Origin of the sequence: Vibrio sp. 779(2023), from assembly GCF_033344285.1 — a bacterium.
Classification (GTDB): domain Bacteria; phylum Pseudomonadota; class Gammaproteobacteria; order Enterobacterales; family Vibrionaceae; genus Vibrio; species Vibrio alginolyticus.
This window is the reverse complement of sequence record NZ_JAWPOM010000019.1, coordinates 1-57671: the sequence shown is the minus strand read 5'-3', so window position 1 is coordinate 57671 and position 57671 is coordinate 1. Positions and strand designations below refer to the sequence as shown.

Genomic DNA, 57671 nt, shown 5'->3' with positions numbered 1-57671 from the left:
CCTGCTCGTGCTCTATACACAGCCTTACATTTGACGGCGAGGTTTCTTGAATTGACTTGGTGGTCACTGAATGTACTATCAAGGATAGGACTTACTGCAAGGATAGCAGCATGAGCGAGAAATTATTTTGGGTTAATCCCTACCAAACAGAACTTAACTCAAGAGTGACCAATGTAGACGGAAATAAGGTTGAATTGGACCAGACTATCTTCTTTGCAGAGTCTGGAGGCCAAGAGAGTGATAAAGGAACGATTAATGGTATTCCGGTTTTGATTGCTCAAAAGTTAGGTGTTCGACTTATTTACACATTGGAATCCTCTCCCAATTTTACTCTTGGTGACATTGTAACTACGAATATTGATTGGAAGCGTAGATACGCCTTAATGAAGCTACACTTTGCGGCTGAAGTGGTGCTCGAGATGTTTTATCAGCGTCGGGAAGGCATTGTTAAGATAGGCGCGCATATTTCTGAAAATAAGAGTCGCATAGATTTCGAGTGGTCTGAAAGTATTGGCCCGCTATTGAAAGAAATTGAAACTGATGTGCAAGATTTGATTAACTCTGATTCAGTTATTATTAGTGACTTTTCCGATCAAGAGAGCGAAAGAAGGTATTGGAGAGTGGATGGGTTTGCGCAAGTACCTTGCGGTGGCACTCATTTAAAGCGCACATCAGAAGTCGGCCAAATTCAATTAAAACGCAAGAACATCGGTAAAGGCAAAGAAAGGGTAGAGATAACCTTATGCTCGTAAGTCGATAGGGCATTAGAAATAGATTCCTAACACGTGGCATTTTAATTCATGTGAGATTCACATTTGCGATATGATGGTTGAGATTGAGGGCGTGTTGGCTACTTCTTAACGAAAGGTTACAGGGGCGAGAGGATGATATGTCGAAAGTAACATTGAAAGGCTTTATTTTAGTTCCGGAAAAGGATTTAGAATTAGTAAAACATGCGTTAATAACTCACAAAAGGCTCACGTTAGAAGAGCCGGGCTGCCTTACTTTTCTTGTGACTCAAAGCTCGACTAATCCTTTTCGTTTTGATGTCTATGAGGAGTTCGTCGACAAAGCCTCTTTTAAGCAACATCAGGAAAGAGTTCAAGCCTCACATTGGGGAAAAGTAACTGCCAATGTTAAACGTCAATACGAAATCTTTGAATGTGTGCATGACTAATCGAATCGGAGTGATTTAGAGCGTTTACGCTTTGTTTTTTAGGTTGTTCTACGCTCTACTATGTTGCTTTATTCATCTATTAACCTGGCTTAGTGTTCCTGATACTTTGCCGTATTAAATCTAGAAATTTTAATGGAAGTGTTATGTTTAGAGTTGTGTATGAATGGCGTGTGCCAAGTGAAAAAATGGATGAGTTTCAAAATATATGGCGTTCGACGACAGATTCAATTCATCAGTCAGTAGATGGGGCGCTTGGTAGTTTTATGCTTCGTGCTTACGATGTACCGGAAAAGGTTTTAACTATTGCCAAGTGGCGAACACGTGAAGACTGGGAGCGGTTTTGGGGAACTAGTAACCCAGAAAAAATGAAGAAGATGAGTGAAATTGCAGAGCGTATTTCAGTTGAACCATTCGATGAAATTGAAGATAGAACTAAGTAGGGCTAGAAGCAAACAACAGAAACGTTAAAGTGATGCCTAATGCACAGTTTGGCGGATAATATGAAAGACAACCTTAACGAAGGAATAGGGTTATGCAGATTTTAATCGTTGGAGGTAGTAAGGGTCTAGGAAGGTTCTTGGCTACGAACTTACAGGGTACAGAAATTTATACGATTTCTAGATCAAAGCTAGTTGAGGAGGGAGTCGCTTCTGTTTGTATTGACGTTGATCCCGGTAAAAAGCCAGATTATACGTGCTTCAAAGGTGTAGAGTTTGACATCATCGTTTATTTGGCGTCCATGTGGGGAGAGTCTTCAGAATTGACAACAAACGAACTGATTGAGTTTATGAATGTTGGCCCGATTGGGTATCTTAATTTAGTCAATGAGCTTAACGCTTTAGGTTCACTTAACGATAAATGCAATATTGTATCTATTGGCTCTACAGCAGAGCTTTCAGAAAGTAGTGAATACCCTGCATTCGCCCTCAGTAAAAGATTACTCAAAGATATTTCTAGCCAGCTGCAAAACGTTTATCGTGATTACCGCTTTACTCACTTTACAATAGGTGGGATCGGGCATGCTGAAGAGGAACGTATTGAGTATTCGAGTGTTTTGGAGATTATAAATATGCTAACTAAGCTTGATCTAAACACATACCTTTCAAATATGTATATAAAGTCCAAGCTAGGAATGTAGCTCTCAAGCTGTATTACGTACCTGCTCCTATGGTTTGGCATCATGTGCATTCTTTTTATTGAGCTATGGTTATAACTCCAATGAAAGGAGTTTACTTATGTCATACATTGATGGTTTTGTCGCTGCAGTACCGACAGCGAATAAAGAAAAGTATATCGCACACGCAAAAATAGCAGCAGAAATGTTCAGGGAGTTTGGGGCCTTAAAGGTTGTTGAGACGTGGGGGAGTGAAGTACCAGATGGTGAGATCACATCATTTCCCATGGCAGTTAACGCTGAAAGCAACGAAACCGTTGTGTTTTCGTGGGTAGTCTGGCCTTCAAAAGAAGTTCGAGACTCAGGGTGGCTGCGGATCATGGGTGATCCTCGAATGAGTCCAGATAATAACCCAATGCCCTTTGATGGAAAGCGTCTCATTTATGGCGGATTTGATGTTATTTTGGAGCAGTAAAATACCAAAGAATCTCAACTCGATTCGTGACACTTGGTGTTTTAATCAGTATTACGCTTCTGATGTACGTTCAATAGAGTATTCCGCGATAAGTGTTGATAAAACTCCATTTGGAGGCTTAGAGTAAAAATGGAAGAGATAAATTATTCACTGATTGTCGTATCAGCTATCGCTGCCATCGCTAGCCCCGGACCTGCAACTCTTGCGATAGCAGGCACGTCAATGAACCACGGTCGGCGCTTTGGTGGGTATTTGGCTGCAGGTGTTTTAACGGGGTCTTTATTTTGGTCAACCTCAGCCGCTTTTGGTCTCGCAACCATACTCTATAGCAATGTTTGGCTTTTTGAAATTCTTAGATATTGTGGGGCATTTTATCTTTTATATTTGGCTTTAAAGTCCGTACATTCTGCCTGCAACATCGAGCAGCTAAAGTTACCCAAAACATACGTAACGACAAAGAAGGGTAACTACTTAACCGGAGTGTTAATTCACTTAACTAACCCAAAGGCTATTCTGTTTTTCGGTGCGCTTTATTCGATAGGGGTTCCTCCTACGGCCAGTCCGTTGGAATTGTTGTCGGTCATTTTTGTTGTAGGGCTGGTTAGTGCTTTGGTTTTCTTTGGCTATGCTTTTCTTTTCGCGTATAAAAAGGTCAGACAAACCTATCTCAGATCCAAAGCAGTTTTTGAAGGCGTGTTCGCGTTATTTTTTGGTGTAGCAAGTATTAAGTTGCTGCTTAGTGAGGCAGGAAAATGAAGCACAAAAGGCTTGAAGAAATAAGAATAGATAATCTATCTGATTTGACGGTCTATTAAGTATACTAAGTAGCCGATATGTTAACTTCCATAAGAGCTTCTGGCTGGAAAAAGCTTATAACCAAACGATGCTAAATATTATCATTCAAAGGGCTAACAAAGGCCCATAATTTAATTCGTATCACTGTTCAGGATTGTGCTCTTCGTGCAGTGCTGTAGTATTAGTAACGTGTTGTTAATACTAAATATAACCAATTGAAACCTGGACGTTGCATTACTTGTAGTTCGATGAAATGTTATCCCGCAAGACGTTAATTTGGAGAAAAGAATGGATTCAAACTCACTATTATTATTTGTTGTCGCTTGTCTCGCTATCAACATGATTCCTGGACCTGATGTAATTTATATTGTTTCCAATACAATGAAAGGTAAATTATCTGCTGGGCTGAAAGCGGCTCTAGGGCTTGGTGTTGGTTACTTTTTTCATACACTAGCGGCATGTTTAGGTTTGTCAGCAATAATTCTGAGTTCATCTTTGGCTTTTAGCGTTGTTAAATGGTTAGGGGCCGCTTACCTAGTTTATTTAGGTGTTCAGTCATTACTGTCCATGTGGCGTGGAGAAAGTAAAATCGTTGAAAACAAAAATGTTGATAATAATAAAAATGTGTTGGTTCAGGGGGTTATCGTCAGCGTCTTGAATCCAAAAGTAGCGCTATTCTTTCTCTCGTTTCTGCCTCAATTTATTGATACGTCTGCAAGCTCAACATCAATGCAATTATTAGTACTTGGCTTGCTGTTCAGCGTACTTGCGACGACATGTAACGTTTTGTACGCATCTGTGGGTAATTGGGTATTTAGTCGTCCACACTCTCAGCGTTATTCAAGAACTCTTGAAGGTGTTTCAGGTATTCTACTTATCAGTCTAGCGAGTAAAGTGGCATTTAGTGATCGTTAGATACAGGGCATTTTATTCTCGTGATTATTATATGGCTAATGTTTGCTCAATCTATACGTTAAATGAGTGCTGTTGCATAGGATGAATCACAAATTTCAAAAATACCAATAAGTGAACGTATTTATTTATAGTATGGTTGGCGCGATTTTATCGTAGCTAGGTTAATAACATGAAAAATAAAGTAATTCTGTGTTCCGCATTCCTTTTGGGTTTGTCAGGTTGTGCTTCTGTTCCTACTGTTGATTCGACAGTATCAAATCAAATGAAATCATTTGAAGCACCTCAAAAGGGGAACGCAGGGATTTACATTTATCGAGAAGATGCTTTTGTCGGAGCAGCACTTAAAAAGTATGTTTACGTCGATGGGGAATGTATTGGTGAAACCGCTCCTGGTGTGTTTTTCTACCATGAGGTCGAAGGCAATAAAGAACATCAAGTAAGTACAGAGTCTGAGTTTTCTGAAAATCACTTAACTATCTTAACGGAAGAGGGTCGTAATTATTTCGTTAATCAATACATTAAAATGGGTGTATTTGTTGGTGGTGCGGGCGTGGAACTCGTAGACGAAAGCAAAGGTAAAGCAGAAGTACTAAAAGTAGACATGGCAGAAAAAGGAAACTGTTCTTCGATCTAGTTTTACTAACAGACCGCTTTTTAGATTAAAAAACACATTATCAATGTAACCCAACGCTTGATGAGATCCATTCAGCGTTGGGTTTTGTATTTTTGGCAAACAGTATACCTATTTCAGACCGCATGATTTGCCACTTCCTAGATTGAGCCGATTTATCGTTCAAAGTATCTACTTGTGAAACGTGAATTCTCGAGAGGATTTCGTAGGGAGCAATCCTACATACGCGATTAACTGATATGCCATTCCATCATTAACCTTGTCGAGTGTATTGCTAAACTAGGTAGCGGTGTGTCTCCTCTCATTAAACAAATAATAGGTATATCAGTTTTAGCTTCTATGCCTTTACATCATGCACTCGGAGCGCAATTTAAAATCAAAGGGCTAACACCAATATTAGAGAAAAATCTTGAAAGTCACCTTACACCACTAACGAAACTCTCTGTTTCAAACATTACCTCAAATCGACTAATGCAGATGGTTAATAATGCCTTAAACCCTTATGGCTACTACCATTCCGAGCTCAGAGTTCAGAGATCAGAGAATAATCTCATCACGCTTGAGGTTGACGCGGGGGAGGTGATGTTGGTCAAAAAATCTAATATTGCTGTGTCGGGAGAAGCCAGTAACGATCAGGATTTCATCGAACTGATTAATCAAGCTCAACTTAAACAAGGGCAGCCGTTGCTTCATTCTGAGTACGATACGCTAAAGCGAAACTTGATTTCATTGGCTCAGCAAAAAGGTTACTTAGATGGACGTTTTATCGAATCGTCTTTGGAAGTCATTCCAAGTTTGAATCAAGCCCATGTGAATCTGCATTTCTCTAGTGGTTCTCGTTACCAATTTGGAGAGCTCTCTGTTCTTACGTCGGGTATCGAAACGGCTCGAATAGAAGCGATGAGAACATTTGAGTGGGGCGACGATTTTGACACTTTGAAATTGAGTCAATATCAGGCCGACCTCTCCAATACTGATTGGTTTCGCAGTGTGATTGTGAAAGCGGATTTCGAGGAGACATCCGATGGCTATAAGGTGCCGATAGAAGTGCTCGCAGAGCCGAATTCACGCAATATTGTGCAAGTCGGTGGAGGATATTCGACAGACTTGGGATTACGCGCTTCGCTGAACTGGACCAAGCCTTGGTATAACGCACGTGGACACAGTTTTGAGGCACAAGCGTACGCTTCCAAACCGGAACAATCGCTATTACTAGGTTATAAAATTCCCACCCAAAATGTTCTAACGGATTACTACGGGATTCAGTTTGAATCTAAGCATGTCGACTATCGAGACACATCGAGTTTTTCTAATGATTTATCGTTTGAAAAACACTGGCAGTTAGACAGTGATTGGCAAAGCACCATGCACGTTCGTTATTTGCAAGAAAGTTATCGACAAGCGTCGGAGAATAACGAATCACAGTTGTTATTACCGGGGGTGACATTTTCACTGCTTGATCGCAAGAACGATCAATTAGAAGTAAAGCACCATCACGTCTACTCATTGGAATACTCAGACCCTAATTTTTTCTCCGATTCTCGTTTGCTGCGTATTGAGGGCAACAGTGTGCTGTCTTGGGATATTAGTGAAAAACACAAGTTTCACTTTCGTTCCAATGTTGGCATTAATGTCGCTGACACTTTGAGTGATATCCCATCATCATTACGCTTCTTTGCGGGAGGTGATGGCAATCTTCGTGGTTATGGTTATGAGTCTATCTCTCCGAGAGATGAAAATGGCGATTTAACCGGTGCTCGTTACATGTTTACTGCTGGGCTGGAATATCAATACCAGGTCTACCGCCAACTGTGGCTTGGGGCATTTTATGATGTTGGTGATGCCTTCAACGATAGGGTGGATTGGAAAAGCGGTACAGGGTTGAGTTTGATATGGAACTCAAAATACGTGCCCGTCAAAGTGGACTTTGCTTATGGTTTAGATGCTCCTCAAGGAGACCAATTCCGCGTTCACTTTTCGCTAGGCACGCAGTTTTAGCGGCATTAAAAAGGCTCTCATCCTTGCAGATAGAGAGCCTTTTTAAGTCTTGATTGTTTAGAGTTCGAACTCACCATTCAGTTTCTTGAATATCCAGTTAGGCGCCTTATGCCATCCACCATAGTTTGGATTCTTAGTATGGATCTCATGCATTGATTGCCACTGAGTTTGGCCTTGTCCATCTCGAGATACTCGCCAAAACAGTTCATCTTGTTGTCGAGTTAAGTAGTGCATGACATGTTCTGCAAAGGCTTCGCTTTGGACCAACACACCAAATTCCACATTGAGGAAATCCGATCTTGGGTCGAAGTTTGATGAGCCAATATAAGTCAGCCGATCATCAAGTATCACCGTCTTGTTGTGATAATAAGTATCCGCATGGAAGTAATGGTCATCATTTTTCGCTTGGTTTTTGTACTCAAGTATATGAACGCCCTTATCCAACAAGGTTTGGCGGTGCTCCTCGTAATAAGCCGGAATAAAGCCAGAGTCGTTAGATGCAGACGAGTTCGTCATTAACGTGATGTCCGCTTTTTGCTCCATCAAGGTATCAATAAAGGCAAATTCACCATCACTTGGTACCACATAAGGCGTTGATATCACTGCTTTGGATGCAGTGGTTATTTGTTGCCAAACTTGGTGTTCTGCACGTTTTCTAAAGTAGGGCTTGTTGTTTGCTAACTTGTTTAATGAGTCGAAAACGGGGGTGACTTGCGCAGTGATGAATTCGGGACTGGTCAGTTGCTTAACTTGTTTTTCAACTTCCGCCAGAATAATGCTTTTGTCTTTCTCACCTTTATTAAGCGCTTTAGTAAACGCGGAATAGTTTGGGGTAACGTTAACGATGTTTTCTATTGGCGTAACATACTGGCTGTCCCAAAGCTGTTGGTAGTTCTGGTCGAACGCTCGAATAATGCTGCCTTTGAACAAGACATCCATATCAAAGAAGTTGGCTTTGCGGCTGTAACCAAAATAGTCGTCGCCAATGTTGCGTCCACCTAGAATCATCCATTGATGGTCGACGTTGAAGTACTTCTCGTGCAGACGATTGTCCAAACGTTGTTGATGAGTAGAGAAGTTGACGGCGCGACCAATCCAACCTGACTTACGTGAATCAAACGGATTGAATAAACGAATTTGAATGTTGTCGTGAGCGCTGAGATCAGCAAGCCATTTCTCGTTAAAAACCAATAGATCATCGAGAGTGAGTCGAATTTGCACGCCTCGATCTGCTGCTTGCTTGAGTTCATTGAGTAGCATCAAACCAAGCGTGTCACTCTCCCAAGAAAAGTAAGTCATATCGATGCTTTGCTGAGCATTTCTAACCAGTTCAACGCGACGCGCAAAGGCTTCCGGAGCGTTAGGAATTAAGTAAACTTCGGCTTGATGCTGAGTAGTTTGCCAATTGGCTTCAAAATCCGGTTCAACTTGCGGGTAGGGCTGGGCACAGCCAACCAATAGTGCGCTGAAGATAAAGAGTAGCAGGGCACGAAGGGCGTTAGGAAACATGAGTAAACCTTCCTAATGATGTTCAAGGAATAAGGATGAAAAAAGCCAGTGAACTGGCTTTTAGGTATTCGGTAACGAGTTTTGAGTGGCTGAGGATGAAGTTACATGTGGCTAAGAATCAGCCCAAGTTCCTCGAGACCGTTGAGCCGACCTTGGCGCAGTTTTGGATCGATGCCTGAGTGATGAGCATTGTCCCAGTCTTGCGTGGATTGAATGCCGCCATCGTTATCGATCAGCAATACTCGGTCAGTCGTACTGTTGTATTGGAAGTCCTCAAATAAACGTTCGCTAAACCACATACGAGAGAGCTCGTTCATCATTGCTTTGTCTTTGCTACCTGGACGAACACTTGAACCATCAAGCTTTAATGCTTTATTAAACACAAATGGTAATTCCGATGCATTACAAGCGCCCACAATACAACTGATGCTTTTGAGTAAATCACCAACGTCGAGATCGCCATTTTCACCTTTTGTGTTGTAAGTCCATACGTTGAATCCAGGTGTGTAGTCAAAGTAGTAAAAGCTTGGCGTTGCTCCTGTTGCTTCTTCAGTTGAAACTTTATGACGGTTTGGACCCGTGAAGAGCAAGTCATGTAACGCGGTTTTGAATTGCTGCATGTTTTTGGACGCGCCATTCAGTTCGCTTTCATCGTTAGGGAAGAAGTCAGCCAGAGCAAGTAACTCCGTGGTTGAATCGGAGTTCCCCAAACCGAAGAACAACTTAGTCATCGCCTCATAAGCGGTGCAAGGCAGCAGTTCCAATAAGTCAGAAAGATCGAGTTCAATTGAAGCTGAATCGCTGAGTAATGAACGATATTCGGTGCGTAAACGGTTTAAGTTCGTTTCCGATTCTAGCCACTCAACCATGTATTCGACGATTAAGGTTTCGTCACCACTTTCAATGATTTCTGGTGCTTCTTGGCTCAAGATTTCAATGATAGTTGGGATCAAAAATGTCAGGCTCGGCAGCATGCCCAGAGTATTGATTTCTGCGCTGTTAGAGCCAATTACCGTTGGTACGATCCATTCACTCTCAATGGCTTGCTCAGTAAAGTGATAGCCTGGTACTTCTTTCACTAGAAACGCTGGTGGGCGATGCTCGATGTAAGGCGCAAATGGCATCAATGTAGCTAATGGGCTGTTGTCGCGTGTTGGGCTTATAACCGGAATATTCACGGCGGTCAGTACCCAGTTCTTAAGACGTTGAATAGGATCAAGCATCTCGCTTTGTACCTTCATAACCTCTTCAAGTGGTAGTAACGCAAGATCTTCAACGCTTTGCTCTGGTCTTTGGCTCTTGGCAACATCGTAACTTTTATATTCAAAGCCGTAAGGGTTGCTTTGCATGATGGCACGTTGAAAGTGCTCACCTGCGATTGCAGCATCGCCTTTTGATTGCTGTAAAATTCCCACCGACATGGCACCCGCACCTTGACCCATGAGTGTCACGTTTTGCGGATTGCCGCCGAATGCCTCTATGTTTTGTTGAACCCATTCAAGCGCGTGTTTTTGATCGCCTAGACCAAAGTTACCGCCCTCAGGGTTGTCCAAACCATCGATCCAAACACTGCCTAGCAAGCCCAAACGATAGTTAAAAGTAACTGCAATAAACGGGTTACCATCGTCAGCACCTTGTGCAACCACCATATCACCATGAATCAGCGGTTCTGAGCCCGCGCCGTATTCAAAGTCTCCACCGTGAATAAAGACATAAACTGGCAAATCTGCGTACGCTTCTGTCCCGGCAGGTCGCCAAATGTTTAGGTTCAAACAATTTTCTGATTGCGTTTGTGTCGTGGTTTTTAATTGCGGACACGCATCACCGAACTGAGTCGCATCAACATCGCCTTCAAGTGGGACCGCAATGCTGTGCTGAAAGCGGTCTGCTTGCGCAAACTGGATACCTTTGAACGCCTCTACCGCTGCCAGTTTTTCATCCGCATCAAGAGGCGTGATGACAAGGGACTCTTTGGTCGCTTGAATGGTTGCATCGCCAATTTCCAAAGCGATTTGCTCTGGTGGTAAGGGTTGTAGTGGCTTCGGGCCGTTAGGAACGCTAGGTTTACCAGAGTCATCACTGCAAGCTGCTAAGGCAAGAGTGATGGTAATGGCTAAAGTTGAGCGATTGAGTAAAGTCATTGTTATGTCCAAAAGTCATTTGGTGCGTACACCGAAAATGTTAAACGGCATCTAACAAGCGACGTCCTGACGCTTTGGCATTAATCCGTGAATGGTTGGATGGCTTGTTGTATTGATGGCTCAAATGGTAGGACATCGGCGACAGTTTCAGTAATCGCCTTTGTAGGATGCAGTCCTACCATCGTCTAGGGGCGGGCTCTTTATGAGAGCTAGAAACGGTAACCAAGATTTAAGGTTACTGACTCTCGAGTTTCCCCTTTGTTATAGAGAAAGGTCAGGTTGTAGTTTTTGCCGATTTGCTTATTGAAACCAGTCAAAAACGCCCATTGATTAAGATCTACACCAATGTCGTAATCGAATTCGATATCACCACTTTTTACATGCCCGTCCATTCGAGCGTCCAGTCCTTGATATTCTGCTCCGACAAAAAACTGCGTGCGATAATCGACAAGTTGATAACCCAACATCGGCTGTACAGTAACAATACCATCGCCCCAATCATCTAAGCCCTTTAAGCGAGTTTGCGAATAGGTACCAGTGACAGAAGCAAAGAATTCTTTATAGCCAACCGAAAGGGTTGTACCTATACCACGAAGGTCATATTCCAAATGCAGCGGCACGTCTAGGCGTCCGCGACTACAAAGTGCAGATAAACCATCGCAAAACTTATCACCTAATCCTGGCAGTTTATCGTTCAGCTTATCTTTTATGTACTGGCCACCTTCACCCGTGTAGGCGGCATCAACATTGGCATCGACATTAACTTTTCCGATGTAACCAAATACATTCCAAAATGGCAGGATGTTTACATCGCCACGAAGCGTCATGCTCTCAGCACTCACGATGCCGACACTGTCTTCTGGATCAAACAGTTCATTAAGGCCGATGCCTTCAATCGTGAAATCATTAAATGGAATATTCATATCTTGATTTCGATACGCTAGCGACACACCAAACGGCAGAGGCAAATCGATACCTTGACGACGAACCATATCACCCATTAAAGGAAAAACTCGGTCTAGCTTAACACTGGCTTCTTGCATGCGTGGATCAGAGACCTCATTCAAGCGTTTTTCGTCTAGTACTTGCACGCCAAGCTTATCTTCATAAATCGCTACCGGTTTTACGCTGCTCATCATTTCGAGGGGTTTATTTTTCTTTGAACCAACTATCTTGGTGTTTTTACTGGCAATCGCAATTTTGCCTGACGCTAACTTCTGGAAGAGGATCTCTTGATCGTAAGAATCCACTTGGTAGTTGTGATGTGTGAACGGTTTATCGTTGGTAATGACCATACGTTTTGGTTCACCATTAACCAACTCAATATCAACGCTTAAAAAGCGAAAGTAGGCGATATCTTGAGGAAGACCGTATTTTGAGTAATTAAAACTGATGATCACATTACCATTCTGATCCTCTTTGGCTCTTACTGATGACGGATCAAAACTCTCCGCGTAGTTTCGAAGGCGGTATTCTGTTCGTGTGAAAGCTTCGATCTCATCAAGTACTTTTTCATTTTCATCGAGTTGTTCAGGGTTGTACTTGATACGCAGATCAATGTTGCCTTTGTTATCGGTGTTCTTAACCAAGTAGACGGACGAATCGCGAACGCTATCACCGATTTTAACACTTCGGTGGGCATGCTCGACCAAATGCTCGCCTTGAACTAGAGAGCTGATGGCCAGTTTTGGTAAATCATGACTGATACCGTATTTGTCGAACAGCGCTCGGCCTTGCTCGATTACTTCGTTGTAGGTCGTCGTCTCTTCAGCGGCGAAGCCAAAAGTGGGGGTAGTAAGCATTAGTGCGCTCGCGAGCACAGTAAGAGAAGACGTCTTGCCGGCGCGTAATTCAAAAAAACTCATGACAGTTTCCACTCTGAATAGTCTCAAACCTTCGAGACTCAGACAGTTAATGTGTCACTGAACTTCTTGTTCAGTTAGATAGATGTGTTTGCTGTGATTGACGTTGTGAATGCAGAGTTTTCGATTGCATTTCGTGAATCAATGAGAGGATTTTATGAGGTGAAGAGAGATACCGTTAATCGCTTTTGATGGATACTATCCTCGCTTTATGGGTGAGGCAGGAATAGGGCAGTGAACAAAGTAAAAAGCCCCGCAGAGCAAAAGCAATGCGGGGCTTTAGTTTCAAGAACGGAGGTGACGCTTAGGCCGTGACGCGAACACGGAACAGATCAGTAAACAACTTGGCAATCATCAAAATGATCATAATGTTTACCAGCATCAGCAATGGCGTTTCAATTCGATACGCTGGGGTTAAGTTGAGCGCACTCGATGTCAAAACAACCAATAAGTTAATACCTAGAATTCTATGTACCATCAGTTTTGGTGTGGAAAAGACCTTCCAAATCACGATGATGTTGATGAAGTAGAACAAGGCAAGTTGCCATAGCTCGGTCATCATTGGCATTAAGAAAATGTATTGCAGAAGGATTACCGTCCCCGTGCCTATTACTCCAAAAAAAGCATCCTTAATAATGCTAGGAGGCATGGTAGGAACGAGTGATGAGAATACGCCGGCCAGCATCGGGAAAATGAACCCTCCGGGCACAGGAAGGTAAATCCAGATCAGCAGCGACGTTACGAACATGGAGACTCCTTGTAGTACCTTTCTGCCGTCTTCATTCAAATGCTGGATGAAGGTCCGATGCTCATGATGCCAAACAGTACTGTTATCGCCTCGCATGACAAAAGGGACGTCGCCAATTAATGATGTACTCGGCTTTTTCATATCAAAGCTTTGAAGTTGCTGTGCTAACGTCGACCAATCGATCTCATTACGTTTCGGCTTATCGGCTTGTTCTAGCAATCGGTCTTGGAGCTGTGCCATCTCATTTAAACGCGCGCGCCATAGCTGACGATGCTCTTTTAAATGGTAGCTACCAGTGAGCGGCAAGCTGATCAGTTGGAACAGTTTCTCTATGTTAGTCGTATTGGTTTCCAGTGCTTCGATATCAATGTGGTGAGGGTTATTCATGGCGTTAAGTATTGCCTCACGGCTTGTCTCAAAACGCTGAACGAAGTTTTGTTCCGTGTTTACTGGCCACACTAAGCGATACACAACCGAGAAGGTGATCACACCAAGAATCGTCTCCTGCATACGAAGGACGGCGAAGTGGAATGTTGCTTGATTATCAAAGCCCCCCATACAGGCGACAATTGAGCACACGGCAAAACCAATCGTAAACACATAGCCGTACTTCTCGTCGCTCGACATAAATATGCACACCCCCAAAAACAAGGTGAAGAAGGTGAGGAACAAAAAGCGGTCTTGAGAAAACATCGCAATAAGAAAAAAGGCATAACCGATGCCCAATAAGGTTCCCAGCAATCGGTTATTACCTTTGTTTATCGAGTGTGCGAAGCTTTCGTTCAATGCCATCACCGCGACCGCAATTGCCGCCCAATACGGTTTCTCCCATTGAAACCATAAGGCAAGGCAGATCGCGATAACGATAGACAGCGCAGCTTTGATTGCTTCTTTGGTTGAGGCATTAAACATACATTCCACCGCATTATTGTTTGATGATTTTGATAGAGGCCGTCATACCAACACGTAGTTGAAAATCTTTCGGTAAGTGATCTAATTTAACTTTAATTGGAATGCGTTGAGCTAAGCGTATCCACTGAAAGTTAGGGTTCACATTGGGCAAAAGATCGTTACCAGTACTACCATCTTGCTTCGCAATGCCGTAGCCAATGCTTTTGATTTTTCCTTCCAGCACAGCTTCATTGTGCATCATTAAGGTCACGTAGGCTTTATCTTGTGGATCAACGCCAACTAAATCCGTTTCTTTGAAATATCCTTCGATCCAAAAGCTGTCTTCATCAATCAAAGCCACGACTGGGGAGTTAGCGACGACTTGAGAGCCGACGCGTAAGTTCAAATTAGTTATATAACCATTCGTTGGCGCATAAACTTTTGTGTAATCAAGGTTTAGCTTGGCTTCTTCAACATTGGCTTTCGCGAGTTCTACGTTGGCAACGGCTGTCTCCACTGCATTGTCTAGGTTATTCAATGTCAGTACAGGTACGGCGCCAGGTGTGCGCTTTTCTAACTTAAGTGCTCGCTGCTCTTCATTTTTGGCCTTTGCTAGTAATGCAATGGCTTGCTTTTGAGCTGCTAGCGCTTTGTGGTACGCCGCTTTATAGATGCTTGGGTCAATCTCAAACAGCAAATCGCCTTGTTTCACTTGCGAATTGTCTTCAACGTAGACTTGGATGATTTGTCCTGTTACGCGGGGGGTTATAGAAACGATGTGCGCGCTAACTTGGCCATCTCTAGTCCAAGGGTTGTCAGAGTATGATTGGTAGTAGCTGAAAATCACGGTGCCAGCGGAACACAGTAGTAGCAGTGTGATGAGATAACGTTTTATCACGGAATTTGCCTCAAAATATCGTAATGAATCGACCAATAACGCCAGTAAAAATCACAATTAGGCTTAGCTCTGCGAGTGCAGGAAATGCAACGTATTTGTGGAGTCCCAGTTTTGTAGCAACGGTTCCGACCAAAATGGTGAGCATGTAAGCCAATGCAATAACCAGCAACAAGGGTGGGAAGTAAACTTCGCCCCACACAAGTTCATGTGGCATTGAGTTCATGGTGTTTTTCTCTATTAACTTGATGAATGGAAAGATAAGGCAAATGATGGCATCCGTGATAATCGCTTTTGGAGGATCTAATCCATCAAACGAAAGGTGTTATGCGCTATATAGAGGGAATGATGCAACCAAACCGCTTTTTGAAGCGCGAAAACAAAAATAAAATTATTTTGCGATTTATCTGGTGTTCATTGCAGAACGCTAAGTTATTAAATTTTCGACAATTATTGATCGATTTTTGCTTTTGAATATGCGAAGTGATGGTTTCATCCTTCAAATGGGATTACGAGTTGTGAGGTTTTGTTCCTAATATTCGCTTCGAAGCAAACGAGATGCTTTTTAAATTAAATAATCCAACAAATATGAGTGACAGATTATTCGTTAGATTATTTGAGTTTTATATTTATTAGTAAGAGTAAAATTGTCATGGAAATTATTTCTAACCTTTTTGACATGGCACCATTTGTTGCTCTCTTTATTACGCTCTCTCTCGGTTATATGGTTGGTAAAATTACCATTGGTCGATTTGTTCTTGGCGGTGTTGCCGGAACATTATTAATGGGTGTAATTATTGGGCAATTTGGTGTTCATATTGATCCCGGCGTAAAAAGCATTTTCTTTGCGCTCTTTATTTACGCAGTAGGGTATCAAGGTGGTGCGCAGTTCTTCAAAGCATTGAACTTTAGAACCATCAACATTCTACTTTCCGCTGTAGTGATGACGGTGTCTGGCCTGCTTTGTGTACTAGCAGCAGCTTGGATGTTCGATCTAGACAGAGGTACGGCAGCAGGCCTTGCCGCTGGTGGTTTGACTCAATCGGCAATCATCGGTACAGCGGGTGATGCGATCGCACGTCTTGGTGGTGTGACAGAAGAAGCGAAGCACCTAATGCAGACCAACGTCGCAGTAGGCTACGCAGTTACGTACATCTTTGGTTCGCTTGGTCCAATTCTGATGGTGACATGGGTATTCCCAACACTGATGAAGTGGGATATCCGAGCAGAAGCGATTGCGCTAGAAGAGAAAAACTCAAATGGTAAGCGTGATTTAGCGCCGGGTGAGTTCAACGCTGTCACAGCGCTGGTTACACGAGCATTTAAAGTGAGCAAAGATGGTGGGCTAGCAGGCAAAACCTTAGCTCAGTTAAACCAACACGCTCTGGCTGCTTGTATTGAATTGATTCAACGCGATGGCAAAGTGCTAGACGTGGACAAATTCACAGCACTGAAAGAAGGGGATGTCATTGTTGTAACAGGCCGCCGTAATGCAGTACATCAGCTGCAAGATGATTTGGCTGACAACGAGATTGCACTTCCAGAAGGCTATGAAGTTATAGAAGAAAACCGTCAACTGATCGCAGACAACCGCAAACTGATTGGTAAGTCGCTGCAAGAGATTAAAGAGGCTTCGAACCAAGGCTCTATGCGCGGTATTTATGTGACAGACTATATTCGTGAAGGCAACTCAATTGAAATGACACCGGATCTTGTGGTGAAGAAAAACGACGTCATCCAGCTTACAGGTACCGCAAAAGACATCAATCGCGTTGAGAAAAACATTGGTCAGCGAATGGGCTCAGCAAGCGTGACTGACTTAGTCGTGCTTGGTATGGGCATGGTGGTTGGCCTATTAATTGGTCTAATCAGTTTTAAGATTGCTGGTATTCCCGTCACTATCGGTTCTGGTGCAGGTTGTTTGATCTCAGGTTTGATCGTCGGTTGGTTGCGTAGCCGCAATCCGCATGTTGCTCAGTTTCCTGTGGGTGCCGCGAACTTTATTCGAGATTTCGGTTTGGCAGCATTTGTAGGCATTGTTGGCCTTGAGGCTGGGCCTCAAGCGGTCGACACCATCAAAGAACACGGTATGTCTCTGTTGTTCCTTGGCATGGGTGTAACGATTATCCCTCAGATTATTTCGTTCTTCTTCTCATATTTTGTATTGAAGATTAAGAACCCGGTTGAAGCACTTGGCTGTGTGACAGGTGGACGAAGTGCGAACCCAGCATTCGCGGCTTTAATGGAAAAAACAGGTAACGCAACGCCAGTATTCTCATTCACTGTGACTTATGCAGTCGCCAATGTCCTGCTTACCCTATGGGGTCCAATCATTGTCGGCATTATTACTTTAAACGCAGGCATGTAATTTAAATAAATTCGAACACGCTTATCGCCTAATTAAATAGGCGGTAGGGGAAGTATTATCCAAATTTTACTAAATAATAGATTCAGGTAAATATTATGACTACGCAAAACACAACAATTGATTTTTCAAAATTTGCAGATTTAAGCCCATTTGAATTAAAAGATAAACTAATTGAAGTGGCACAAACTGTTCCTGACCGCGCGTTATTAGATGCAGGTCGTGGTAATCCTAATTTTCTTGCGACACTACCACGTAAAGCGTTCATTCGTTTGGGTGAGTTCGCAATATTGGAAGCCGAGCGCACTTATTCATACCTAGATGGTGGTTTCGGTGGCATTCCAGATGGTGTGGGCATTGTTGAACGCTTCGATACGTTTGCAAGCAAGAATAAACAAGACCAAGGCGTACAGTTCTTGGAAAAGTCGCTGAGCTACGCAAAAGACCGTTTGGGTCTAGAGAAACAAGCATTCTTGAATGAACTGGTTAACGCATACCTTGCATGTAACTACCCAGTGCCACCACGTATGTTGACGAACATCGAAACCGTTGTGAAGCAATACATTGCAGAAGAGATGTACGGCCCAATGCCAATGACAACAGACTTCGATCTGTTTGCAACGGAAGGCGGTACGGCGTCTATGACGTACACCTTCCAAACTATGTTCAACAACGGTCTATTGAAGAAAGGTGACAAGGTTGCGCTAATCACTCCAATCTTTACGCCTTACCTAGAGATTCCAGAACTGAGTGAATACGAACTGGAAATCGTTGAACTACGTCTGGATGAGACAACATGGCAACTGCCGATGTCTGAAATCGAAAAGCTTGCAGATACAGGCATCAAACTGCTTTGTGTTGTTAACCCGGCAAACCCAGCGTCTGTGAAGTTCTCGGATGAGACTCTGGATAACCTATCAAATTTTGTGAACAACGAACGTAGCGACCTGTTCATTGTGACTGACGATGTATACGGCACATTTGCGGACGACTTTGTCTCACTGTTTGCAAAACTGCCATACAACACGCTTTGTGTGTATTCGTTCTCTAAGTACTTCGGTGCAACAGGCTGGCGTTTAGGCTCGATTGCGATTCAACACAACAACGTGTTTGACGATGCAATGCGTAGCCTTCCTGAAGTGCGTCAACTTGAGTTGGACGATCGTTACAAAACGCTGACTCCGGAACCTCGTGAGATCAAGTTTATTGACCGTATCGTTGCCGACAGCCGTAGCGTAGCGCTTAACCACACAGCAGGTTTGTCGCTTCCTCAACAAGTTCAAATGGCGCTGTTCTCATTGAATTGTCTGATGGACTCAGAGAAAAACTACAAAGAAGCATGTAAACGCATCATTCGCGAGCGTTACAAAACTCTGTACAAAAACATGGGTGTAGAAATTGAAGAAAACAAAGATCGTGTGGACTACTACACACTGCTTGAGCTCGACACTCTGGGCGGCAAATTGTACGGACCAGCATTCGTTGAATGGTTCAAAGCGAGCGAGAAGGGCAAAGACTTCCTGTTCCGCCTTGCACATGAAACCGGCGTTATCCTACTTCCAGGCCAAGGCTTCGATGTAGTGCATGCATCAGTTCGAGTTTCGCTAGCAAACCTTACTCACCACGAATACGAGCTTATCGGTCGTGCAACACGCAAAGTGTTGGATGAGTACTTTGCTGAATTCAAAGGCTAATGAATCCAGCCTGATTAAGAATAAGCCTCGGCGTTGTCGAGGCTATTCCGACCAAATAAGCACAGTGCGCGGCATTGTGTTTATTTAGTCGCCAAGCTAACAAACTTCCCTATTAAGAGTGACTTATGAAAAGCATTATTTCTATTCAATCTCATGTGGTTTATGGCCACGCCGGAAACAGTTCTGCAGTCTTCCCAATGCAGAGAATGGGCCTCGAAGTATGGCCAATTCACACGGTTCAGTTTTCAAATCACACTCAGTACCAGCAAGGTTGGACTGGACAGAAGTTTGGGGCAGATGAAATTCATTCTCTAATGAGAGGCTTAGATAACATTGAGAAGTTAGGCGAATGTGGCGCGATACTGTCCGGTTATCAAGGCAGCGCAGAGCAATGTCTAGCGGTGGCCGAAGCGGTAAGTTTAGTCAAATCGCGTAACCATAGTGCACTTTATGTGTGTGACCCAGTTATGGGTGATCCAGACAAAGGTTGCATTGTGGCAGACGGTGTCAAAGAAGCGATAAGCCATAGCTTGTTGCCCATCGCTGATGTGATTGTTCCTAACCAGTTTGAACTGAGCGAGTTAACAGGTGTGAAAATTGACTCTCTTTATGATGCGGTCACTGCATGTAAAAAAGCCCTAGAGCTGGGACCGAAAATGGTATTGGTGAAACACCTGCATGCACTAACAGATGACGCCTTCAGTATGATTTTAGCCACGCCGAAAGCAAGCTATTTGGCCCAACGCCCTAGTGTTGAATTTGCTATGCAGCCAGTCGGTGTCGGTGATTTGATTTCTGCGATTTTTACTTCTTGTTTGGTGAAGAAGATGTCTCCTGTCGCAGCCTTTCGTCATACACATAACGCCGTTTACGGTGTATTGGAGATCACCAAAGGCTATGGCACATGGGAGCTACAGACGATCAATGCCCAATACGAATTTGTCGAACCGACGCATGAGTTCAACGTCGTGAAAATTGCTTAGCGCAGTACCTAATTAACGGAGAAGCGTAAAGTTAGCATATAGAAACTTGGCATAATTGCTTTGATGGATAGCATCCTACAATCGCGATTATGGGGTTTAGCCGTGCCTAGCTATAGTAACTCCACACAACGAAACGGACTTCATTTTGACCCAATTAACTTCAAACTGAGTCTCTGGTCATACGCCAGAGAACATTAAATGAGACTGACTATGAATCGTTTAATTTCCTCTGGTGTAACGATAGCACTCTCGCTCTTGGTAGCGGCTTGTAGTTCACCCCATACGCTGGATGTCCGTGTTTCTCCAAGCAACTATAAAGACGTTGAAATCGCAAACTCAACACTGGCAGAACCACTTCGAATGTGGGCTAATGAGGCTCCCGATTTCCTTTATTCGGCACACAATCAAACCACACCAATCAAAGTAGAAGGTGAACAGCTCAATATTTTGGCCTTATCGGGTGGTGGGGTAAACGGCGCGTATGGTGCTGGCGTTTTGATGGGCTTACAGGAAAAGGGTGAGCTAAAAGATTATGCCATCATTACTGGAGTCAGTGCGGGTGCCCTAATCGCTCCTTTTGTTTTCATTGGCGGTGATGCGATGCCAAAGATGAAAGAAGTCATGCTCAACATCAATGATAAGAATATTTTGGGTAAGAAGAACTTCTTAAATACCCTGTTTAAGGACGCGTTTACCGATGGTGAGAACCTCTATGATTTCATCGCAGACGCTTACCCTGAGCCCATGATCGAGGCGATGGCGCAGCAACACCGCAATGGTAAACGCCTCTTTATTGGCAGTACCCATTTTGATTCAGGCGAACTGGTGATTTGGAATATTGGTGCGATTGCGAACAGTGATTTAGCGGACAAATCTGAACTGATTTACAAGGTGCTTGCTGCGAGCGCATCGATCCCTGGTGTTTTCCCTCCACAATTTATCGATGTTGAACATGATGGAGAAACTCTTGAGGAGTTACACGTAGATGGTGGTCTCGCAGCGCAGGTGTTCTTTAATCCGTCTAACTTCAACTATCAACAAATCTCAGATGCTTTGGGGTTAGAAAAAGCGCCTCAGTTGGATGTGATTCGCAATGGTGCGTTAAAAGCGCCGTATCGTCCACTAAAAGACAAAGGTTTGGACTTGGTATCGAAAAGTGTCTCAAACCTTACGCTAGCGCAAACTCGTGGTGATCTCTATCGAATGAAATACATCAGTGAAATCAACGATATCGAGATGCAGTTTACCTACATTGATCAAGATTTTAGATACGCCAAAGTAACGAAAGATATGTTCGATCACCGCTACTTGCTGACGATTTACGAATATGGATTCAAAAAAGCCACCCAAGGGCAACTTTGGGTAACTGAACTCCCTTAATACAGGAAAACGATACAATGAAAAAAGCCGTTCTTACACTCATGATGCTTACCGCTTCCGCGACTGCATTCGCCCAAAGTGGAGCCCATCTTGACCAGCAAAAAGTGGATAGTGATATGCAGCAACTGTCTGCAATCAAAGAAGAAGGTGCAGCCTTTATCATGATTGACGAGAACTCGAGTTACGTGGCGGTCGAGTTCGTGGGAAAGTGGGAAGAGATCAACAACTATGTGTCACACAAAGAAGCGAAACAACGTAAATTGGAAAAAGTGAACAAGCAGTTCGTGTACTCTCAGGTCGGTGAAACGTTGGAGTCACTTGAGCAAAAAGTCGTTGACCACATTTACGCTGATCAACCTAAATATTTCAGTGTCGATGTCTACCGCGATTACCATGGTGACTCAGGAGAATTCAACTATTTAGCTCGTGTCGTTGAGTACAACTAAGTTAGAGAAAACCTACTGAAGCTAGTAGGTTTTTTTGTGTCGTCGAGAAGGAATTCAAACGCAGATTGTTTCCGTTACCAAGTAGCAATTCTACGATCTTGTGGTAATTTAATTAGATAACTCTAAAAAGTAAGCACAACCTATGAATTTTAGTTTTGAACAACTTCTCGCGTTCGTAACCGTTTATGAACAGCTTTCGTTTAGTAAGGCGGCGGTCAAACTCAATAAGCACCGAACCACAATAGGGCAGGTGATTACCAATCTTGAAGACCAACTGGCGGTCAACCTGTTTGAGCGAGTGGGGCGCTCGGTAGAACCGACAGAAGATGGTCATCTTCTTTACCACTATGCTAAGCAAACCATCGAACAAGCACGTACTTTCGATAAAGTCGCATTAAGTCTGGCTTACGGTGGGTTAGAGAATGTTAGTATCGCCTATTCAAGCGCTATACCACACCGTTTTCTCGTATTGCTTCGTATTCAATTAGCGGCAGATTTTCCGATGATGCGAGTTAACTTTCTTGTTCGTAATCGCAACGAAATTAAAGAGGGTTTACAGAATGGTGAGTATCAATTCGGTATTGTCAATGTGCATGATAGTCGAGCAATACATAGTCTGGATGCGACGTTTTTAGGTCATTTTGAATTTGTTCCTTTCGTCCAGAAAGGTGGTGAACTCGCTTCTATGGCACCAGATCGAGTATTGACAGCCTTGAGGAATAGTAAACAATTTGTACTGCGGTCTCTTATTGAAGAGGGAATGGGCGAAAAAGTCATCGTAAGTTCGAACCATGAAGAGGTCGACCAATTGGCCCTTGTAGTGAAAATGGTTGAAGCAGGTTTAGGATGGGCGATTCTCCCCAGAACGTTTGCCCATTCGGAGTTTTCTAATAATCATATAGAGCCAGTGGAAGCTTCTGAATTATTGGAAGGTTTTAAGTTTGGTTTTGGCCTATGGTGCCAACCCTCTAAGCAAGTCGGTGATGTAAAAAATTCAATCATGAAGGTCGTTACAGAATACCGAGAGAAAATAATCCGTGATATGACTTAGCGGCGACATGTATCCTGCTCATCCCTATCAACAACAAGACTCAATGTGAGTCTTGTTTTTTTGTGTCTGAAAAACGTTATCGTTCTAGCGAAGAGCTAATGTCTATTGGAAGGATATAACCCTCTATATGAGAGTATGGAGTCCATAGTTTTTGGCTTAATCTAACCTCGCTCAATGGGTAAGCCCAGAGCAAAAAGTGTTTTTACCATATGTCCGCTGCAAGGACGCAGATTTTCAGCCGGGTTTAGTTACCCGGCTTTTTTTATAGTAATAAAAAATGTCAGCTGTCACCCCAAGCTCTCTGTTACAACTGGCTTGTTACTTCGCTTAGCAATCCAGTACGCAACGCTACCCCAAAGCACGGTGAGTGCCCAAAGCGCCGTCCAATGTGGAGCGACTTGTTGCCAGGTTGCCCCCATTTGGTTTAGCGCTAAGAAAGCTTTTATCGCCCAAGTGCTTGGGCTTAAATCAGCAATCCATAATAAGGGAGTAGGTATGGCTTCAATTGGCCAAATAAAACCAGCCAAGAAAATGAGCGGCATAGAGCTCACTAAGACGACTAAGGTGACAAGTTCACGCCGAGGTAATAAGTAACCTAGCCAGAAGCCTAGTCCGCAACAACCTAAAAAGAACGGGAACAACATAGCCAGCAATTCGCCCGCATTGGCGATATGGTTTACGTTTAAACGTTCGAAGCTAAAACCAAAATAATAGGCGCCGAGTAAATAATAAATTGCCACAAATACTAACGTTCTCACAAGCAGCAGCGATCCCGTTGATACTTGTGACCAATAGCCACGACCATGACGCTGTGTTCCCGTTTGTAATCCAACCGCCATGATCAACGTTTGTTGTAAAATCAGAACAAATACTGCCGGCACTACGTATTCGATGTAACCCATGGTTGGGTTGAACGTTGGTTTCATATTAAGCTTAATAGCAGAGTAATTATGGCTAGCCATACTCATGGGCACACCATCTATCACCATTTTACTGACTTTCACTTGGGCCCCTAATGTGCCTCCAGCTTGGGCCAATCCTTCTACCACGGTTCCGTACACGAGAAAATACGAGGCGTCCGCAGCGTAGACCAGAGTCGGGCTTTTACCTAGCATTAGGTCTTTGTAAAAGTGTTCTGGTATGACTAAAAAACCGGTGATCTCTCGTTGTAAAAATGCTTGCTTTGCATCGGCAATCGTATGAAGTCGAGTGACTACGTTGACTTGCGGAGTGGCATCAACCATACGTTCTAGCTTTAAACTCGTCTGACTACCATCTAGATTAACAATCGCGATTGGTTGTTCACGAGGCGTTTGTTGTGCATAAGGCAAAGGGTATAAAAACGAGTAAAATACGACACCACCAAACACGGTCAACGTAACGACTGGATTGGTTAGAACGGCCTTAAGTTCCGCTTTAATCAGTTGCCACAATGTCATACCGCCTCCTTCGCTTGGCGTGTTGATGAAGCTGTTCGATGTTTACCCATCAAGGCTGCGGTAATGAGCAGGGGCACAACGTAACCAATCATAGGCCATAGCGAGCTTAAAGATTGTGCGGCCGATGCTCCATAGCTTGCTTGACTCACTTGTACTTCAATGTAATGGGTAATCGGCAATAATGAACGCCATGCATAAGCGAGCGTGTTCATGTCAGAAACTGGGAATGTAATTCCCATGAACGCGAAGCTTGGAGCCGTAAATGCGCCAGCAAAACTCATCGCACGTGCAGGATCCATCGACAAGAAGAAGAACAACGCTCCCATAATGATACAGGCGATAACCGTCGCCAATTGTGCTAATAGCATAACCACAAAACTGCCTTCCATTGGCCAATCAAGCACGGAATAAAACCAGTACAAGAACAACGCACCTTGCGCCATAAAGACCGGAATGTACTGACTTAATAGGGTAGTGAGCCTGGCGTATGGCTTTTCGCCCAAAAATGCAAAGCTATTCTTTCCACCATAAATGCGAAAGTGCGCGGCAAGAATCAAAATAGTGCTTACTACAATACATATTTGCCAAATGGCTGGCACGATAGCCGTTACCAAAAATTGTGCGTAGTTATTGTTACGGTTAAATAATGCGGTTATTTGTGTCGACACGGGTACAGCCTGTCCAGCCGCTGCTAACGTTGTGGTGTTACCCTTAGCCAAGTTGCCCATTACTTCAACCTGAGCGTCGAAATAGCCTTGTGCTTGCGCAACGGCAGAGTTGATCAGTTTCGCTACCAAAATGTACTGACTGTTGTAAAAGACAGAAAGTTGAGGTTGGCGGTGCTGGAGAATATCTTGGTCGAACTTAGATGGGATGACCGCGTAAGCGTAGATATCGCCTTCAATCATCGCATTTTTTGCTTCGCTTGCACTGGCGTAATGATAGTTAACAGCCAGACTCGACGACGCATCCAAAGATTGAATGAGCTTTCGAGAAAGTTGGGAATGTTGTAGATCAACCACACCGATTGGCAGATCCCGGGCAATGCCCGCAGAGAACACTCCCCAAATCATCAGCGCGAGCAAAATCGGTATCCAAGTAAGGCACGAAAGCAACCACTTGTCTCGTCGTAAGATATGCCGCTGTGAAATCTTAATCGTCATAGCATTAACCTAGTGGTTGTGATTAAAGTTCAACGACAACACTCATTCCCATACGCAGTTCAGGTTCGGGTTGAGCTGGACGAGCTTCTACTTCAAAGGTACGAAGATCAAAACCTTGAGAAGCATCGGTTGCTCTCCACGTTGCAAAGTCACCCATAACGGCAACATGCGTTACTTTGAACTCAACATTTTTGTTTAAGGCAGGCAAATAGGCATCAAAGGTTGCTCCTTTTTTAAAGTGTTGAAGGTAATCTTCACGCACATTAAGTGTCGCCCAGGCATCTTCTGTATCTATCACAGTAACAACCGGGAAGCCCTGAGGTGCTAATTCACCACTTTGAAGTAGAACTTGAGAGACTTCGCCGTCAAACCAGCTGTAGATCTGAGTATCTTTCGCGTACGCTTCTACTTCGGCTACGGCACCTGATGCCATGCGCGCTTTTTCCGCCGCAGCCACTTTGGTTTCACTTCTAGCGCCTTCTTTTGCCATTTCGTACATTTGAAACGCGGCACTTTCTGTGTATTTCGCTGCTTGCCACTGCGTTAAAGCTTCATCGCGCTTTTGTTCTGCAACCACGCCATCGTTATAAAGGTTATTTACACGATTGTAGGTTTTTTCCATTAAATTCGCAGCGGCTTTGGCTTTCATCCACTGATCTTTTGCTGCTTGGATTTGTTGCTCACGTGCGCCTTTCTCAGCTTCTTGAGCTAAAGCGTCCGCCGCTTTTTCACCTGCTTTTGCTTGTTCTAACTTCGCTTCAATTTCAGGACTATGAAGGGTAAAAATAAGCTGACCTTTCTCTACATCGTCGCCTTTACGTACCATTACCTCATCAATACGCCCTGGGACTTTTGAGGAAATGCTGTATTGCTGGGCTTCAATTAATCCCTGTAAGCGGATCGGTTCCGAATGATAGGCTTGGTAAAATTGATACCCAACCCAAGAGGCAACACCCAAAGCACAAAGTGAGAGTAAAACGGGTTTTAGTGATTTAGCTGCCATGATTTATTTCACCTCTTTGGATGTTGAAGCAGGGATATAAGCGGTATTTTGATATTGTTCGAAGCTGTTCATTTCACTGCTCAATGCGAGTAGCTTGGTTAAAGATATTAAATAGCGGAAACGCGCCGCTGAACGCTGTGTTTCTATACTCGCGACATAAAGTTGTGCATCCACAACATCCAGCGAAGACGACAGACCCTGAGTAAATGCTTTTTCACGCAAGCGCAGGTTTTCGTTAGCGAGTTCAATGCTAGATGCGAGCCCTTGTACTTCATCAATGGCTTGCTGAGCCTCCAAGTATGTCTTTTGGACTAACAGCGATAAGTCTTGTTTGGCTTGGGACTTTAATGAGTCGACCTGCGAGACGACGCTTTGAGCGGCTTTGACTTTTTCGCTTCGCCCTGATGATTCAATCAGTGGAATGCTGACACCAACACCAACTAACCAGTCTGGCTTCATTTGGCTTGCGAGAGAATCGTCTTCATACAAGCTGTAGTCGCCGTAAAGATAAACTTCAGGGTAGTATTTCCCTTTTTCTGCTTTGATTAAGCTAGAGGCTTGTTTGTGTTTAGCGCTCAGAAGTTCTAACCCCGGATAGGTAAGCAACGTTTGATCGACAAAAGCGCTAAGAGGGGGAAGACTGTCGTTGATAAACAAAGATTCAGCGGGCTCTACGGCGTCATCTTGTGCGAGTAATTTACCTAATGCAGCCTGAGCGATACTCAAATCGCTGGCAGCTTTACGTGTTTCTACGGATGCTTTATCTAAAGAAGCCTCGGCTTGCAGGCGCTCAACGTGCGCGATTTGTCCTTGCTCTTCAAGCTTAATGGCAAAATCTCGATGCTTTTTTAGCCCAGCTTCAACCGCTTGCCGCGTTGCGAGTACTTCCTTTGCCAGTACGACAGAAAAGTAGTACTTCGATAAATCTTCAAAACGCGCTTGTTGTTCCATTAGAAGCTGACTTTTCGCCTCATCCGTTTTGCCTTCTGCTGCTGATTGAGCCGCAGAAATTCTACCACCAGTAAAAATTGGCCAAATGGCACGAATAGACGAAGAGAAAATATCGCGCTCGGTTATGGTCGAAGTGGTATTAGCTAAGGCACCAAAAATAGGCTGAAAAGCAGGAGGTACGTTAATGTGTGCTCCTGTGCTGTCTAGGATCTGTTTTCCCGACAGCGTGATATCGGTATCTAAACGCGTGTAATTCGCGCCAATAGTAACCTGAGGTAAGTTGAGATTGCTGGTGGCACTCTCTTGGTATTGGTAGTTCTCGACGTTTGAGCGTTGAGCTTTAAGAGAATAGTTGTTTTCTAGCAATAGCTGCCATGCGGTATCAAAAGTGATCGGTGCCGCATGACAGGCAAGGGAAATCGAGCTGCTAAGTAAGCCCAGTATCCAAACCTTTCCTGTTTTTTTCATAATGGCTGCTTTGTCGTAGAGTATTAGCTCTAATATAAAGGATTCGTAACTGCGTGTTAAGTAGGAGGGAAAATTGGGCAGTAGTATGCGCCCAGTTATATTTGTGCTGGGCGCGGGAGATGTTACAAATTTATTTCGTATATGGACAGTGAAACTCCGCTCTCCACTCGAGCTGACGAGAACCTCGCATCGTATTCAATAGATCTTTTCCACTCATTTGAGGGAACGATAACAGGACTTTGAGATCAGAAGTACCGCCTCCGTTTTTTTCATAAGCCCTGACGTGTGTAAATGTTGAATACATATTCTCTGACAGCATCGCCTTATTCAGGCATATTCCAAAGGTATCGCGTTCCATGTTTGGTGTTCCTTCTAACTATAAATGCACCTCTGTTTATAGTTTTCCAGTTTTCAGATGGTGTCTAAGTGTTTGTCATATAGTCAGTATTTGTGTTTTGTTTTATTTTTGTCCAAACCACTGACATCAATGTTGAGCTTTTAATAGACTTCCAGCTTCACTGCTTTCAAACCGAAACTCTCATTGGTTTCGTTGATTAAAAATTATACGTTGTAAAGTCTAAAAACGCCTCAAAAACCGCTAAAATCGATGTGATCGCGATCATGATTTTAAGGGCAATTTATGTATGGAATTGAGTATCAGAGAGGAATGCTAAATTTGGTGAATGGTTGTAATTTTATGTTTCAGCTCGTCGATTAATTAACCGTAAACTCTGCGGTTTGCTTGTCTTCCTCACAGATTTATCACCACGACAACGTCATGCTGTTAACTGAGTGTTAACGTTACGCTCAAGAGTGAATCACAAGGATGTATCAATGAGTTGGAAAACCATCAGCTTTCGTAAGCGGATGCTCATTATCATGACGCTATCGGGGTTGATAGAGCTGTTATTGCTTGTCGCCGCAGGGTTCACTTATCTCAAAATCAATCAAGAGCAAGAAATGGGAGAAAAAGCACTGGGTGTTGCCCGTTTTTTAGCGGACTCAGCGGTTGTTCGTGAAATGATCGAAACCCAACACCCCCAGCCATACCAACTTCGCTTTCGAGAATTAACCGAAGCCATAGGTGCTGCATTCATCGTTATTGGCGACCATAAGGGAGTACGCTTAATCCACCCTGTTGATGAGCGGTTGGGCAAGCCAATGAGAGGTGGCGACAATCGTCGAGCGCTAGAGCAGGGGTTGTCTTATGTTTCGACGGCACAGGGCTCGTTAGGTTATTCAGTTCGTGGTAAAGCTGCGATTTTTGACGAGCAAGGGAACATCATTGGTGTGGTTTCGGTTGGCTATTTGCTCGACCGACTGCAAGACCGCATCGAACCATTTTTGGCCTTTTTGATTTTAATGGTCATCGTAGTTGTCGTCGCTAATGCCATTGTATCCAATTATGCGTCGAGAAAGTTTCAGCGCGCCATTTTAGGCTTTGAGCCTGAAGAGATAGGGCGGTTGTACGGCGAATTAGAAGTGACGATGAGCACTATCAAAGAGGGCGTGTTAAGCATTGATGCCCAAGGGATACTTCGCTCGATAAATCGTAGTGCCTGCCAGATTCTCGGTATTGATAGAGAATCAGCGCTCAATAAACCTTTGACTGACACGCTGCGTGATAGCGATCTATATACAGTATTAGAAAGCGGGCAGGAAGATCATGATATTGAAATATTCCTTAATCATAAGCGCCTGATTGCAAATCGCTCTCCAATTTATGTTGATGGAAAAATCGTGGGGGCGGTATCGAGTTTCCGTTTAAGGGATGAAATTAATGATCTAACCGAGCAGCTATCACAAACCAAGGAATATGCAGATTTGTTACGTTCGCAAACCCATGAGCATCGAAATAAGCTCAACACCATTAGTGGGCTAGTACAAATGGGTGAGCTTGATGCGGTGCAAAAGTTAATTGGACAAGAAACCGCACACTATCAAGCAATGATTGAGTTTTTAAGAGATACCGTTAAGGACCCGCTAATTGCAGGTATGTTGCTTGGAAAAACTGAACGTGCTCGCGAGTTAGGCTTACAACTGGTGGTTGAGGAAGGCAGTCGTCTGGAGCCCCTACCTGAGTGGCTAAATTCGGAAGACCTTGTCACAATTTTGGGTAATTTGATTGATAACGCTTTCGATGCCACGTTAACTTCAATTCGCGATGAATCAAATGTTGCGTCAGAACGCAGAAAAATTGATGTGTCCGTTAGCGATTACGGAAATGAAGTGATACTTGAGGTGATAGATCATGGCTGTGGCCTCCCAAAAACAATGGATCCACAAACATTATTTACAAAAGGCGTTTCAACGAAATCTCGTCAAAATCGAGGTGTTGGGTTGCACCTTGTCAATCAGCTTGCTACTCGATATCACGGCCATGTTGAGATGATACCCAATACAAATTATGGGACAAGAATAACGGTGTACTTACCCAAGGAAGAACAATTATGAGTATGGCGACTCGCGTAATGATCATTGAAGATGATCTGGCTATTGCTGAGCTGCACCACAAATACTTAAGCCAACTGACAGGTTTGGAAGTGGTCGGAATTGCGACCACGAGAATGGAAGCGGAAATGCAACTCGACATTCTTAAGCCAGATTTACTATTGATGGATGTCTATCTTCCCGATGGCACAGGGCTTGAGATACTAAATACACTGCGTGCAAGTAACCAAACGTGTGATGTCATTTTGATTACAGCCGCAAGGGATGTCGATACGTTACAACAGGCGATGAGGGGTGGCGTTGTCGATTACCTGTTAAAACCAGTGATGTTTCCACGATTAGATGCCGCACTGAAAAAGTATGTGTCCCAACGCCAACAACTAGACATCGTAGAGAGTTTGGATCAGAACCTCGTTGATAAAATGCTGCAGTCTCACGCCAATCAAGACAACTTGCCGAACCGATTACCAAAAGGGATTGATGGTGTAACCCTAGACAAGATCAGAGAGTTGTTCCTAAATGGCAGTGTACTGACCGCTGATGAGGCAGGTGAAAAAATCGGAGTGAGCCGAACAACGGCAAGGCGCTATTTGGAGTATCTGATCAGCACTGGTGAACTAGAGGCTGATTTAAACTATGGCTCTGTTGGTAGGCCAGAAAGGTGCTATAAAAAAGTGACACGGTAGCGTTTATATTGATGCTCTATGCAAAATACAAAGCGATGGCTTGTTTTAGAAACCATCGCTTTACAAATTACTGCTGTTCCGCTCTAAGAGGTTAGAAGTTGTATTCTAACTTCGCTTCGATAGAGCGCTCAGCGCCAAACCAACAGTTATTTTTGTCGTAACAAGAATAGTATTCTTTATCGAATAGATTGCTTGCAGAAAGCGTGACGCTAGCCCCTTTCATTGATTCAGATACCGTTGAGAAATCGTAACTTGCTGCTAAATCAAACAAGGTGTAGTCCGGTACTTTTTGACTATTCTGTGCATCAATTTGTGCTTCTCCGACATAGCGAACGCCAGCACTGGTACGAAGGCCTGAAAGATTTCCTTCAAAGAAGTAATTTGCCCATAGAGAGGCCGTTTGCTCAGGTACCCAAACCGGCGTTTTACCTTCTTGGTTGTAATAACTGTCCTCGGTAATCTCCATATCGGTATATGTATAGCCTAGAGTGAAATCAGCTTGTGCTGTGGCTTGCCATTTTGCCTCAAGTTCAATACCTTGTGATACCACTTCGCCCGCTTGATAGTTCGGTGCATATGGGTTATTCGGATCGGTCAAGATCGCGTTTTTCTTCGTAATATGGAAGAGTGCTAAGTTACCTGAGATATCACCAGATAATGGTGCGTATTTAAAGCCTAACTCCCATTGATGACCGGTTGATGGCTCAAATGCTTTACCAGAAGAGTCGGCACCCGCAATTGGCTCAAAACTTTCCGAGTAAGTAAGGTATGGCGAGAGGCCAAAGTCTAGCTCATACAAACCACCGACTCGGAAAGATACGTTGGTATCGTCTAACTCTTCCTTGCTGTTGGATACTGCTCCTAGATAATCGCTAACGGCGTCTGTATTTGAATCGTATTTATCCCAACGAAGACCTGCAATCATTACAAGTTGGTCGTAACGAACTTGATCTTGGAAATAAACGCCAATCTGCTTCGTTTTGATATCTAAGTTTTGTTTGTATTGGAAATTCAGTGCATTACGATCAATGCTGTTGTGGTCAGGATTAAAAATGTCCTGAGTTAGCGAATACCCAAGCGTGTCTTTGTATTTTACATCTGAGTCTAGATACTGATAATCAAGCCCGAACAATAAGTTATGTTCAAAATTTCCTGTTTTAACGTAGCCCGATAGTTGGTTGTCAATCACAAAGGATTTGGACTTTTCATCGGTTAAATAGGCATTTCGACCAACGGTACGGTTATCCGCTTCAAGTGCACCGTTATATGTGTTTTCCTGATAGGCATCGGCGGTCATGTAGCGGGCATTCTGTAGAAATTGCCAATTGTTGTTAAAGTCGTGTTGGACTTTGTAACCCATCATCAGAACTTCGCGTTCGTAAGTGTTCCAGTCCTCATCCCCCAAATAAGTGCTTGGTGACATCGAGCCAAGTGGGTTTTTAATCACTGAGCCAGACGCAGGCACAGTCGTGTAGATACCTGCTGATGGATCATTTTGATAGTAAACATTCACGTTCACTAATGTGCTTTCTGTCGCTTGCCAATTGAAAGATGGGGCGAGTACGTAACGTTCGTCTTCAGACGTATCGGCTTGACCATCTCGCTGTTTTGCCAGGCCGACGATACGGTAATCAACATTAGAATCACCAATTTGTCCTGTGGTGTCGAACGTCAGTTCTTTTAGGCTGTTAGTCCCTGTACTAATCGAGACAGAGTGCGAGGGTGTTGACTGAGGCGCCTTGGCGATAATGTTGACCATACCTCCTGGTGGAATATTGCCGTAAAGAACAGACGTTGGCCCTTTAAAAACCTCGATTTGCTCAAGAGCAACGGAATCGACCTGCGGTTGAAGGTTCCAACCGTTGTACAGCAAAGGAAGACCATCATAAAAGTTGGTGTAGTTAATAAAACCACGAATATTGAATAGGTCAAGTCGGGAAACGGCACCGCCACGCAATTCTGTATTTACGCCAGGTGCATAACGCAATGCTTCGCTCACCGAGTTTACGCCGCGCAGGTCCATGTCATCTTTAGTGATTACCGTGATCGCTTGCGGTGTTTCCTCCGGTTCTAAAACGGTTTTAGTTGCGGTGTTTCGGTATGTTTCTCCTAGCACCGTAATCGTTTCGTGTTGGGATGTGCTCTCAGTTGCATTGGCGTGGCCAGCGAGCAATGCGGATACGACGATAGCAACCGCTGAACGATGAAATCGAATCGGACTTTCCATATTTATAAATTCCACTACTTTTTCTATTTATTGATAATGATTGTTATTTGTATTCTATATTCAAAGAAATAGGAAAAGTTAACAATTTGGTGCAAAACACTAATCTTTGGAACTTATTCTTCTGTTCTTAGGTTTTAAAGATAGCGAGTCGTTTGGCTCGACAGGAATCCAATACTGCATTTGTGCTTGTTCGCTATCAACATCATAACCTTCTGGATAAAGCTCTAACTCATAACCATCGATAGCATGATAATTAGAGTAGGGTAGCCAATGTAAAATAAACCATTCCAGCGTTGAGGCGAGCTCTGATGCTTTGCCTATGTGTGTAATGACGGCGTAGGTTTGCTCAGGAACAGCCAAGAGGTCTAACCCCGAGTTGGAAGAGTTCGTTGATCTTGGTGCGTTTGCTGTTGGACTACACTCATAACCTGCCCAGTACTCAAGTTGTTGGTTGTTTGAATACGCTTGCGTCACATCAATCACGCCAAAGTAAGTACTTTCCGAATTATTAAGGTTTTCAGATGAATAAAGACGTGACCAAAGTGACGGTACTATGGATTGGAAATCGGGCGTAGCAGAAAACAATCCGTGAATAGGTTCATGATAACCAGCAAGTTCAAAAGCCGGTTTTGTTTCTATTCGAACTTCAATAAAGCGCTGATGTTTTTTCTCTTCTTTTGGTGTCTTACGCAGCGTCAAAGGTTGTCTCAACCCGGAGAGTTGTTGCGTTTTTCGATATTCACGGGGGCTTTTTGAAAACATATTCCTGAACGCTCGGCTAAATGCGTGTTCAGATGTAAATCCCATTTCTATCGCTATATCTAACGAGCGGTCAGAAGTATGGATTAAGCGCTCAGCCGCAAGGCTAAGTTTAAGCTCTCTGATATAGTGAGCGACGGATACGCCAGTGTGTTGTTGAAATACGCGTTGCAGTTGCCAGCGCGACCAACAACTTGCTTTTGATATTTCATCTACGCTCAGAGTGCTGTCTAAGTTGGTGTGAATGTAGTCAAGCACCGATTGTATTCGGTTTATGGGATGTGGGTTAATGGCGCTTGATTTCATGGCGTTCTACTTTCACATTAATAGTGATTTCATTATCTTTAATTGAGTATCATTATCAATAGGATGATGAAATAAAAAGTAAGTAACACAGATCACGATAAAACTGTAATGGCTTGCAAGGATGAGTAATTATTGCCCACATTAGAGTTTTTGCTTAAATTTTGGAGTGTTCAGATGAAACTTTTTTTATCAATAAAATACAATCGCTTATGACGTTTTGTGCAACTTATTTAAACGTTTGCACTGGCAAGTGTTGATGTAAATCAAATAGTCGTAGACAATATTGCCCCGTGTCGGACTCTCCTCCAGCGAGTACAGTGTGTACTTTTGAGACATAAGTGACTTAAATGACCTCAATACGTCGTGTTTTCAAGAATCGGAAATGCAACTTCTTGAGGTTCTTTGGGCCCATAGACTTTACCTATCAACGTAATAGGTAAGACCAATTTTCTATTTTGAGGTGCCATTGATAGGGTTGGCTCATTCTCTAGCCGTATCCGGGCACACAATAAGTACCTCGTTTTTAAGGGAAAGATGATGGTAATACCAGAAAACAGCAGCATCGTTATTTTTGGTGCTTCAGGTGACCTTACGTACCGTAAGCTCATTCCTGCTTTATACCACCTCTACGCGAACAAGCAGCTTCCAGAGAATTTTGCCATTCTGGGTGTAAGTCGCACTGAATACAGTGATGAGTCTTACCGCGCGAAGCTGAAAAAATCGCTTCAGGAAATGGAAAAGACTGAGCCAGAAACGCTTGATGCATTTATTAACCATCTGCACTACCAAGCAATTAATACTTCTGACACACAAGATTACGGTAAGCTATCTTCTCGCTTAGACCAACTTGCGGACGAATATCAATTCGAGCAACGCAATACGCTTTTTTACTTAGCAACCCCACCAAGTTTATACAGTGTGATCCCTGCAAGTCTTGCAGCACATGGCCTTAACAGTGAAGAGGATGGCTGGAAACGCCTGATCATTGAGAAACCATTCGGCTATGATCTTGAATCGGCGCGTATTCTGGACAAAGAAATTCACGAGCACTTCCAAGAGCATCAAATCTACCGAATTGACCATTACTTAGGTAAAGAAACGGTACAAAACCTACTTGTGCTTCGTTTCTCTAATGCGATGTTTGAGCCGCTTTGGAACCGTAACTTCATTGATTACGTTGAAATCACAGGCGCAGAATTCCTTGGCGTAGAGGAGCGTGGTGGTTACTACGACAACTCTGGCGCTGTGCGCGACATGTTCCAAAACCACTTGCTACAAGTATTAGCAATGGTAGGTATGGAACCACCAGCGCAAATCAATGCAGACTCGATGCGTGATGAAGTGGTAAAAGTGCTTCAATGCCTAAAGCCATTAGACGAAAACGCTCTGCGCAATGACCTAGTATTAGGCCAATACACGGCGTCTGAAGTCCGTGGGCAAAGCCTACGCGGCTACCGTGAAGAGCCGGGAGTTGCAGACGATTCTCGTACAGAGACTTACATCGGTTTGAAAGCGTACATCAACAACTGGCGTTGGAATGGCGTGCCATTTTACGTGCGTACTGGTAAGCGTCTTCCAACACGCGTTACTGAGGTGGTTATCCACTTTAAACAAACACCGCATCCTGTGTTTGGTCAAAACGCACCAGAAAACAAGCTGATCATTCGTATTCAACCAGACGAAGGCATTCAAATGAGCTTTGGCTTGAAAGAGCCAGGCGCAGGCTTTGAAGCGAAGGAAGTGAAAATGAACTTCCATTACGCTGACCTGCAAGAAACGCAAATGCTAACGGCATACGAGCGCCTTCTACTTGATGCTTTGAATGGTGATGCTACGCTATTTGCACGTAGTGATGCGGTGGAAGCGTGTTGGCAATACGTACAGCCAATCTTAGATTTTAAGCAAGATCCACAATCCCTCTTCGGGTACGCATGCGGCACTTGGGGACCTAAAGAGTCAGATGACTTGTTACAGCGTGATGGCCGCGCTTGGCGTTTCCCATGTAAAAACTTAACAGATACGGATTACTGTGAACTATGATCAACCATAAGATCTACCAAACAGCAGAACAGGTAGTTGAAAGCCTAGCTAACGATATGAAAGCGTTTAGCGAAATGGGCAGACCTGTTCACATCTCTCTTTCTGGCGGCAGCACTCCTAAAATGCTGTTTAAACTACTGGCTTCAGAGGCTTACGCAACCTCCATTCAATGGGAAAACCTCCACTTTTGGTGGGGTGACGAACGTTGTGTTGCCCCTGACGATGCAGAAAGCAACTACGGTGAAGCGAACACGTTGTTGTTTAGCCAAGTAAATATTCCTGCGGAAAACATTCACCGCATCCGTGGCGAAGATGAGCCTAAAGCAGAAGCCGAGCGCTTTGCAAAAGAGATGGCAGAGGTGATCCCGAGTGAAAACGGCACACCTGTGTTTGACTGGATCTTATTAGGCGTTGGTGCAGATGGTCATACAGCTTCTCTGTTCCCTGGCCAAACGAATTATGATGATGCGAACCTATCTCTTGTGGCGTCGCATCCTGAATCGGGCCAACTTCGTGTGTCGAAAACCGCACGCGTATTAGAAGCAGCGAAACGCATTAGTTACTTAGTGCTTGGTGCAGGAAAAGCGGACATTGTTGAAGAAATTAACAGTTCACCAGCACACGCACTGCCATACCCAGCGGCTAAGATTCAAGCGAAATCGGGCCTAACGGAATGGTATTTAGATTTAGACGCGGCAGCAAAAATTGCTTAAGACGCTGCTCGTCGATGAAATAAAATTGGAGAGAAACAATGAAAGGTGATATCGGTGTAATTGGCCTAGCAGTAATGGGTCAAAACCTTATCCTAAACATGAACGATCACGGCTTTAAAGTGGTTGCTCACAACCGTACTGCTGCTAAAGTAGACGAGTTCCTGGAAGGTCCAGCAAAAGGCACGAACATCATCGGTGCATACTCTCTAGAAGAACTAGTAGAGAAGCTAGAAACGCCGCGTAAAGTAATGTTGATGGTTCGCGCTGGTGACGTTGTAGACAAGTTCATCGAAGCGCTAGTACCTCTGCTAGACAAAGGCGACATCATTATTGACGGTGGTAACACTAACTACCCAGATACAAACCGTCGTGTTGCTGCACTACGTGAAAAAGGTATCCACTTCATCGGTACTGGTGTGTCTGGTGGTGAAGAAGGTGCGCGCTTCGGTCCATCTATCATGCCTGGCGGTGCTGCTGAAGCATGGGAAGCGGTTAAGCCTATCTTCCAAGGTATCGCTGCGAAAACTGACGCTGGTGAGCCATGTTGTGACTGGGTTGGTAACGACGGTGCTGGTCACTTCGTTAAGATGGTACACAACGGTATCGAATACGGCGACATGCAGCTTATCACTGAAGCTTACCAGTTCATGAAAGACGGTCTTGGTATGTCTGCAGACGAGATGCAAGCAGTATTCGCTGATTGGAACAAGACTGAACTAGACAGCTACCTTGTTGAAATCACGGCTGACATTCTTGGCTACAAAGATGAAGACGATGAGCCTCTCGTTGAAAAGATCCTAGACACAGCAGGCCAAAAAGGTACTGGTAAATGGACTGGTATCAACGCACTAGACCTAGGTATTCCACTAACGCTTATCTCTGAGTCTGTATTCTCTCGTTGTCTATCTGCACTGAAAGACCAACGTGTTGAAGCTGAATCTCTATTCGGTAAGACAATCACTCCAGTTGAAGGCGACAAGCAAGAGTGGGTTGATGCACTACGTCAAGCGCTACTAGCTTCTAAGATCATCTCTTACGCTCAAGGCTTCATGCTAATGCGCGAAGCATCGAACGAAAACGGTTGGGACCTAAACTACGGTAACGTAGCACTAATGTGGCGTGGTGGTTGTATCATCCGCTCTGCGTTCCTAGGCAACATCCGTGATGCGTACGAAGCGAATCCAGACATCGCATTCCTAGGTTCTGATGAGTACTTCAAAAACATCCTACAAGGCAGCCTAGCAGCATGGCGTAAAGTAGCAGCGAAGTCTCTAGAGTCTGGTATCCCAATGCCATGTACGATTTCTGCGCTATCTTTCCTAGACGGTTACACAACAGCTCGTCTACCAGCGAACCTGCTTCAAGCTCAACGTGACTACTTCGGTGCTCACACTTATGAGCGTATTGACCGTCCACGTGGTGAATTCTTCCACACTAACTGGACTGGTACAGGCGGCGACACAGCGTCTACAACTTACGACGTGTAATCGTTTTAAGTAAACCGACTAAATATAAAGATATAAAGGGATGCCCAAGTGGCATCCTTTTTTGTGTCTGTAAGATATTGGTAGATTTAAAAGTTACATTAAACGTTGATTCGTCACGCACTTCTCAGAAATGGGAGAGCATGCATTTGCTAGCAGTTTAATATTTCTCTTCGAAGAGTGAAGCTAAGCCGCTCTCTGCCGTCTCCTCAACTATAAGGTAATAGAAATGACACAACAGAAGCATCCATTTCACACAGCTTTCGTGTTGCTTATGTTCATATTACTGATTACTTACTCCATCTATCGCCTTTATCATCATTTCGTTTTCGAATCTCTACCGCTTCAGCTCAGTAGTGGTTTTCAAGTGGTCTACATTGATGCGTCATATGTTTTAAGTATCGCAAGCTTACTCTTGTGCCCTACATTATTGGTCTATATTTTATTTGATCGAATGACTCAGTTAGTCAAAGTGCCGATTAAAGTGATAACTATAACAATTGTCTTGTCCCTTATCGTTGCTATTCCAGGTCAAATTTTTGAATTTGGGCGATTGAAGTATATTGCAGAAAATAATGGTTACTCAGCGTGTCCACCTTTCACAATTGCATCAAGCGGAATGTTTGTAGAAGCTATGGTAAAAGAAGAAAAATACTGTATAGAACCAGAAATTAATCGTATTGGTATGTATGGTTATTTTCACGAACTCGAACGGATTGATAACTATATCAAGTCACACAGAAATGACATTCAATAGAAAAGAGCGCCTAGGCGCTCTTTTCAGTGGTCGTTTTCTTGTTTTGATAAAACCTGTCTTTTAGGTAGAGAATTGCACTGACCACAAGAGCCACTAAAGAAACAGTAAATAGGGCGTACATGCTGAGAATCCATGCGAATGTGGCCGTCAAGAATGCGATGAAGGAAAACATCCTGCTGAAAGACATCACATGGCCAAGTTTGTTACTTTTCATAAACGCCTCCCGAAGCTAAGTGGGGATAGACAATTGTGGTCATATGCCACACTTTTAATTGTCTGCTCTTTTGGGGCGTTTCACACAAAAAAGTGGCTAAAGATTTCTCAAAAAAGGTGAAATATTGAACTGGTAGACAAATCGTTAAACTGAGTTGCACAGATATGACTTCGGTTGTCTATCACTTCAAAGTTTTTAACTACGCAGATTAAGGGCATGTAGCGTTATTATTATCGTATTCGAACTCTACGATACACAATTGCAAGTGAACCTACACTCGTAAGCTCATCCCTGTCGTCAGTTACAGTAAAAGCTTTTTTCTCTTTTTAACAATACCTTAGTAATTACGGGCAACTAAATCCGTTTTTCGATCGAAACTCAGATTGCACAAAAGGTGAAAAAGAGTGCTAGGTAAGCCTTTAAACTACGCCTATAATTATCGCCCACATGGAGGATGTTTATTATATGAACATCCTTTATTTTTTGAAACTAGCAACAAGGATCCAGTAAAACATGTTTTTCTGGTTTTGTTTACGTCGACCAAGAAGGTAATTAACACAGCAAATTGAGGTTCTAAGATGACTCTTAACAAGTACTTTGTTTTCATTCCAGCAGAATTGGAACAGGAAATGCACAAGGACAATCAAGTGATCTCTGAGAAGGAAACTCAACGTCAGGCATTAGTAAAACAGGCGCAACAACAAGGCGGCCTGTAAGCTAGGTTTCAAAGAGAAAGAGCACCGCAACGGTGCTCTTTTTGTATCTGAGGTCGTAGAATTAACTTAATATGCCAAGGCTTTTCAACTTTCTGTAAATGGTATTTCGGCTCACACCAAGCATACGAGACGTTTTGCTAATGTTCCCCTGATTGGCTTGATATGTTTTGAGCAACTTATCTTCGACGGTTGCACGCAGTTCTGAAGTTGGTTCAGCGGATGCTGCCCCTTCTTGAGCTTGGCTGAGTTTCTTACTTAGGTGGGCTGGGACGTGTGTGAGTTCCAATATTTCTTCACCTTGCGCCATTAAGGCGGATACTTTGATTAAACTATCGAGTTCACGCAAATTTCCTGGCCATGAGTAAGACAGCATCAGAGAAAGGAGGTGAGGGCAAAGCTGTTGTTCAGATTCGGCGTGACGCCGATGAATGTTCTCAATCAGTTGTCGTTTGTCATCACGTTCCTCAAAGCGAGGTAGCTCAATGATCAAGCCATTAAGGCGATAATACAAATCTTGGCGGAACAATCCTTCGCTGACCAAATGTTCCAGATCTTTATGCGTGGCTGCAATGATTTGCGTATCGACTTGAATACTTTGGTTGGAACCCACGGGAAGCACGGTTTTATCTTGCAATACATGGAGCAATCGGCTTTGAGCTTCCAAGGGTAAATCTGCGATTTCATCTAGAAACAAAATCCCTTTGTGTGCTTGGCGAATTTTTCCCTGATAGCCTTTGCTGTTTGCGCCAGTAAAGGCACCGGCTACGTAGCCAAATAATTCAGATTCAACCAGATCTTTTGGTAGCGCTCCGCAGTTGACGGAAACTAACGGTCCCGTTTTTCTCTGGCTGTTTTTATGGAGCGCTTTCACAAACTCGTTTTTGCCAACACCAGTCTCTCCGAGAATCAACAAACTGATATCTTTATCGATGACGCGATTGGCTTGCTGCCAACAGTGCTCAACAGCGGAGTCGCCATAATGAAGATCATTGGACGCCGCTACAGCACGAGACTTGACCTTGCTATCTTTATCGGTAAGCGGTTTTGTTTTGAAAACGAAAGGGTGCTCATTTCCCCGAGTGGATAGAATGTCGTCTAAGGATTGCCCAATGATACTTTTTTGCGCAAAAAGTTGAGAGGCTACTTGATTGTGAGCCAAAACTTGTCCGTCTTCATTTGCAATGATAATTCCTTGCCAACCACTATTCAGTAAACCTTTTTCGCACGCTAAATCCACACGAATATGCCCTTGTGGAATCAAGTTAAGTAGTTGATTCTCCACTTGCTGGACCATGTTTTGTACTAGTACTTGCGTTGAGAAGTCATGTCTCTTTTGCTCGCTCGTAATATCTAATACGCCAATGAGGTTACCAAGATGATCGAAAATAGGATTAGCCGAACAGCTAATAAAACGATGGTGTTGGATAAAGTGCTGATCACCAATAACAGAAACGGGCTTTGCTTCAACCAAGGCTGTACCAATCGCGTTGGTGCCTTTGACCTTTTCTTGCCAGCATGCACCAGAGCTTAGCGAGATTTCCGTTAACTTTTCACGAAATCTAGGCTGTCCCCAACTGCCGATGATGACACCATCTGAATCCGTCAAAATTAAGCGACTGTCGCTATGAGCAAATAGCTGATTAAACAAAGGGAGCGCAAATTGAGTGACTGCCTCTAGCAAAAAATTGAGTTGGTGACGCCTATCTTGGAGCGTCGCTGGCGTTACTCGAATATCTTCAGGGCGTCGACGCTGTTTTAAACCCGCTTGTTCACTTCTGACCCATGAAGTTGAAAGCCAATTGTTATCGCTAATATGTTGAAGTTCCATGACTGTACCATTTTGTCACAGTGAGGGTGTGCCATTTTGGAACACTTGAACATTGGTGTTCACACCATACATCCGCTCAAACATCGCTCACTTGGTTTGTTATCGCTTGGTAATCATAGTTTTACATTTAATTAACAACAAGTATGGCGTAGTTGGCGTGTGACTTGCGTAATGCTCTTTGTGAACAGTGCGATACGACACTGCAATAACACATTGAACGAGAAACAAAAGGAAGAGTTATGATTTATGCACAGCCAGGTAGTGAAAATGCCATTGTTAACTTTAAATCGCATTACGATAACTTTATCGGTGGGGAATGGGTAAAACCAACGGGTGGTGAGTACTTTGACAATATCTCACCAATCAACGGACAAGCGTATTGTAAAGTTGCTCGCTCTGGCGAGGAAGATATTAATTTAGCACTGGATGCCGCGCACAACATCAGAGCAAAATGGGCCAAAACCAGCGTGACAGAACGTTCGAACATCTTGCTGAAAATTGCTGACCGTATTGAGCAGCATCTAGAAGAGCTTGCTGTTGCAGAAACTTGGGAAAACGGCAAACCAGTTCGCGAAACCTTGGCGGCAGATTTACCTTTAGTAGTGGATCACTTCCGTTACTTCGCTGGCTGTATTCGCGCACAAGAAGGCAGTGCGGCAGAACTGGATGAGCACACCGCAAGCTACCACTTCCCAGAACCGATTGGTGTGGTTGGTCAAATTATTCCGTGGAACTTCCCAATGTTGATGGCGGCTTGGAAACTAGCGCCGGCACTAGCGGCAGGTTGCTGTGTGGTATTGAAGCCAGCAGAGCAAACCCCAACATCCATTCTGGTTCTGATGGAAAAAATCGGTGACCTTCTTCCTCCTGGTGTCATCAACGTTGTAAACGGATATGGTTCTGAAGCGGGTCAAGCATTAGCAACCAGCAACCGCATTGCGAAACTCGCTTTTACCGGGTCTACGCAAGTTGGCAACCACATTCTGAAATGTGCAGCAGACAACTTGATCCCATCGACAGTTGAGTTAGGTGGTAAATCTCCAAATATCTACTTCTCAGATATCTTCGATTACGAAGATGAGTATCTTGATAAGTGTATCGAAGGTACGTTACTTGGTTTCTTCAACCAAGGTGAAGTTTGTACTTGTCCATCTCGCGTACTGGTTCATGAAGCGATTTATGACAAGTTTGTAGAGAAACTGACGGAACGTGCACAGCTGATTAAACAAGGTAATCCGCTCGATACCGATACTCAAGTCGGTGCTCAGGCTTCTCAAGAACAGTTTGATAAGATTTTAAGTTACCTGGAAATCGGCCGTGAAGAAGGCGCAAAAGTGGTCTTTGGTGGTGGAGTGTCAGAACAGCCAGAGTCTATCAACCAGGGGTACTACATTCAGCCAACCATGTTGGAAGGCCACAACAAGATGCGAATCTTCCAAGAAGAAATCTTTGGCCCAGTGATCGCTATCACCAAATTCAAAGATGAGGCTGAAGCGTTGGAAATCGCAAACGACACTGAATATGGCTTAGGCGCAGGTGTTTGGACACGTGATGCGAACGTTGCATATCGTATGGGCCGTAATATTGAAGCTGGTCGGATCTGGATTAACTGTTACCACGCTTACCCTGCACACGCAGCGTTCGGTGGTTACAAAAAATCGGGTATCGGGCGCGAAACGCACAAGATGATGCTGGATCACTACCAGAACACGAAGAACTTGCTGATTAGCTACAGCATCGACCCGTTAGGCTTCTTCTAGTGAAACTAAGTAATTAATAAAGAAAAAGCAGTATGAATCAAAACCCCGAATCTTCGGGGTTTTTTATTAGCGTGAGCTTGTCGGCTGAAGGGTAACTTAGATGTTTAACCTGCTTATATTGTGATATCAGGAACGTTGAATTATCGCCACTTTTCGTTCCATAAGCTTTTCTACGGCGGCGTTTTGCTTGTCAATATTGAGTTGTGGATCAAAGTCCAAAACGCGATTGCAAGATTCGAGACTGGCAAATTGATTTAAACATTCACCAAGCTCTCTTTTAGAGCTTGTTCGCATCAGACTGCTTTCTGATGAGGAGAGTAGGGTGACTTTACGGCCATGAAACGTTCCTTGCGGCACTGCATCACTTTGCTGCGCTTGTTGAGCGTCATGAACCGATGAATTGGTGTATGTGGATTGGATGTCATTGGACATAAAGACACCTAAACTCTCAAGTCTAAAGTTTGTGGCATCGGTGGTGCCTCATCAATGGTTACATGAGAAGACAATAACGCTTCCCACGACTCGCTGTGCGTCAGCAATTCTGCTAAAGCTGTTTCAAAATATTCGTAATCCAGTCGCCTAATGTTAATGAGTCGGTTTAAACATAGGACATGTCGGTGGTTATCTAAACTAAAAAATAACTGGTGCTCAGGCCAGTGATAATTAAAGGCCAAGAAAGAACGATAAAGATCGGAATTTACAATTTGAAGGCCAACAATCTCAGCTTCGAGCTGCAGAGTTGTCGATTCAGGATGAAAGATGATATGCACCCTTAGATTATCATCAAAGGCTAAGCTTACTTCATTTTCCGTTAGATGCAGTGCAGGCAAGCCTATTTGATGAGCAAACTTTAGCAAAATCTCATCGATAGTTTGGCGTGCTGACATAGGAATAGTCCCTTTTGAAATTTTATCAAGGAAAATATTAGATGTATCTCTTCATGTTTATCAATATTAGTCGGTTGTTATTATATTTTGGCTTTTAAATGTGTTGAGAGAAATAGAAAGGCAAAAGTAGATGTGTTCAGATGCATATCTCGATGGTAATGATATATATGAATATCATTTTTCTCTAATAAACTTCAATTAAGGAAGGAATGAAAGTGAGCAGAAACTGCTTTTGAAATTACAGTCCATGTTAACTACGTGTTGTTGAAAAATGCGATTTATTGTCCGCTTGTAGTATAAATATAAGTTGATCTTTTATATTTTTACATAAAGAATTGTGTGGATTTCAAATGAGCTAGATTATATAAAATAAGTTTATGGGGTCATAATGAACAATTCTATATGGGCTGGTTTTATTGGGTTATTCATACTGAGTGGGTGCAGTCAGACTGTGTCCGTCAATGGGGTGGATGACTTTGATACACAGAGTCAGGCATCAGTCTATGGTTGGGTTTCTTTCGACGGCTACTTTCCACCTTCGATTACTTCTCTTGAAGTGGAAATATGTAAAGTTATTGATAATCAATGTCTTAAATCGGTATCTCAGAGCTACCAAGGCGTTCAGTTGCCTGTGCAGTATTCGTTTTTAATTGCACCAATTCAAGCTGGTGAAGGAAAAATGAAGATTATTGGAAAGCTTTATTCAAACGGTGAGCTCGTTGCGGAAAAAGAAAAGAACTATTTATTTTTAGAGGGAAATAAACAAGAAAACTTGATTCTTGTTCCAAAAATAAACAGATAAAATTTTAAGCACTACATTTTTATTAGAATTTTCTAATTTATAAAAATAAAGACTATATCTTTCCTGTTGTGAAAGATTTGTTGTCTTTTATAAACATTAATTACATGACTTTGAAGTCATCGGGTCAGTTGTTTTTTAGACTCATACTTGTTGCAAAAACAGTATTTTTTATGATTATATCTCGCTCCTTGAACACGTTGGCTTGGCGTTTTAGGCTATAAAATATACATTTTTATGATTTTGGAAATTTAATTTTGTTCTCGAAACGGTGCCGAAATCTATTTAATTGTATTCTAATGTATAACAAAACAACCAAACTTAAATAACGAAATGATATTTAAGTTTTGGCTAATGATAAACGCTATCTGATAAAAATAATAAAGACGGACAGCAGAAATTTACTAAGTCAAACCTTTACCTTCAGGTAAAGGTAATGCTTGGGTTATTTGCTAATTATTCGGGGGGTATGGTAAGTGATAGAACTTCTATGCTCTTTTCTTTGCTTCTTTAATTCATACAGCAGTACTTAGAAATAACAACGATCAAAGTAGTGCTTTGAAAGTTTCTCAACATTTGCACTGAGAAACTCAAAATAATGAAGGGTAGAAAATGGATGTGTCAGGCCAACTAAACTCAGAAAGGGTCGACTCGAGTTCACGAAAAATTCGTAGTTTTTCCTGCTATGAAAAATCTGACGAAGTATTTCACTCAGACCAGTCTCACATTGTTGTCGTTCACAATGGTCAGCTTCGAGTTCAAACAGGTGATTGCACAATCGATGTTGCTGCAGAAAATGGGGTATTTCTATCTCAAGGGGATTACTTGTTAGAGTACTCTCCGCTAGATGGGGCATACAAAGCGTCGATTATTGCTTACGACAATGAACTCGTTAGTCAGTTGCTGCAAAAACACAGTGATCTCTTGATGATGCTGCCTAAGGTAGACAAAGTTTGTTCTGGTTTGTTTACTTTTGGTTTGAACATACTCGTTGAACAAGTGCTTTCTAGCATGCAGACGCTTGAGCAACAAGCGTACCCTGATGCCATTATGTGCCTAAAATACGAAGAACTACTCATTCTCTTGCTACACAGCAAAGGAGGAGAATCACTGTATGCGTTGCTGTCACAACAAACAAACCGTACGTCGGAACGGTTACGTCGATTTATGGAACAGCATTACTTAAAAGAATGGAAGTTGACAGACTACGCGCAGGAGTTTGGTGCCAGCTTAACCACTTTTAAAGAGCTTTTTAATGAGCACTATGGCATTTCTCCAAGAGCTTGGATCAGTGAGCGTCGACTACTGCATGCTCATAAACTGCTGTTGACGAGCAAGATGAGCATCGTAGATGTGGCGATGGAGGCAGGGTTTTCCAGTCAGTCTTACTTTACGCAGAGTTACCGTCGTCGTTTTGGAACGACCCCAAGCCGCGTACGTTCGGGAGACGATCAAGTGGCTATCGCGAAATGAAATGACTTGGGACTAAAATTTTCTGACTAATTTTGAAAGTCACTCACCAGTGTAAATTCTATTATGTATCGTGTAACAACGAACGATTAAAAATTATTACATCTCTTTCTTTCTGGATTGTTCGAAAGGGGTGCGGAGACGAACATAAATGAAAAAGCAGCATTGGCGACGCCGTTCGCTTTTTCCAGACAGCATAGTGACACAGCGGAAAGTGACTGTTTTACAAAGAGGAGCTCGTTATGAAAGCGCCTCGAAACCTACGCAGGATCTCAATGTTGTGCACGTCAATCACCGACAATTGTTGAGTGAAGGCGTCATAAATTATGAGCAGTTATCTTTACTTCAACGCTTGTTGGATAGAAATGTCGTCGATAGCCTATGCGCTAGCCAGTTAGTTAAAACGTATCAAAAACTTGGTGCTTCGATAGACCGGTTTGCCATGCGTTTATTTTTGGAAATTGGATCGCAGCTCAGTGATAGCAGCACAATCACAACGTTCGAACAAAGGCTGGACTACATCAACTCTCGTCTGGGCTTTCGCTTTAATTTGGCTGTCCCAAAAACGTTGATGCTTTGTTTCCATTTATCACTCAACGAGTGGATTAACCGACAAGTCGATCAAAGTGCTCTTCATGCTTCGATTAAAGTTGAACAACTTATCAATCAACTCGATATTCAGAAGGAATATTGGTCGAAGCTATCAGGGGAAGACACCAGTGCCGTCTTTGTTCAACAGCAACTCGATCTTATTAAGAGCCAGCAGCATCAACTTAAAAAGCAACTTGGGACGTTAAGCGAACAACAGTTGCAAGTGATTGAATGTCATCGTTTGTTAATTGAGAAGTGGCAACCGTCTTTAGACGAGCTGAAAGGGTTCGCGGAGTACACCTCTACAACCGAACAATTTATTTCTGAGTGGAAAAATTGGTGTTCGGAAGTGCGACTTGAAGCCCCCGAGCTGAACGAAGTTTGGGATGCATGCGATGTGGTTTACAACGACCAAAATGCGGTTGCGAAAGTATGGCAATGGTTCAAGAACATGCAAACTGTTGGTGATATCGATCACTACTATTTTGATACTCAAAGTGGTCAGTGCGGCCAGGCTTGCAATCACCTCAGCCAGATCTAAATAGGGCGTTAAATGTTAGATAAGATGATGAAATCTTTAGCGGAAGCGCTAAAGGTAGGGGATTTTATTGCCTCAGAAAATGGTTCTTACAACATCGAGGTTGACCAGTTATCACTGAACATCAAGCAACATGCGTCATGGATTTTATGGGAAGCGACGTTACCCTTCCAGTTTAAAGAGCATCTAGATTATCAACAAGAACAAGCGTTACAACGTTGCATGCAGCTCTCATTAAAAACCATTCGTGAGGATGGCGGCGTACTGACAACCAATGATGATCAGCAATTGATTTTGCAAAGTAAAGTAAGGGTTGAGGACTGTTCGGTGGAACGGTTCTCTGCTTTGCTTTCTAAGCACGTCAATCTATGTGAGCGTTACATTGCATTATTGGAACAAGAACGCGTGAACCACACAATCAACCATACAGTGTGGTTACCATGATGCTAAAAATCTTTCCCAACATTAGGCGTGCTGCAACAAAGGCATTGTTATGCGCAGTGAGTGTTGTTCCTTTGGGATACGCGCAAGCAACAGACTTACACTGGCCCGAACAACCGTTCCGCTACTATGCAGATAATGACTCATTAAAAGAGTTGTTGAATAACTTCGGTGCAAATTATCGTGTCTCGGTTTCTGTTAGTGACAAAGTCAACGATCGAGTGAATGGGCGTTTTACCCCTGAAGATCCGGCGGAATTCCTCGATTACTTATCGCAAGTGTACAACTTGATGTGGTATTTCGATGGAGCCGTCTTACATGTCTATAAGGCGACAGAAACTCGCTCACGTTTACTTCAATTGGAATTACTTACGGCTAGAGAGCTACGCAGTACGTTAATTTCCACCGGCGTTTGGGATTCTCGTTATGGTTGGAGAGCTGCTGAGAGCAAAGGGTTAGTCTATCTTGCGGGTCCTCCACGTTATGTCGACTTAGTGGTACAAACGGCGGAGGCATTGGAAACGCGCTTGCTGCAGAAATCGAATTCAACCGACGAATTATTCGTTGAGATAATTCCTTTGAAGTACGCTTCTGCAACGGATAGAGAAATTGCATATCGCGATCAGACAATTACGGTCCCTGGTATCGCATCGGTGTTAAAACGGGTCGTGTCTGGTGTTCAAACTCAAGTGACGAGTGCGTCTAGCAAAGAAGTTACCAGTTCAGATAAGCCTGTAAAAAGTAATAAAACCGCCTCAGTTCATGGTGGTGCAACAGTTGAAGCAGAGCCGGGCCTTAATGCGATTATCGTTCGTGATACTCAAGCACGATTACCGCTCTATCGTAAACTGGTCGCGCAATTAGACCAGCCGCAATCAAGAATTGAAGTCGCGCTATCGATTGTCGATATCAGTGCCAACGATTTAAGTCAGTTAGGCGTTGATTGGCGAGCGGGAGTGTCTGTCGGAAACAACCGCATTGTCGATATCAAAACAACAGGTGATGTGAATTCGGGGGATGTGACGCTCGGCAGTGGACAGAACTTTAAGTCCTTGCTTGATTCAACCAACCTAAATTACTTGCTGGCTCAAATTCGTTTATTGGAATCCAAAGGCAGTGCTCAAGTGGTTTCAAGACCAACATTGTTAACTCAGGAAAATGTCGAAGCGGTACTGAACAACAGCAGCACTTTTTACGTCAAGCTGGTTGGTAAAGAAACCGCAGCGCTGGAAGAGGTCACATATGGCACGTTACTGAGAATTGTCCCACGTATCGTTGGTGATAGATTTGCTGCACGACCTGAAATTAACCTGAGCCTTCATCTCGAAGACGGTGCAAAGATCGCTGATGGTGGCGTCGATGATCTTCCTTCCGTTCGTAAAACTGAAATCAGCACCTTAGCGACGGTTAAACAAGGGCAAAGCTTACTTATCGGTGGTGTGTACCGAGATGAAGTGAGCCATCAGTTACGTAAAGTGCCATTGCTAGGAGACATCCCATATTTAGGCGCGCTGTTTAGAAGTAATACCAACACTAAGCGCCGCACAGTACGAATGTTTATTTTAGAACCTCGAATTGTTGTGGATGGTATTGGCGATAGTGTGTTGATTGGCAACGAATATGACTTGCGACCAAGTATCGGCAAGCTTAACAACATCTCCAACAATAGCGCTGAATTTAAATCGGTAGTGGAAGTATATAGCTGCACATCGAGGGTTCAAGCCGAGCGCTATCAACAAGACTTATTGTCACAGCAAAAGTCGTCTCAATTAACGCAGTGCCAATTACCAACAGGGCAAAAGGGTTGGCGGGTGAAAGTATTGGAATGTGATGACTCACAAAGTGAGTGTGTGCGCCCTTCAGAGGAGTCTTAACCGCGATGCAGCAATGGAAAATTCGTATTTTATCAGGCGTGCATACCGGAGTAGAAGTCACCTTACCTGAAGGTGCTCTCGTGCTTGGCAGTGACGACTTTATTGCTGATCTTGTACTGTCTGATGCTGGGGTCGAAGCGAACCATTTCACCCTCGTTTGCCAGCAAGACTCGGTCATTTTACGAGGCTGCGAAGAGGCAAATATTAACAGTGAAGACATCGCTGTTGCAGGTGGTGGTATCGAGTTGTCACGCCATGCTGTTGTCTCGGTCGGCGTTGTGAAGTTCGCTCTGGGATACGCGGAAGATGCGTTAATTGTGAGTAACGTCAGCGACGAATCTAGCCAACAGAATACACCTGTGGTTGCTGTGCAACGCTCTAGCTGGAAAAAAACAACGCTCATCGCTTTGCTTTGTAGTTTTGTCCCGAGTGTCATTTTTGCCGGTATGTGGTACAGCCAAGCTAACGGAAACAACAATGAAATTGTTACAGAAGCAGAACCCATTGTTTTGGTGCGTAACATCTTAGGCGAGCTCAAACTTAGCGACGTTCGTGTGGAATGGAATGCCGCCGCACGCCAAGCAGTCCTAGAGGGCTATGTTGAAGACCGAACACAGAAACTCGATCTGCTTGGTCGAATTGATGTATTGGGCATCAATTACAAAAGTGACTTAAGAACGATGGAAGAAATCCGTCGCGGGGTTCGATTTATTTTGCGCAACCTCGGCTATCACCAAGTGAAAGTCGAAAATGGCGATGAGACCGGCACACTGCTGCTGACGGGCTATATCGATGATGCAAGCCGCTGGAACCAAGTTGAACAAATCTTGGAGCGAGACGTGCCGGGTCTTATTGCGTGGAAGGTTGAACTGCAGCGAGCGGGTGCCTACATGGATACGCTAAAAGCGTTATTGACGGATGCGGAGTTACTGAAAAAAGTCCAGTTGGTCACCAGCGGTGATCGCATCGAAGTTCGTGGTGAGCTTGATGATATCGAAACGACTCGATTTTACGGTGTGACCCGAGACTTCCGGGAACAATATGGTGAGAAACCGTACTTAGTTTTGAAATCCATACCTAAGGTGAGTAAAGGCACCAACATCGATTTCCCGTTTCGTAGCGTCAACTTTGGCCAGGTTCCATATGTGATTCTGACCGATAATGTTCGCTATATGGTCGGTGCAAGAACGCCTCAGGGCTACCGAATATCCAGTGTTACACCTGCTGGTATTGAGTTGGTTAAAGGCGGGCGGGTGATAACAATAGAACTCGGATATGAAGGCGAGACGAACAATGACAAATCTTGAACAAATTTTAAATAACGACACAAACGGTGCGGAAGTGCACAAGATTAAGAGCAAGCTCTTAGAAGCACAAGCGGTGGTGAAACGTCAGTTGGATTTAGGGTGCTCACCACAGCAGTACCAATTGCTACTCAAACAGTATGAAGCTTACACAGCCGCCTATGCGGTCGTTGAATCATACGAAGCTAACTAAAAAATACGAGGAAGTCTTATGTCATTTTACGATGCTAGTAACAGTGTAAACCTTGATGATGTTAAAGCTAAGTTAGAACAACAAGCGAAAGATGCCAACACAGAAGTGACGGCAGCCATCAAGAACCTAGAAACCAATGCCGATGATCCATCAAAGCTTGCCGAGCTTCAGCACGCGATCAACAAATGGTCTGTTGTTTACAATATCAATGCGACCACCACTCGTGCGATTAAAGATGTGATGCAGTCGATTCTCCAGAAGGTGTAAAGCATGGAACGAGAAACGCGCCAACTGCTGGCTGAAATCGCGCTGATGGCAACAGGTATGCATCGTCATCAAGAAGCCAACACGATTGCAGATGGCCTTGAAGCAAGCTCAGGTTCTGAAGAGACCGTTGCGATGATTCGTGCAATGAGCCTCATGAATAAAGGCTTGTATGAAGAGGCTCATCAATTACTCGAACCACTTTGTAACGCCTATCCAGATCTGATCAGCTTAGCGGCTCTTGCTTCTGCCAAAGCCGGTTTACTGAGCAAAGCGGAAAGCTGGGTAGAACTTGCGTCACAAGGAAGCGAAGAAAGCCAAGCATTTGCTGCGAGCTTTTCTCAGGACATTAGGAATCTTGGATGATCATTGATTCAAGTAACCTAAGTCTTCAACACCAATCTTTGCGTCAGTCGGAGTCGCGCCATTATGAGCGGAGCGATGAAGACAAGATGAAAACGTTCATGGAGCGAAGTGACAAGCAAGAGCAAGTTTCACATGTTTCTCCAAAAGAGACGCTAGAGAAAACAGAAGCGAAACTGGCGGAGATTAAAGCGTGGTACGAATCATTAAAAGACGCAGAGGTTGTCAGTAAACAAAGTGTCTTATCATCGTTAAATGAAGCGTTCTCCGACCCTCAAGTTAAACGAGAGGCAATGTGGTACGCCTTTCATGAGGCGAAGAGTGCAAAAGGCAACGAGCAGCCACAATCTGATTTGTTAAAGGTGTTGAAGCAGGAGTTACTAGGGAATTTTTCGGGACAGCTTATTGCCGAACCACCTGCTGATAAAACAGCACTAAAAGCAATGCTAGCGCAGCATTTTCCACTGGGTGCCCAGAAAGAACAAGCCTTATGGCATTGCTGGGCAGAGTTGAAGTCGTTACCTGATATGGCATCAACACTGGACATGGTTCGTGATGAACTTAGCTTCATGATCCAAAAAAATGCGATGGTGAAAAACATCATGACTCACAGTCACAAGTTAGATTTATCTTAGGAGTACATATGATAAACACGCAGTACACCGAGGTGATGCAAACCAACATTGATAAGTTACAGGATGCGCAAGTCGAAGACGGTTTAAGCGAACGTTTTGAGCAAGCCATGTCGGTTCCCGAGGCAAGTAATGGCCTGGAGGGAGGTTTGCTAGAAAACATCAGCGAGTTGAAAAACACTATCGATAACGCGAAAAGTAACCTGCAAGACAACATGAAGATGGTGGGTGATGATCCGGCGCAATTACTGCAAATGCAGTGGGCGCTCACACGCATTACTTTTCAAGAAGAGCTGATCGCGAAAACCGTGGGTAAAACCACACAAAACGTAGAAACCTTATTGAAGGCACAATAGTGATGATGAATAAAATGAGAGCAGTTTTCATCATGCTCACGTTGTTTCTGGTAGGTTGTCAGACCGAGTTATACACCAACGTTACTCAGAAAGAGGGTAATGAGATGTTGTCGATCTTACTATCCGAAGGTGTCGTTGCAACAAAAGAACCTGACAAAGACAACACCGTCAAGTTAATGGTAGACAGTTCTCAAATCGCCTTCGCGGTAGATGCGCTAAAGCGAAAAGGTTATCCAAGAGAGCAGTTTTCCACACTGAAAGAAGTGTTTCCCAAAGACGATTTGATCTCGTCACCATTAGCAGAACGAGCACGTTTGGTATACGCGAAATCTCAAGAGCTCTCGTCAACCTTATCTCAGATTGATGGCGTGCTGGTGGCACGTGTTCATGTTGTTTTGGAAGATCAAGATCTGCGTCCAGGAGAGCGCCCAACTCCAGCTTCTGCCTCCGTATTTATTAAACACGCAGCAGATATTGCGCTTGATTCATATGTTCCGCAGATCAAATTATTAGTGAACAATAGCATTGAGGGGCTGAACTACGATCGAATCAGCGTAGTGATGGTACCCTCATCAGAGGTTCGAGTTGCTACTCAAAACAATCAATTTAAAAGCATTTTGTCGGTTCAGGTCACCAAAGAGACGGCGAATAATCTTATCGCCATTTTGGTGTTCTTGGTAGCGGCACTCATCGGCTCGAATATCGCTACTTTTACATGGTGTCGTAGGAACACGAAGCGTGGTTAAACCAGAAACACCACTCGCGCAGGTACAACACCAGTTTAACTATGCGCCTTGCCAGTACATCCATAGAAGTTGGATAGAGCAAAAGCAGCCTTGGTTACTAAATATCGAAGGCTGGAGAGATAACCCCATGTTCAACCAATGGTGTATCAATGAGTGGGCGTTATCTCCCGTTCCTGAGACGGCTTTTAACAGACCTTGTCATAGTTTGGCATTGCTCCCGACAGACGCGTTGAATCAACTCGTATTGATGGTGGGTGGAGCTTTGCATTGTGTTGCGATGCGAAGCGTTGTCTTAAAACATCCTAAACAGGTTCTGAACAACGTTTTTGGTTTGGAAGGCGCTCGGTTCTTAATTCAAAACGGGCCGATGCTGTTATCCTGCTGGCCGCAAGGCTGGCAGCGTTCGTTACCAGAACTACTGGATGAAAGGTCTGTTGAAGCAAGCATGAGGGCGCTGGGATATTTTTGGATGAGGTTTATTTTGATTAACTCACCGGAAGATGTTGTTCTTCGTTGGCAATTCAAATTGGAAAAGCAACTTAGCGAAAACGCAGAAACAGCTAACTGGTTGGAAGCGGATCAACGAGATCTGGCGTATCGACTCACAAAAAAAATCGCAAAACAGGTTATTCCTCAATGGTTTCATTTGTTGAAATAAAAACAGACAATTTGCAGCTGGCACCTGGCTTAAAGGTGCTGAAAGCGAAAGATTATGCCAGTTATCTGGATTCGCAACACTTAGTTGAAGCCGCGAACTCCAAAGCTGAAAGCATCATTGCTAATGCCCAACAAGCCTACGAAACCGAAAAACAACGTGGTTATCAAGATGGCCTTGCACAAGCCAAGATTGAAAATGCGCAAACGATGGTTGAAACCTTAGCACGTTGTAATGACTACTATCAGCAAGTCGAAGAAAAAATGACAGGTGTGGTGTTAGAAGCAGTACGTAAGATCATCGATACCTTCGATGATGTCGATACCACGGTGAGTGTAGTTCGAGAAGCGTTGCAACTGGTGAGTAACCAAAAGCAGGTCATTTTACATGTCCACCCAGAGCAGGTTGTTGAGGTGAGAGAAAAGGTGGCTGGTGTATTAAGTGATTTCCCTGAAGTCGGTTACGTTGACGTGGTAGCAGATGCGCGCTTGAAAAATGGAGGCTGCATTTTGGAAACAGAAGTTGGGATCATCGACGCTAGTATTGATGGACAGCTGCATGCATTAAAGCAAGCCATGGTGAAGCAGCTCAGCGAGCGTAAAATTACGATTCATGAATGAACCTCAAAAACTCAGCACTTGCTGAGTTTTTTCATTTTAATGCCTTTAAACAAAAAAAATCCGACCATTTCTAAAATATTCACTGCCATAAATCCTTAAGAATACACCTAAGAAAGCTGCTTAGTTGATAAGTCTTGCAACTAAGCAGCGCATCTAAAACAACAAAAATAGGATTATTTAGTCGAATGGCTAATGGATTTATAACTTCTTTACTGACAGATTTTGCCAGCCGCTGCCAATTGGAGCCGTTGGTTTTTGATGAGGATGATTGTTGCCATCTACTCGTTGAGCAAAACACAGCAATCACAATTCGTGCACAAGAAGATCGTGTGACGCTTATCGGGCTGATTTCAGGTAATAAACCGAGTGCTGATATTTTGCATCAACATATGAAAGATGCCTTAACGCAAGGCTCTCCAGCGGTATGCTGGGAGGAAGAGACCGGATATATCGGTTTCATACACCTGCCTCAGCAACTGCTAACTGCATCTTTTTTCGATGAGTCATTTGCGAATTTCATCGAGTGGTTAAAAAGTGCGAATACACAAGAAGTAACCAATAAAACAACCGAAGTACCGGAAACGAATACCACTCATTTTTCCACATTAAGGGTTTAAAACATGATCAGTTTTGGAAGTGTTAGCGCGTTGCAGGCTGCCATGCCGCAAGCTCGTAACGAGATACTTAACCAAGGTAAGCTGAGTATTGGTGGCAAAGAATACCAAATCAACGCAGCGACCCAAGAATTTACTCGCGCCAATCCTACGAATGGTGCAGTAGCGCGATTTTTTGAAGCGACAGGAAAACTGTTTCGCGAAGGTAGCCCACAATCGGTAGCGAAAGCCCTTACAAAAGCCGTATTTGATAATGAGCAAGGACAAGCTCAGCGTTTACAAGCTGCTTCTTCTGTTGAGCATGGACAAATGTTCTTCAAAGATGGAAGCATAAAAACCGCATCAGATGTCTTAAATGCCTTTGCGAAGTTAGACAGTAAATCAGTTCAGTCGAACTCTGCTGAGCTAAACCAGTTAGCAGAGCGAGCGATGACAGAGGCAATGTTAGAAACCGATTCTGGTAAAAACCTCACATCACTGATTGGCGAAAGTGCAGCGAAGTCGCTTGCTGGACGTGTAGTAAAAGACTACGGCGGTGGTGTATCTGCAGCGCAGAAAAACCCGGCAGGTAGCATTAATCAAATGCAAGCGGTGTTTGATATGGAGGTGATGCATCTTAAATCGGCGCAACGTCATATCGAAGGTCTAGCAAGCACCGATCTAAGCCAAGGTGTATACGCTGAAGGACTGGCGGAGGGTGCGTTTAACAAAAGTGGCGTAACCAATAATGTTGAAAGAGCTGCGGCGTGGATCATTAATGCTTCTAACTCTAAAGGAAACGATGCCGAAAATATTACGTCTTTACTGAAAGAATACGCGTCTAATGGTAAAGATTTATTGAATATGGAAAACCTAAAAGAGCTACACGCTCGATTGGTGCCTAATGTTGAGCGTGATTACCGAGGGCCAAATATTTCGGGTGGCACTTTGCCGTCAAGTATTGGCGGTGAGGGCATGTTAAAGCAGCACATTGAAGGCTTTTTGAAAGAGAACCCTGTAGAAGATAAAGACTTAGGTAAACATTTGTTCGCCGGAGTTATCGGGTACCATGGCTTTACCGATGGAAATGGTCGCATGGGGCGCATGCTATACGCGATAGCAGAACTTCGTAACGACTCGTTCAATCCTTTAGCTATGGATGCAGAAAATAGCCTTCACGGTATTAAGTGATTTTCTACTTCTATTTAATTTTTGGAGCGGCGATTGCCGCTCTTTTATTTTCAGCCCTAAACCACCTACTTCAGTAGGTGGTTATCATCCGTTTCGGCTTTGCCTGTAAAACTACTCAT

At 43.6% G+C, this 57671-nt stretch carries 56 protein-coding genes; 39 read left to right on the top strand and 17 right to left on the bottom strand.

Going from position 1 to position 57671, the window contains the following annotated elements; all coding sequences use genetic code 11:
* Nucleotides 1-110: 110 nt before the first annotated feature.
* The 9 genes from R8O70_RS19505 to R8O70_RS19465 all read left to right on the top strand — a co-directional run bounded on the left by R8O70_RS19505 (nucleotide 111) and on the right by R8O70_RS19465 (nucleotide 7105).
* Entirely contained in the window at nucleotides 111-752 is a 642-nt protein-coding gene (locus R8O70_RS19505) for an alanine--tRNA ligase-related protein (protein ID WP_005377082.1), read from the top strand.
* Between the two features lie 137 nt (nucleotides 753-889).
* On the top strand, nucleotides 890-1177 hold the full coding sequence (locus tag R8O70_RS19500; RefSeq protein WP_005377083.1) for a putative quinol monooxygenase: 288 nt from the start codon (nucleotides 890-892) through the stop codon (nucleotides 1175-1177).
* A gap of 143 nt (nucleotides 1178-1320) precedes the next feature.
* Entirely contained in the window at nucleotides 1321-1617 is a 297-nt protein-coding gene (locus R8O70_RS19495; RefSeq protein WP_005377084.1) for an antibiotic biosynthesis monooxygenase family protein, read from the top strand.
* Between the two features lie 92 nt (nucleotides 1618-1709).
* Nucleotides 1710-2315, top strand: coding sequence for a hypothetical protein (locus tag R8O70_RS19490; protein WP_258624476.1), 606 nt, complete (start codon nucleotides 1710-1712; stop codon nucleotides 2313-2315).
* Nucleotides 2316-2412: 97 nt separating this feature from the next.
* Complete coding sequence (locus R8O70_RS19485) at nucleotides 2413-2766, top strand: DUF1428 domain-containing protein (RefSeq protein ID WP_005387184.1); 354 nt, start codon at nucleotides 2413-2415, stop codon at nucleotides 2764-2766.
* Between the two features lie 129 nt (nucleotides 2767-2895).
* A complete protein-coding gene (locus tag R8O70_RS19480) occupies nucleotides 2896-3522 on the top strand; it encodes a LysE family translocator (RefSeq protein WP_053350313.1) in 627 nt (208 codons plus the stop codon).
* A 327-nt stretch (nucleotides 3523-3849) separates the two neighbouring features.
* Nucleotides 3850-4476: a LysE family translocator gene (locus R8O70_RS19475; RefSeq protein WP_258624474.1), complete on the top strand. Its 627-nt coding sequence runs from the start codon at nucleotides 3850-3852 to the stop codon at nucleotides 4474-4476.
* A gap of 169 nt (nucleotides 4477-4645) precedes the next feature.
* Nucleotides 4646-5110, top strand: a complete 465-nt coding sequence (locus tag R8O70_RS19470; protein ID WP_005377099.1) for a DUF2846 domain-containing protein — start codon at nucleotides 4646-4648, stop codon at nucleotides 5108-5110.
* Nucleotides 5111-5446: 336 nt separating this feature from the next.
* The gene (locus tag R8O70_RS19465; protein WP_258624473.1) at nucleotides 5447-7105 is read left to right on the top strand and encodes an autotransporter assembly complex protein TamA; all 1659 of its coding nucleotides are present in this window, start codon (nucleotides 5447-5449) and stop codon (nucleotides 7103-7105) included.
* A 57-nt stretch (nucleotides 7106-7162) separates the two neighbouring features.
* On the opposite strand, the gene R8O70_RS19460 is transcribed toward R8O70_RS19465, so the two are convergent.
* The 6 genes from R8O70_RS19460 to R8O70_RS19435 all read right to left on the bottom strand — a co-directional run bounded on the left by R8O70_RS19460 (nucleotide 7163) and on the right by R8O70_RS19435 (nucleotide 15377).
* Nucleotides 7163-8614: a phospholipase D family protein gene (locus R8O70_RS19460; protein ID WP_258624472.1), complete on the bottom strand. Its 1452-nt coding sequence runs from the start codon at nucleotides 8612-8614 to the stop codon at nucleotides 7163-7165.
* A gap of 101 nt (nucleotides 8615-8715) precedes the next feature.
* Nucleotides 8716-10755, bottom strand: coding sequence for a carboxylesterase family protein (locus R8O70_RS19455; protein ID WP_258624470.1), 2040 nt, complete (start codon nucleotides 10753-10755; stop codon nucleotides 8716-8718).
* Nucleotides 10756-10964: 209 nt separating this feature from the next.
* Nucleotides 10965-12620 carry a hypothetical protein gene (locus tag R8O70_RS19450; RefSeq protein WP_064354002.1) on the bottom strand — a complete coding sequence of 552 codons (1656 nt, stop codon included), beginning with the start codon at nucleotides 12618-12620 and terminating at the stop codon, nucleotides 10965-10967.
* Between the two features lie 301 nt (nucleotides 12621-12921).
* On the bottom strand, nucleotides 12922-14277 hold the full coding sequence (locus R8O70_RS19445; RefSeq protein WP_269334381.1) for an FUSC family protein: 1356 nt from the start codon (nucleotides 14275-14277) through the stop codon (nucleotides 12922-12924).
* Nucleotides 14278-14290: 13 nt separating this feature from the next.
* Nucleotides 14291-15154, bottom strand: coding sequence for an HlyD family secretion protein (locus R8O70_RS19440; RefSeq protein ID WP_005377105.1), 864 nt, complete (start codon nucleotides 15152-15154; stop codon nucleotides 14291-14293).
* Between the two features lie 10 nt (nucleotides 15155-15164).
* A complete protein-coding gene (locus R8O70_RS19435) occupies nucleotides 15165-15377 on the bottom strand; it encodes a DUF1656 domain-containing protein (RefSeq protein WP_005377106.1) in 213 nt (70 codons plus the stop codon).
* A gap of 426 nt (nucleotides 15378-15803) precedes the next feature.
* Here R8O70_RS19435 and aspT point away from each other — a divergent pair, with 426 nt between their 5' ends.
* The 6 genes from aspT (at nucleotide 15804) to R8O70_RS19405 (ending at nucleotide 23070) form a co-directional block, all read left to right on the top strand.
* A complete protein-coding gene (aspT, locus tag R8O70_RS19430; RefSeq protein ID WP_318184325.1) occupies nucleotides 15804-17519 on the top strand; it encodes an aspartate-alanine antiporter in 1716 nt (571 codons plus the stop codon).
* Nucleotides 17520-17614: 95 nt separating this feature from the next.
* A complete protein-coding gene (locus R8O70_RS19425; protein ID WP_053350320.1) occupies nucleotides 17615-19210 on the top strand; it encodes a bifunctional aspartate transaminase/aspartate 4-decarboxylase in 1596 nt (531 codons plus the stop codon).
* 125 nt (nucleotides 19211-19335) lie between these two features.
* Nucleotides 19336-20193 carry a pyridoxal kinase PdxY gene (pdxY, locus tag R8O70_RS19420; protein ID WP_151514840.1) on the top strand — a complete coding sequence of 286 codons (858 nt, stop codon included), beginning with the start codon at nucleotides 19336-19338 and terminating at the stop codon, nucleotides 20191-20193.
* A gap of 210 nt (nucleotides 20194-20403) precedes the next feature.
* A complete protein-coding gene (locus tag R8O70_RS19415) occupies nucleotides 20404-21573 on the top strand; it encodes a patatin-like phospholipase family protein (RefSeq protein ID WP_318184324.1) in 1170 nt (389 codons plus the stop codon).
* Nucleotides 21574-21590: 17 nt separating this feature from the next.
* Nucleotides 21591-22019, top strand: a complete 429-nt coding sequence (locus R8O70_RS19410) for a hypothetical protein (protein WP_047102715.1) — start codon at nucleotides 21591-21593, stop codon at nucleotides 22017-22019.
* Between the two features lie 142 nt (nucleotides 22020-22161).
* A complete protein-coding gene (locus tag R8O70_RS19405) occupies nucleotides 22162-23070 on the top strand; it encodes a LysR family transcriptional regulator (RefSeq protein WP_005377119.1) in 909 nt (302 codons plus the stop codon).
* Between the two features lie 287 nt (nucleotides 23071-23357).
* On the opposite strand, the gene R8O70_RS19400 is transcribed toward R8O70_RS19405, so the two are convergent.
* The 5 genes from R8O70_RS19400 to R8O70_RS19380 form a co-directional block, all read right to left on the bottom strand.
* On the bottom strand, nucleotides 23358-24509 hold the full coding sequence (locus R8O70_RS19400; RefSeq protein WP_005377120.1) for an ABC transporter permease: 1152 nt from the start codon (nucleotides 24507-24509) through the stop codon (nucleotides 23358-23360).
* Nucleotides 24506-25672, bottom strand: coding sequence for an ABC transporter permease (locus tag R8O70_RS19395; RefSeq protein WP_031778953.1), 1167 nt, complete (start codon nucleotides 25670-25672; stop codon nucleotides 24506-24508). The genes R8O70_RS19400 and R8O70_RS19395 overlap by 4 nt, the downstream gene beginning before the upstream one ends.
* 22 nt (nucleotides 25673-25694) lie before the next feature.
* The gene (locus tag R8O70_RS19390) at nucleotides 25695-26675 is read right to left on the bottom strand and encodes an HlyD family secretion protein (protein ID WP_054579565.1); all 981 of its coding nucleotides are present in this window, start codon (nucleotides 26673-26675) and stop codon (nucleotides 25695-25697) included.
* Nucleotides 26676-26678: 3 nt separating this feature from the next.
* Nucleotides 26679-28094: a TolC family protein gene (locus R8O70_RS19385; RefSeq protein WP_025768106.1), complete on the bottom strand. Its 1416-nt coding sequence runs from the start codon at nucleotides 28092-28094 to the stop codon at nucleotides 26679-26681.
* Between the two features lie 130 nt (nucleotides 28095-28224).
* Complete coding sequence (locus tag R8O70_RS19380; protein WP_005377125.1) at nucleotides 28225-28452, bottom strand: hypothetical protein; 228 nt, start codon at nucleotides 28450-28452, stop codon at nucleotides 28225-28227.
* A 476-nt stretch (nucleotides 28453-28928) separates the two neighbouring features.
* Here R8O70_RS19380 and R8O70_RS19375 point away from each other — a divergent pair, with 476 nt between their 5' ends.
* Together R8O70_RS19375 and R8O70_RS19370 are read left to right on the top strand one after the other, a co-directional pair.
* Nucleotides 28929-30548: a sensor histidine kinase gene (locus tag R8O70_RS19375; protein ID WP_258624461.1), complete on the top strand. Its 1620-nt coding sequence runs from the start codon at nucleotides 28929-28931 to the stop codon at nucleotides 30546-30548.
* Complete coding sequence (locus R8O70_RS19370) at nucleotides 30545-31231, top strand: response regulator (protein WP_154204529.1); 687 nt, start codon at nucleotides 30545-30547, stop codon at nucleotides 31229-31231. The genes R8O70_RS19375 and R8O70_RS19370 overlap by 4 nt, the downstream gene beginning before the upstream one ends.
* A 91-nt stretch (nucleotides 31232-31322) precedes the next feature.
* Here R8O70_RS19370 and R8O70_RS19365 read toward each other — a convergent pair whose 3' ends face one another.
* Together R8O70_RS19365 and R8O70_RS19360 are read right to left on the bottom strand one after the other, a co-directional pair.
* Nucleotides 31323-33458: a TonB-dependent siderophore receptor gene (locus R8O70_RS19365; protein WP_205461505.1), complete on the bottom strand. Its 2136-nt coding sequence runs from the start codon at nucleotides 33456-33458 to the stop codon at nucleotides 31323-31325.
* Between the two features lie 99 nt (nucleotides 33459-33557).
* Nucleotides 33558-34523 carry a helix-turn-helix domain-containing protein gene (locus tag R8O70_RS19360; RefSeq protein WP_213967035.1) on the bottom strand — a complete coding sequence of 322 codons (966 nt, stop codon included), beginning with the start codon at nucleotides 34521-34523 and terminating at the stop codon, nucleotides 33558-33560.
* Nucleotides 34524-35060: 537 nt separating this feature from the next.
* On the opposite strand from R8O70_RS19360, the gene zwf reads away from it, so the two are divergent.
* From zwf to R8O70_RS19340, 4 genes are all read left to right on the top strand, one after another.
* Entirely contained in the window at nucleotides 35061-36563 is a 1503-nt protein-coding gene (gene zwf, locus R8O70_RS19355) for a glucose-6-phosphate dehydrogenase (RefSeq protein ID WP_017634563.1), read from the top strand.
* Nucleotides 36560-37276 carry a 6-phosphogluconolactonase gene (pgl, locus tag R8O70_RS19350; RefSeq protein ID WP_017634562.1) on the top strand — a complete coding sequence of 239 codons (717 nt, stop codon included), beginning with the start codon at nucleotides 36560-36562 and terminating at the stop codon, nucleotides 37274-37276. Before zwf ends, pgl begins: the two co-directional genes overlap by 4 nt.
* A gap of 38 nt (nucleotides 37277-37314) precedes the next feature.
* Nucleotides 37315-38763, top strand: a complete 1449-nt coding sequence (gene gnd, locus R8O70_RS19345) for a decarboxylating NADP(+)-dependent phosphogluconate dehydrogenase (protein ID WP_318184323.1) — start codon at nucleotides 37315-37317, stop codon at nucleotides 38761-38763.
* A 226-nt stretch (nucleotides 38764-38989) separates the two neighbouring features.
* A complete protein-coding gene (locus tag R8O70_RS19340; RefSeq protein WP_005377161.1) occupies nucleotides 38990-39517 on the top strand; it encodes a hypothetical protein in 528 nt (175 codons plus the stop codon).
* Between the two features lie 10 nt (nucleotides 39518-39527).
* Here R8O70_RS19340 and R8O70_RS19335 read toward each other — a convergent pair whose 3' ends face one another.
* Nucleotides 39528-39731, bottom strand: a complete 204-nt coding sequence (locus tag R8O70_RS19335) for a hypothetical protein (RefSeq protein ID WP_005377162.1) — start codon at nucleotides 39729-39731, stop codon at nucleotides 39528-39530.
* A 578-nt stretch (nucleotides 39732-40309) separates the two neighbouring features.
* Between R8O70_RS19335 and R8O70_RS19330 the strand changes: the two genes are divergently transcribed.
* Nucleotides 40310-40447, top strand: coding sequence for a hypothetical protein (locus tag R8O70_RS19330; RefSeq protein ID WP_005377165.1), 138 nt, complete (start codon nucleotides 40310-40312; stop codon nucleotides 40445-40447).
* A 61-nt stretch (nucleotides 40448-40508) separates the two neighbouring features.
* Here the strand turns inward: R8O70_RS19330 and R8O70_RS19325 are convergent, their stop codons facing one another.
* Nucleotides 40509-42275, bottom strand: a complete 1767-nt coding sequence (locus tag R8O70_RS19325; protein WP_005377167.1) for a sigma-54-dependent Fis family transcriptional regulator — start codon at nucleotides 42273-42275, stop codon at nucleotides 40509-40511.
* Between the two features lie 239 nt (nucleotides 42276-42514).
* On the opposite strand from R8O70_RS19325, the gene R8O70_RS19320 reads away from it, so the two are divergent.
* Nucleotides 42515-44035 (top strand): aldehyde dehydrogenase family protein, encoded by a 1521-nt coding sequence (locus tag R8O70_RS19320; protein WP_005377169.1) that lies wholly within the window; start codon nucleotides 42515-42517, stop codon nucleotides 44033-44035.
* A 126-nt stretch (nucleotides 44036-44161) separates the two neighbouring features.
* Here the strand turns inward: R8O70_RS19320 and exsE2 are convergent, their stop codons facing one another.
* A complete protein-coding gene (gene exsE2 / locus R8O70_RS19315) occupies nucleotides 44162-44467 on the bottom strand; it encodes a T3SS regulon translocated regulator ExsE2 (RefSeq protein ID WP_005387156.1) in 306 nt (101 codons plus the stop codon).
* A gap of 8 nt (nucleotides 44468-44475) precedes the next feature.
* Nucleotides 44476-44922: a type III secretion system regulatory chaperone ExsC gene (gene exsC / locus R8O70_RS19310; protein ID WP_005377174.1), complete on the bottom strand. Its 447-nt coding sequence runs from the start codon at nucleotides 44920-44922 to the stop codon at nucleotides 44476-44478.
* 388 nt (nucleotides 44923-45310) lie between these two features.
* Between exsC and R8O70_RS19305 the strand changes: the two genes are divergently transcribed.
* From R8O70_RS19305 to R8O70_RS19230, 16 genes are all read left to right on the top strand, one after another.
* Nucleotides 45311-45724 carry a YscW family type III secretion system pilotin gene (locus R8O70_RS19305; protein ID WP_258624460.1) on the top strand — a complete coding sequence of 138 codons (414 nt, stop codon included), beginning with the start codon at nucleotides 45311-45313 and terminating at the stop codon, nucleotides 45722-45724.
* A 609-nt stretch (nucleotides 45725-46333) separates the two neighbouring features.
* Nucleotides 46334-47194: an AraC family transcriptional regulator gene (locus R8O70_RS19300; protein WP_005377191.1), complete on the top strand. Its 861-nt coding sequence runs from the start codon at nucleotides 46334-46336 to the stop codon at nucleotides 47192-47194.
* Between the two features lie 148 nt (nucleotides 47195-47342).
* On the top strand, nucleotides 47343-48323 hold the full coding sequence (locus tag R8O70_RS19295; protein WP_005377193.1) for a T3SS regulon anti-activator ExsD domain-containing protein: 981 nt from the start codon (nucleotides 47343-47345) through the stop codon (nucleotides 48321-48323).
* A 12-nt stretch (nucleotides 48324-48335) separates the two neighbouring features.
* Nucleotides 48336-48764, top strand: a complete 429-nt coding sequence (locus R8O70_RS19290) for a YscB family type III secretion system chaperone (RefSeq protein WP_318184322.1) — start codon at nucleotides 48336-48338, stop codon at nucleotides 48762-48764.
* The gene (gene sctC, locus R8O70_RS19285) at nucleotides 48761-50635 is read left to right on the top strand and encodes a type III secretion system outer membrane ring subunit SctC (protein WP_238939336.1); all 1875 of its coding nucleotides are present in this window, start codon (nucleotides 48761-48763) and stop codon (nucleotides 50633-50635) included. Before R8O70_RS19290 ends, sctC begins: the two co-directional genes overlap by 4 nt.
* 5 nt (nucleotides 50636-50640) lie before the next feature.
* On the top strand, nucleotides 50641-51942 hold the full coding sequence (gene sctD / locus R8O70_RS19280) for a type III secretion system inner membrane ring subunit SctD (protein WP_154204535.1): 1302 nt from the start codon (nucleotides 50641-50643) through the stop codon (nucleotides 51940-51942).
* Nucleotides 51929-52132, top strand: a complete 204-nt coding sequence (locus tag R8O70_RS19275; RefSeq protein WP_017821343.1) for an EscE/YscE/SsaE family type III secretion system needle protein co-chaperone — start codon at nucleotides 51929-51931, stop codon at nucleotides 52130-52132. Before sctD ends, R8O70_RS19275 begins: the two co-directional genes overlap by 14 nt.
* 18 nt (nucleotides 52133-52150) lie before the next feature.
* Nucleotides 52151-52399 carry a type III secretion system needle filament subunit SctF gene (gene sctF, locus R8O70_RS19270; RefSeq protein WP_005377199.1) on the top strand — a complete coding sequence of 83 codons (249 nt, stop codon included), beginning with the start codon at nucleotides 52151-52153 and terminating at the stop codon, nucleotides 52397-52399.
* Nucleotides 52400-52402: 3 nt separating this feature from the next.
* A complete protein-coding gene (locus R8O70_RS19265) occupies nucleotides 52403-52762 on the top strand; it encodes a YscG family type III secretion system chaperone (protein WP_005377200.1) in 360 nt (119 codons plus the stop codon).
* Nucleotides 52759-53394, top strand: coding sequence for a YopR family T3SS polymerization control protein (locus R8O70_RS19260; RefSeq protein ID WP_186584992.1), 636 nt, complete (start codon nucleotides 52759-52761; stop codon nucleotides 53392-53394). The genes R8O70_RS19265 and R8O70_RS19260 overlap by 4 nt, the downstream gene beginning before the upstream one ends.
* Before the next feature lie 8 nt (nucleotides 53395-53402).
* Entirely contained in the window at nucleotides 53403-53747 is a 345-nt protein-coding gene (gene sctI, locus R8O70_RS19255) for a type III secretion system inner rod subunit SctI (protein WP_005387149.1), read from the top strand.
* Nucleotides 53747-54493: a type III secretion system inner membrane ring lipoprotein SctJ gene (gene sctJ, locus R8O70_RS19250; protein ID WP_086012989.1), complete on the top strand. Its 747-nt coding sequence runs from the start codon at nucleotides 53747-53749 to the stop codon at nucleotides 54491-54493. The genes sctI and sctJ overlap by 1 nt, the downstream gene beginning before the upstream one ends.
* Nucleotides 54486-55151: a SctK family type III secretion system sorting platform protein VscK gene (vscK, locus tag R8O70_RS19245; protein WP_005377204.1), complete on the top strand. Its 666-nt coding sequence runs from the start codon at nucleotides 54486-54488 to the stop codon at nucleotides 55149-55151. The genes sctJ and vscK overlap by 8 nt, the downstream gene beginning before the upstream one ends.
* Nucleotides 55130-55768, top strand: a complete 639-nt coding sequence (locus R8O70_RS19240; RefSeq protein ID WP_005387146.1) for an HrpE/YscL family type III secretion apparatus protein — start codon at nucleotides 55130-55132, stop codon at nucleotides 55766-55768. The genes vscK and R8O70_RS19240 overlap by 22 nt, the downstream gene beginning before the upstream one ends.
* A gap of 185 nt (nucleotides 55769-55953) precedes the next feature.
* The gene (locus R8O70_RS19235; protein ID WP_005377206.1) at nucleotides 55954-56385 is read left to right on the top strand and encodes a type III secretion system chaperone; all 432 of its coding nucleotides are present in this window, start codon (nucleotides 55954-55956) and stop codon (nucleotides 56383-56385) included.
* Nucleotides 56386-56388: 3 nt separating this feature from the next.
* Nucleotides 56389-57552, top strand: a complete 1164-nt coding sequence (locus R8O70_RS19230; RefSeq protein WP_005377207.1) for a VopS family T3SS effector adenosine monophosphate-protein transferase — start codon at nucleotides 56389-56391, stop codon at nucleotides 57550-57552.
* Nucleotides 57553-57671: the final 119 nt, after the last annotated feature.

Bases quoted from the DNA above. Each gene is read 5' to 3' on its own strand.
- R8O70_RS19395 (WP_031778953.1), bottom strand. From the start codon at position 25,672: ATGACGATTAAGATTTCACAGCGGCATATCTTACGACGAGACAAGTGG.
- R8O70_RS19475 (WP_258624474.1), top strand. From the start codon at position 3,850: ATGGATTCAAACTCACTATTATTATTTGTTGTCGCTTGTCTCGCTATC.
- R8O70_RS19360 (WP_213967035.1), bottom strand. From the start codon at position 34,523: ATGAAATCAAGCGCCATTAACCCACATCCCATAAACCGAATACAATCG.
- R8O70_RS19240 (WP_005387146.1), top strand. From the start codon at position 55,130: ATGGTTTCATTTGTTGAAATAAAAACAGACAATTTGCAGCTGGCACCT.
- R8O70_RS19505 (WP_005377082.1), top strand. From the start codon at position 111: ATGAGCGAGAAATTATTTTGGGTTAATCCCTACCAAACAGAACTTAAC.
- R8O70_RS19495 (WP_005377084.1), top strand. From the start codon at position 1,321: ATGTTTAGAGTTGTGTATGAATGGCGTGTGCCAAGTGAAAAAATGGAT.
- R8O70_RS19460 (WP_258624472.1), bottom strand. From the start codon at position 8,614: ATGTTTCCTAACGCCCTTCGTGCCCTGCTACTCTTTATCTTCAGCGCA.
- R8O70_RS19330 (WP_005377165.1), top strand. From the start codon at position 40,310: ATGACTCTTAACAAGTACTTTGTTTTCATTCCAGCAGAATTGGAACAG.
- R8O70_RS19480 (WP_053350313.1), top strand. From the start codon at position 2,896: ATGGAAGAGATAAATTATTCACTGATTGTCGTATCAGCTATCGCTGCC.
- R8O70_RS19275 (WP_017821343.1), top strand. From the start codon at position 51,929: ATGACAAATCTTGAACAAATTTTAAATAACGACACAAACGGTGCGGAA.
- R8O70_RS19230 (WP_005377207.1), top strand. From the start codon at position 56,389: ATGATCAGTTTTGGAAGTGTTAGCGCGTTGCAGGCTGCCATGCCGCAA.
- R8O70_RS19235 (WP_005377206.1), top strand. From the start codon at position 55,954: ATGGCTAATGGATTTATAACTTCTTTACTGACAGATTTTGCCAGCCGC.
- R8O70_RS19260 (WP_186584992.1), top strand. From the start codon at position 52,759: ATGATCATTGATTCAAGTAACCTAAGTCTTCAACACCAATCTTTGCGT.
- R8O70_RS19390 (WP_054579565.1), bottom strand. From the start codon at position 26,675: ATGGCAGCTAAATCACTAAAACCCGTTTTACTCTCACTTTGTGCTTTG.
- R8O70_RS19325 (WP_005377167.1), bottom strand. From the start codon at position 42,275: ATGGAACTTCAACATATTAGCGATAACAATTGGCTTTCAACTTCATGG.
- R8O70_RS19370 (WP_154204529.1), top strand. From the start codon at position 30,545: ATGAGTATGGCGACTCGCGTAATGATCATTGAAGATGATCTGGCTATT.
- aspT (WP_318184325.1), top strand. From the start codon at position 15,804: ATGGAAATTATTTCTAACCTTTTTGACATGGCACCATTTGTTGCTCTC.
- sctD (WP_154204535.1), top strand. From the start codon at position 50,641: ATGCAGCAATGGAAAATTCGTATTTTATCAGGCGTGCATACCGGAGTA.
- R8O70_RS19425 (WP_053350320.1), top strand. From the start codon at position 17,615: ATGACTACGCAAAACACAACAATTGATTTTTCAAAATTTGCAGATTTA.
- R8O70_RS19410 (WP_047102715.1), top strand. From the start codon at position 21,591: ATGAAAAAAGCCGTTCTTACACTCATGATGCTTACCGCTTCCGCGACT.
- R8O70_RS19485 (WP_005387184.1), top strand. From the start codon at position 2,413: ATGTCATACATTGATGGTTTTGTCGCTGCAGTACCGACAGCGAATAAA.
- R8O70_RS19340 (WP_005377161.1), top strand. From the start codon at position 38,990: ATGACACAACAGAAGCATCCATTTCACACAGCTTTCGTGTTGCTTATG.
- R8O70_RS19445 (WP_269334381.1), bottom strand. From the start codon at position 14,277: ATGTTTAATGCCTCAACCAAAGAAGCAATCAAAGCTGCGCTGTCTATC.
- pdxY (WP_151514840.1), top strand. From the start codon at position 19,336: ATGAAAAGCATTATTTCTATTCAATCTCATGTGGTTTATGGCCACGCC.
- R8O70_RS19400 (WP_005377120.1), bottom strand. From the start codon at position 24,509: ATGACATTGTGGCAACTGATTAAAGCGGAACTTAAGGCCGTTCTAACC.
- R8O70_RS19435 (WP_005377106.1), bottom strand. From the start codon at position 15,377: ATGAACTCAATGCCACATGAACTTGTGTGGGGCGAAGTTTACTTCCCA.
- R8O70_RS19335 (WP_005377162.1), bottom strand. From the start codon at position 39,731: ATGAAAAGTAACAAACTTGGCCATGTGATGTCTTTCAGCAGGATGTTT.
- R8O70_RS19295 (WP_005377193.1), top strand. From the start codon at position 47,343: ATGAAAAAGCAGCATTGGCGACGCCGTTCGCTTTTTCCAGACAGCATA.
- gnd (WP_318184323.1), top strand. From the start codon at position 37,315: ATGAAAGGTGATATCGGTGTAATTGGCCTAGCAGTAATGGGTCAAAAC.
- R8O70_RS19320 (WP_005377169.1), top strand. From the start codon at position 42,515: ATGATTTATGCACAGCCAGGTAGTGAAAATGCCATTGTTAACTTTAAA.
- R8O70_RS19470 (WP_005377099.1), top strand. From the start codon at position 4,646: ATGAAAAATAAAGTAATTCTGTGTTCCGCATTCCTTTTGGGTTTGTCA.
- R8O70_RS19465 (WP_258624473.1), top strand. From the start codon at position 5,447: ATGCCTTTACATCATGCACTCGGAGCGCAATTTAAAATCAAAGGGCTA.
- R8O70_RS19405 (WP_005377119.1), top strand. From the start codon at position 22,162: ATGAATTTTAGTTTTGAACAACTTCTCGCGTTCGTAACCGTTTATGAA.
- sctF (WP_005377199.1), top strand. From the start codon at position 52,151: ATGTCATTTTACGATGCTAGTAACAGTGTAAACCTTGATGATGTTAAA.
- R8O70_RS19455 (WP_258624470.1), bottom strand. From the start codon at position 10,755: ATGACTTTACTCAATCGCTCAACTTTAGCCATTACCATCACTCTTGCC.
- R8O70_RS19380 (WP_005377125.1), bottom strand. From the start codon at position 28,452: ATGGAACGCGATACCTTTGGAATATGCCTGAATAAGGCGATGCTGTCA.
- R8O70_RS19375 (WP_258624461.1), top strand. From the start codon at position 28,929: ATGAGTTGGAAAACCATCAGCTTTCGTAAGCGGATGCTCATTATCATG.
- R8O70_RS19290 (WP_318184322.1), top strand. From the start codon at position 48,336: ATGTTAGATAAGATGATGAAATCTTTAGCGGAAGCGCTAAAGGTAGGG.
- R8O70_RS19305 (WP_258624460.1), top strand. From the start codon at position 45,311: ATGAACAATTCTATATGGGCTGGTTTTATTGGGTTATTCATACTGAGT.
- sctI (WP_005387149.1), top strand. From the start codon at position 53,403: ATGATAAACACGCAGTACACCGAGGTGATGCAAACCAACATTGATAAG.
- sctC (WP_238939336.1), top strand. From the start codon at position 48,761: ATGATGCTAAAAATCTTTCCCAACATTAGGCGTGCTGCAACAAAGGCA.
- R8O70_RS19365 (WP_205461505.1), bottom strand. From the start codon at position 33,458: ATGGAAAGTCCGATTCGATTTCATCGTTCAGCGGTTGCTATCGTCGTA.
- R8O70_RS19265 (WP_005377200.1), top strand. From the start codon at position 52,403: ATGGAACGAGAAACGCGCCAACTGCTGGCTGAAATCGCGCTGATGGCA.
- R8O70_RS19500 (WP_005377083.1), top strand. From the start codon at position 890: ATGTCGAAAGTAACATTGAAAGGCTTTATTTTAGTTCCGGAAAAGGAT.
- R8O70_RS19385 (WP_025768106.1), bottom strand. From the start codon at position 28,094: ATGAAAAAAACAGGAAAGGTTTGGATACTGGGCTTACTTAGCAGCTCG.
- exsE2 (WP_005387156.1), bottom strand. From the start codon at position 44,467: ATGTCCAATGACATCCAATCCACATACACCAATTCATCGGTTCATGAC.
- R8O70_RS19415 (WP_318184324.1), top strand. From the start codon at position 20,404: ATGAATCGTTTAATTTCCTCTGGTGTAACGATAGCACTCTCGCTCTTG.
- R8O70_RS19300 (WP_005377191.1), top strand. From the start codon at position 46,334: ATGGATGTGTCAGGCCAACTAAACTCAGAAAGGGTCGACTCGAGTTCA.
- zwf (WP_017634563.1), top strand. From the start codon at position 35,061: ATGGTAATACCAGAAAACAGCAGCATCGTTATTTTTGGTGCTTCAGGT.
- pgl (WP_017634562.1), top strand. From the start codon at position 36,560: ATGATCAACCATAAGATCTACCAAACAGCAGAACAGGTAGTTGAAAGC.
- exsC (WP_005377174.1), bottom strand. From the start codon at position 44,922: ATGTCAGCACGCCAAACTATCGATGAGATTTTGCTAAAGTTTGCTCAT.
- R8O70_RS19490 (WP_258624476.1), top strand. From the start codon at position 1,710: ATGCAGATTTTAATCGTTGGAGGTAGTAAGGGTCTAGGAAGGTTCTTG.
- R8O70_RS19450 (WP_064354002.1), bottom strand. From the start codon at position 12,620: ATGAGTTTTTTTGAATTACGCGCCGGCAAGACGTCTTCTCTTACTGTG.